This is a genomic window from Streptomyces sp. NPDC005811, assembly GCF_040630405.1.
Taxonomy (GTDB): Bacteria; Actinomycetota; Actinomycetes; order Streptomycetales; family Streptomycetaceae; genus Streptomyces.
In genome coordinates, this window is the sequence record NZ_JBEXXK010000045.1 from 56,927 (window position 1) to 103,717 (window position 46,791).

General features: G+C 72.2%; 41 protein-coding genes and 1 pseudogene. 23 read left to right on the plus strand and 19 right to left on the minus strand.

All coding sequences use genetic code 11. From position 1 onward, the window contains the following. Positions 1-40: 40 nt before the first annotated feature. Positions 41-319 carry a hypothetical protein gene (locus ABZ490_RS37245; RefSeq protein WP_359000691.1) on the minus strand — a complete coding sequence of 93 codons (279 nt, stop codon included), beginning with the start codon at positions 317-319 and terminating at the stop codon, positions 41-43. Positions 320-357: 38 nt separating this feature from the next. Beyond that, positions 358-1,128 (minus strand): PspA/IM30 family protein, encoded by a 771-nt coding sequence (locus tag ABZ490_RS37250; RefSeq protein WP_359000806.1) that lies wholly within the window; start codon positions 1,126-1,128, stop codon positions 358-360. A 336-nt stretch (positions 1,129-1,464) separates the two neighbouring features. Here ABZ490_RS37250 and ABZ490_RS37255 point away from each other — a divergent pair, with 336 nt between their 5' ends. The 3 genes from ABZ490_RS37255 to ABZ490_RS37265 all read left to right on the plus strand — a co-directional run bounded on the left by ABZ490_RS37255 (position 1,465) and on the right by ABZ490_RS37265 (position 4,078). Then, positions 1,465-2,061, plus strand: coding sequence for a DUF3043 domain-containing protein (locus ABZ490_RS37255; RefSeq protein WP_359000694.1), 597 nt, complete (start codon positions 1,465-1,467; stop codon positions 2,059-2,061). Between the two features lie 83 nt (positions 2,062-2,144). Further along, entirely contained in the window at positions 2,145-2,858 is a 714-nt protein-coding gene (locus ABZ490_RS37260; protein WP_359000697.1) for a methyltransferase domain-containing protein, read from the plus strand. Between the two features lie 158 nt (positions 2,859-3,016). Next, the gene (locus tag ABZ490_RS37265) at positions 3,017-4,078 is read left to right on the plus strand and encodes a trypsin-like peptidase domain-containing protein (protein ID WP_359000700.1); all 1,062 of its coding nucleotides are present in this window, start codon (positions 3,017-3,019) and stop codon (positions 4,076-4,078) included. Between the two features lie 93 nt (positions 4,079-4,171). Here ABZ490_RS37265 and ABZ490_RS37270 read toward each other — a convergent pair whose 3' ends face one another. Then, complete coding sequence (locus tag ABZ490_RS37270; RefSeq protein WP_359000703.1) at positions 4,172-4,384, minus strand: hypothetical protein; 213 nt, start codon at positions 4,382-4,384, stop codon at positions 4,172-4,174. 113 nt (positions 4,385-4,497) lie between these two features. Between ABZ490_RS37270 and ABZ490_RS37275 the strand changes: the two genes are divergently transcribed. Further along, positions 4,498-5,706, plus strand: a complete 1,209-nt coding sequence (locus ABZ490_RS37275; RefSeq protein ID WP_359000706.1) for a bifunctional adenosylcobinamide kinase/adenosylcobinamide-phosphate guanylyltransferase — start codon at positions 4,498-4,500, stop codon at positions 5,704-5,706. 88 nt (positions 5,707-5,794) lie between these two features. On the opposite strand, the gene ABZ490_RS37280 is transcribed toward ABZ490_RS37275, so the two are convergent. Further along, positions 5,795-6,703 carry a class I SAM-dependent methyltransferase gene (locus ABZ490_RS37280; RefSeq protein ID WP_359000709.1) on the minus strand — a complete coding sequence of 303 codons (909 nt, stop codon included), beginning with the start codon at positions 6,701-6,703 and terminating at the stop codon, positions 5,795-5,797. Positions 6,704-6,856: 153 nt separating this feature from the next. On the opposite strand from ABZ490_RS37280, the gene cobT reads away from it, so the two are divergent. The 3 genes from cobT to ABZ490_RS37295 are packed head-to-tail and all read left to right on the plus strand — an operon-like array spanning position 6,857 to position 10,472. Beyond that, complete coding sequence (gene cobT, locus ABZ490_RS37285; RefSeq protein WP_359000711.1) at positions 6,857-7,999, plus strand: nicotinate-nucleotide--dimethylbenzimidazole phosphoribosyltransferase; 1,143 nt, start codon at positions 6,857-6,859, stop codon at positions 7,997-7,999. Between the two features lie 59 nt (positions 8,000-8,058). Then, complete coding sequence (locus ABZ490_RS37290) at positions 8,059-9,771, plus strand: phosphatidylglycerol lysyltransferase domain-containing protein (protein ID WP_359000714.1); 1,713 nt, start codon at positions 8,059-8,061, stop codon at positions 9,769-9,771. After that, on the plus strand, positions 9,768-10,472 hold the full coding sequence (locus ABZ490_RS37295) for a hypothetical protein (RefSeq protein ID WP_359000717.1): 705 nt from the start codon (positions 9,768-9,770) through the stop codon (positions 10,470-10,472). Before ABZ490_RS37290 ends, ABZ490_RS37295 begins: the two co-directional genes overlap by 4 nt. On the opposite strand, the gene ABZ490_RS37300 is transcribed toward ABZ490_RS37295, so the two are convergent. Beyond that, the gene (locus ABZ490_RS37300) at positions 10,469-11,227 is read right to left on the minus strand and encodes a hypothetical protein (RefSeq protein ID WP_359000720.1); all 759 of its coding nucleotides are present in this window, start codon (positions 11,225-11,227) and stop codon (positions 10,469-10,471) included. The genes ABZ490_RS37295 and ABZ490_RS37300 overlap by 4 nt on opposite strands. 73 nt (positions 11,228-11,300) lie before the next feature. Between ABZ490_RS37300 and ABZ490_RS37305 the strand changes: the two genes are divergently transcribed. Continuing rightward, positions 11,301-12,083 (plus strand): adenosylcobinamide-GDP ribazoletransferase, encoded by a 783-nt coding sequence (locus tag ABZ490_RS37305; RefSeq protein ID WP_359000809.1) that lies wholly within the window; start codon positions 11,301-11,303, stop codon positions 12,081-12,083. A 7-nt stretch (positions 12,084-12,090) separates the two neighbouring features. Here ABZ490_RS37305 and ABZ490_RS37310 read toward each other — a convergent pair whose 3' ends face one another. The 4 genes from ABZ490_RS37310 to ABZ490_RS37325 form a co-directional block, all read right to left on the minus strand. Next, positions 12,091-12,894 (minus strand): endo alpha-1,4 polygalactosaminidase, encoded by an 804-nt coding sequence (locus tag ABZ490_RS37310; RefSeq protein WP_359000723.1) that lies wholly within the window; start codon positions 12,892-12,894, stop codon positions 12,091-12,093. After that, on the minus strand, positions 12,891-14,339 hold the full coding sequence (locus ABZ490_RS37315) for a hypothetical protein (protein ID WP_359000726.1): 1,449 nt from the start codon (positions 14,337-14,339) through the stop codon (positions 12,891-12,893). Before ABZ490_RS37315 ends, ABZ490_RS37310 begins: the two co-directional genes overlap by 4 nt. Further along, entirely contained in the window at positions 14,336-15,853 is a 1,518-nt protein-coding gene (gene pelF, locus ABZ490_RS37320; protein WP_359000729.1) for a GT4 family glycosyltransferase PelF, read from the minus strand. Before pelF ends, ABZ490_RS37315 begins: the two co-directional genes overlap by 4 nt. A 147-nt stretch (positions 15,854-16,000) precedes the next feature. Further along, positions 16,001-18,037, minus strand: a complete 2,037-nt coding sequence (locus tag ABZ490_RS37325; protein ID WP_359000732.1) for a hypothetical protein — start codon at positions 18,035-18,037, stop codon at positions 16,001-16,003. 389 nt (positions 18,038-18,426) lie between these two features. Here ABZ490_RS37325 and ABZ490_RS37330 point away from each other — a divergent pair, with 389 nt between their 5' ends. The 7 genes from ABZ490_RS37330 (at position 18,427) to ABZ490_RS37360 (ending at position 29,324) form a co-directional block, all read left to right on the plus strand. Further along, on the plus strand, positions 18,427-19,953 hold the full coding sequence (locus tag ABZ490_RS37330; protein WP_359000735.1) for a leucyl aminopeptidase: 1,527 nt from the start codon (positions 18,427-18,429) through the stop codon (positions 19,951-19,953). Between the two features lie 639 nt (positions 19,954-20,592). Next, positions 20,593-21,981, plus strand: a complete 1,389-nt coding sequence (lpdA, locus tag ABZ490_RS37335) for a dihydrolipoyl dehydrogenase (RefSeq protein ID WP_359000738.1) — start codon at positions 20,593-20,595, stop codon at positions 21,979-21,981. A gap of 60 nt (positions 21,982-22,041) precedes the next feature. After that, entirely contained in the window at positions 22,042-23,802 is a 1,761-nt protein-coding gene (gene sucB / locus ABZ490_RS37340) for a 2-oxoglutarate dehydrogenase, E2 component, dihydrolipoamide succinyltransferase (RefSeq protein ID WP_359000741.1), read from the plus strand. Between the two features lie 244 nt (positions 23,803-24,046). Next, entirely contained in the window at positions 24,047-24,670 is a 624-nt protein-coding gene (locus ABZ490_RS37345) for a GntR family transcriptional regulator (RefSeq protein WP_359000744.1), read from the plus strand. Positions 24,671-24,959: 289 nt separating this feature from the next. After that, positions 24,960-27,662: a pyruvate dehydrogenase (acetyl-transferring), homodimeric type gene (gene aceE, locus ABZ490_RS37350; protein ID WP_359000747.1), complete on the plus strand. Its 2,703-nt coding sequence runs from the start codon at positions 24,960-24,962 to the stop codon at positions 27,660-27,662. A 96-nt stretch (positions 27,663-27,758) separates the two neighbouring features. After that, a complete protein-coding gene (locus ABZ490_RS37355) occupies positions 27,759-28,748 on the plus strand; it encodes a WYL domain-containing protein (protein WP_359000750.1) in 990 nt (329 codons plus the stop codon). Positions 28,749-28,805: 57 nt separating this feature from the next. Then, positions 28,806-29,324 carry a DUF4240 domain-containing protein gene (locus ABZ490_RS37360; protein ID WP_359000812.1) on the plus strand — a complete coding sequence of 173 codons (519 nt, stop codon included), beginning with the start codon at positions 28,806-28,808 and terminating at the stop codon, positions 29,322-29,324. A gap of 22 nt (positions 29,325-29,346) precedes the next feature. On the opposite strand, the gene ABZ490_RS37365 is transcribed toward ABZ490_RS37360, so the two are convergent. Next, on the minus strand, positions 29,347-29,574 hold the full coding sequence (locus tag ABZ490_RS37365; RefSeq protein WP_359000753.1) for a hypothetical protein: 228 nt from the start codon (positions 29,572-29,574) through the stop codon (positions 29,347-29,349). A gap of 77 nt (positions 29,575-29,651) precedes the next feature. Then, positions 29,652-30,533, minus strand: a complete 882-nt coding sequence (locus ABZ490_RS37370) for a peptidoglycan recognition protein (protein ID WP_359000756.1) — start codon at positions 30,531-30,533, stop codon at positions 29,652-29,654. Between the two features lie 190 nt (positions 30,534-30,723). Here ABZ490_RS37370 and ABZ490_RS37375 point away from each other — a divergent pair, with 190 nt between their 5' ends. Further along, the gene (locus ABZ490_RS37375; protein WP_359000759.1) at positions 30,724-31,908 is read left to right on the plus strand and encodes a MarP family serine protease; all 1,185 of its coding nucleotides are present in this window, start codon (positions 30,724-30,726) and stop codon (positions 31,906-31,908) included. A 20-nt stretch (positions 31,909-31,928) separates the two neighbouring features. On the opposite strand, the gene ABZ490_RS37380 is transcribed toward ABZ490_RS37375, so the two are convergent. Next, positions 31,929-32,423 carry a GNAT family N-acetyltransferase gene (locus ABZ490_RS37380; RefSeq protein WP_359000762.1) on the minus strand — a complete coding sequence of 165 codons (495 nt, stop codon included), beginning with the start codon at positions 32,421-32,423 and terminating at the stop codon, positions 31,929-31,931. A gap of 70 nt (positions 32,424-32,493) precedes the next feature. On the opposite strand from ABZ490_RS37380, the gene ABZ490_RS37385 reads away from it, so the two are divergent. Beyond that, positions 32,494-33,393 carry a TIGR01777 family oxidoreductase gene (locus ABZ490_RS37385; RefSeq protein ID WP_359000765.1) on the plus strand — a complete coding sequence of 300 codons (900 nt, stop codon included), beginning with the start codon at positions 32,494-32,496 and terminating at the stop codon, positions 33,391-33,393. A gap of 197 nt (positions 33,394-33,590) precedes the next feature. Further along, positions 33,591-35,054 (plus strand): NAD(P)/FAD-dependent oxidoreductase, encoded by a 1,464-nt coding sequence (locus tag ABZ490_RS37390; RefSeq protein ID WP_359000768.1) that lies wholly within the window; start codon positions 33,591-33,593, stop codon positions 35,052-35,054. Between the two features lie 69 nt (positions 35,055-35,123). On the opposite strand, the gene ABZ490_RS37395 is transcribed toward ABZ490_RS37390, so the two are convergent. Then, positions 35,124-36,629 (minus strand): regulator, encoded by a 1,506-nt coding sequence (locus ABZ490_RS37395; RefSeq protein WP_359000771.1) that lies wholly within the window; start codon positions 36,627-36,629, stop codon positions 35,124-35,126. Positions 36,630-36,874: 245 nt separating this feature from the next. Here ABZ490_RS37395 and lipB point away from each other — a divergent pair, with 245 nt between their 5' ends. The 4 genes from lipB to ABZ490_RS37415 all read left to right on the plus strand — a co-directional run bounded on the left by lipB (position 36,875) and on the right by ABZ490_RS37415 (position 40,077). Then, complete coding sequence (gene lipB, locus ABZ490_RS37400; protein WP_359000774.1) at positions 36,875-37,672, plus strand: lipoyl(octanoyl) transferase LipB; 798 nt, start codon at positions 36,875-36,877, stop codon at positions 37,670-37,672. A 127-nt stretch (positions 37,673-37,799) separates the two neighbouring features. Next, positions 37,800-38,765: a lipoyl synthase gene (lipA, locus tag ABZ490_RS37405; RefSeq protein ID WP_359000777.1), complete on the plus strand. Its 966-nt coding sequence runs from the start codon at positions 37,800-37,802 to the stop codon at positions 38,763-38,765. A gap of 289 nt (positions 38,766-39,054) precedes the next feature. Beyond that, a complete protein-coding gene (locus ABZ490_RS37410) occupies positions 39,055-39,258 on the plus strand; it encodes a hypothetical protein (RefSeq protein ID WP_067245807.1) in 204 nt (67 codons plus the stop codon). A gap of 120 nt (positions 39,259-39,378) precedes the next feature. Further along, positions 39,379-40,077, plus strand: a complete 699-nt coding sequence (locus ABZ490_RS37415) for a DUF4191 domain-containing protein (protein WP_359000780.1) — start codon at positions 39,379-39,381, stop codon at positions 40,075-40,077. Positions 40,078-40,144: 67 nt separating this feature from the next. On the opposite strand, the gene ABZ490_RS37420 is transcribed toward ABZ490_RS37415, so the two are convergent. Then, positions 40,145-40,612 carry an RDD family protein gene (locus ABZ490_RS37420; RefSeq protein ID WP_359000783.1) on the minus strand — a complete coding sequence of 156 codons (468 nt, stop codon included), beginning with the start codon at positions 40,610-40,612 and terminating at the stop codon, positions 40,145-40,147. 196 nt (positions 40,613-40,808) lie between these two features. Here ABZ490_RS37420 and glnA point away from each other — a divergent pair, with 196 nt between their 5' ends. Continuing rightward, positions 40,809-42,218: a type I glutamate--ammonia ligase gene (gene glnA, locus ABZ490_RS37425; RefSeq protein ID WP_359000786.1), complete on the plus strand. Its 1,410-nt coding sequence runs from the start codon at positions 40,809-40,811 to the stop codon at positions 42,216-42,218. Positions 42,219-42,322: 104 nt separating this feature from the next. Here glnA and ABZ490_RS37430 read toward each other — a convergent pair whose 3' ends face one another. From ABZ490_RS37430 to ABZ490_RS37450, 5 genes and pseudogenes are all read right to left on the minus strand, one after another. Beyond that, positions 42,323-43,564, minus strand: a complete 1,242-nt coding sequence (locus tag ABZ490_RS37430) for a tyrosine-type recombinase/integrase (protein WP_359000789.1) — start codon at positions 43,562-43,564, stop codon at positions 42,323-42,325. A gap of 79 nt (positions 43,565-43,643) precedes the next feature. Further along, positions 43,644-43,886 (minus strand): helix-turn-helix domain-containing protein, encoded by a 243-nt coding sequence (locus ABZ490_RS37435; protein WP_359000792.1) that lies wholly within the window; start codon positions 43,884-43,886, stop codon positions 43,644-43,646. Between the two features lie 455 nt (positions 43,887-44,341). Then, entirely contained in the window at positions 44,342-45,817 is a 1,476-nt protein-coding gene (locus ABZ490_RS37440) for an ATP-binding protein (RefSeq protein WP_359000816.1), read from the minus strand. 2 nt (positions 45,818-45,819) lie between these two features. Further along, entirely contained in the window at positions 45,820-46,668 is an 849-nt protein-coding gene (locus tag ABZ490_RS37445; RefSeq protein WP_359000795.1) for a DNA primase, read from the minus strand. After that, positions 46,665-46,791, minus strand: a pseudogene (locus tag ABZ490_RS37450) (DNA cytosine methyltransferase); the annotation flags it as partial. The pseudogene ABZ490_RS37450 and the gene ABZ490_RS37445, both read right to left, overlap by 4 nt.

Genomic DNA, 46,791 nt, shown 5'->3' on the forward strand with positions numbered 1-46,791 from the left:
TCGTCCTCAAACGCCGGACGGGCTGTTCACCAGGACCTTCTCACCCGGGGATCAACCCGTCGTCGCTCAGCATCTCCCTGACCTCCTCCAGGCTCGCGTCCGGGGTCGGGAGGATCAGTTCCGAGGGTTCGAGGGCGTCGTCGGGCAGGGGCTCGCCGAGGCGGCGGACCGCGTCGAGGAGGGCGCCGAGGGTGCGGTGGAAGGCGGTGTCGTCGCCGCCCTCCATCTCCGCGAGCAGTTCGTCGTCGAGCTTGTTCAGCTCGGCGAAGTGGGAGTCGGCCAGTTTCCACTGGCCCTCCCCCATGATCCGTACGATCATGTCGGCCCTCCTCGGCTCCGGTCCCCGGCGCCGGGCTGCTACTGCTTGTCGAAGCGCGGGGTGTCCTGCGGCTGCTGCTGGGACTGCGACTGGCCCGTGCCGCCCTCGATGGCCTGCTGCCCGGAGGACGAACCGCCGGCCAGCTCGGCCTTCATGCGCTGCAGTTCCAGCTCTACATCCGTACCACCGGAGAGCCGGTCCAGCTCGCTCTGGATGTCGTCCTTCGCGATGCCGGTGGGGTCGTCCAGGGCGCCGGAGGCGAGCAGCTCGTCGAGCGCGCCGGCCCGGGCCTGGAGCTGGGCGGTCTTGTCCTCGGCACGCTGGATGGCGAGGCCGACGTCGCCCATCTCCTCGGAGATGCCGGAGAAGGCCTCCCCGATCCGGGTCTGGGCCTGGGCGGCGGTGTACGTGGCCTTGATCGTCTCCTTCTTCGTACGGAAGGCGTCGACCTTGGCCTGGAGGCGCTGCGCCGCGAGCGTGAGCTTCTCCTCCTCGCCCTGGAGCGTGGCGTGCTGCGTCTCCAGGTCGGTGACCTGCTGCTGGAGGGCGGCCCGGCGGGAGAGGGCCTCACGGGCGAGGTCCTCGCGGCCGAGCGCGAGCGCCTTGCGGCCCTGGTCCTCCAGCTTCGAGGACTGCGACTGCAACTGGTTGAGCTGCAGCTCCAGGCGCTTGCGCGAGGTGGCCACGTCGGCGACGCCGCGGCGCACCTTCTGGAGGAGCTCCAGCTGCTTCTGGTACGAGTAATCGAGGGTCTCGCGCGGGTCCTCGGCCCGGTCAAGGGCTTTGTTCGCCTTCGCGCGGAAGATCATCCCCATACGCTTCATGACACCGCTCATGGGCTTCGCGCGCCCCCTTCTGACGTCCAGCTCCAGCTCTGCGACAGAACCCACAGTACGGGCCCTGCATCCATTGACGCACTGTTCGGGGGCGGATGCGCTCCTCCCCGAGAACGACTGACCGAGTCCTTTGCTCCGGCGTGAGGAGTAGGTGACCCTCAGGGTCGGCGATCGCCTTCCCTTACGTCCCCTCTTCCTCTGTTTTCCCCCGTCTGTCCCGGTCCTGTCTTCACTACAGACGCCTGGTGTTGCCGGATCGTTCCCCGCCGGGCTGGGGTCCATGCCCGGATGCGCTTACCCTTGGGTTTTGTGTTCCGTAGCCGCGCCAAGGAAGAGAAGGCCCCCGCCGACAAGGCGGCGGTGACCGACTCCAAGCAGACCCGTGACCCGCAGGCCCCCAAGGGCCGGCCGACGCCCAAACGCAGCGAGGCCCAGACCCAGCGCCGCAGCGTCGCCAACACGCCGACGACGCGCAAGGAGGCCTCCAAGCGCCAGCGCGACGAGCGCCGCACCCAGCTGGAGCGTCAGCGCCAGGCGCTGGCGGGCGGTGACGAGCGGTACCTCCCGGCCCGTGACAAGGGCCCGGTCCGCAAGTTCGCGCGCGACTGGGTCGACTCCCGCTTCAACGTGGCGGAGTTCTTCCTGCCCATGGCCGTGGCGATCCTGGTCCTGAGCCTGGTCCGGGTGGCCTCGCTGCAGACCGTCGCGCTGCTGCTGTGGCTGGTCGTGATCGTGCTGATCGTGCTCGACTCGATCCTCTCCGCGTTCCGGCTGCGCAAGGCGCTGCACACGCGCTTCCCCGACCAGAACAGGCGGGGCGCGATCGCCTACGCCCTGATGCGTTCCCTCCAGATGCGCCGGCTCCGGCTGCCCAAGCCGCAGGTCAAGCGCGGAGAGCGGCCCTGAGCACGACGGCATTCTCCGGGGGAGCGGCCGAGGCCTGGCTGAGCAGGCTGGGCGGGCTGCGTGATGTCGTACGGCAGGAGCTGGTGGCCCGGCAGCTCGACGAGCAGATCGCGGGGCGTTACCCGGTCGGGCAGCGGCTGCGCGTGCTCGACGTGGGCATGGGGCAGGGCACGCAGGCGCTGCGGCTGGCCCGCCTCGGTCATCAGGTGACCGGTCTGGAGCAGGACGCGACGATGGCCGCGGCGGCCCGCGAGTCGCTCGCCGGGGAGCCGGAGGGCATCCGGGAGCGGATGCGGATCATCGAGGGCGACGGCCGGGACACCGGTGTGCACTTCCTGCCGGGCAGCTTCGACGTGGTGCTGTGCCACGGCGTGCTGATGTACGTCGAGGAGCCGGACGCGCTGCTGGCCGGGCTGGGGCGGATGCTGGCCCCGGGCGGGCTGCTGTCGCTGCTGGTGCGCAACGCGGACGCGCTGGCCATGCGGCCGGGGCTGAGCGGCGACTGGGCGGGCGCGCTGGCCGCCTTCGACACCGTGTCGTACACGAACCGGCTGGGCCTGGAGGTGCGGGCCGACCGGCTGAGCACGCTGACCGGCGCGCTGGCCGGGATCGGGGCGCCGTTGCAGGCGTGGTACGGGGTGCGGGTGTTCACCGACGCGGCGGCCGACGGGACCGTGGTCCCGGACGATCCCGACGTGGCGGAGGCCCTGCTGGCGGCTGAGGAGCGGGCCGGGAGGACGGATCCCTACCGGGGGGTGGCGGCGTTGCTGCATCTTTGTGGGGTTCGGGGGGCCTGAGGTCGTCCTGGACCTGCGGGCCGGTGGGGGCTGGTCGCGCCCGCGCGGCGGAGCCGCAAATGTCAGGGCCCCGCGCCCCTGGGGGACAGCGGGCCTGGGTTCGCTCGTTCGGGTGAGTTCATCGGGCCCCTTGCGGCCGTCGCCGTGAGACTCGGGGCATGGACTCTGCCCGCTTCCGCGCCCTGGGACTCGCCCTGCTCCTGTGCTGCGCCGGGTGCTCCGGGCTCGGGGCTCCGCGGGCCACGACCGCGCAGGCCGGCCAGGTCGCGCAGGCCGTGCGGCCGCCGGGGAAGGCCGCGGACGATCTGCAGAGCGACTTCCAGCGGGTCATCAAGGACGTGCTGCCGTCGGTGGTACAGATCGAGACGGACAGCGGGCTGGGGTCGGGGGTCGTCTACGACGGCAAGGGGCACATCGTCACCAACGCGCACGTCGTCGGGGACGGGCGGACGTTCCGGGTGACCACCGCCAACAGCAAGAAGCCGCTGACGGCGACCCTCGTCTCCTCGTACCCGGAGCAGGATCTCGCCGTGGTCAAGCTGGACACCGTGCCGGCCGGGCTGCGGGCGGCCTCGTTCGGGGAATCCTCGAAGGTGCAGGTCGGGCAGGTCGTGCTGGCGATGGGATCGCCGCTGGGGCTGTCGTCGAGCGTGACGGAGGGCATCGTCTCGGCGACCGGACGGACCGTCAGCGAGGGCAGCGACGGCGGCGGTACGGGGGCCACCCTCGCCAACATGGTGCAGACCTCCGCGGCGATCAACCCGGGCAACAGCGGGGGCGCGCTGGTGGGCCTGGACGGGCAGATCATCGGCATCCCGACGCTCGCCGCGACCGATCCCGAACTCGGCGGCGGCGCGGCGCCCGGCATCGGGTTCGCGATCCCCGCGTCGACCGTGCGCGCGATCGCCGACCAGATCGTGCGCAGCGGCCGGGTGACCGACTCGGGCCGGGCGGCGCTCGGCATCACCGGACGCACCTTCGTGGACGCGGAGTTCCAGCCGGCCGGGGTGGTCGTGGTGGAGGTGAAGAGCGGCGGGGCGGCCGACAGGGCGGGGATCAGGCCGGGGGACGTCATCGTCCGGCTCGGCGACACGGACGTCACCACCATCACCTCGCTGACGGAGGCACTGGCCGAGCAGAAGCCGGGTGACCGGACCACGGTGACGTACACCCACAACGGCAAGGAGAGGACGGCCCGGGTGACGCTGGGTGAGCAGTGAGCGGTGAGCAGTGAGCAGTGAGCGGTGAGCAGGCGGTGACGTGGTGCGGAGGGGCGGCCGTGCCGGGGGCCGCCCCTTGCCGCTTCTACGGGGTCAGGCCTCGTTCGCGTGCAGGCTCATGGGGCCGTAGATCTCGGTGGAGTCCTCGAAGAGCCGCACCTGGTCCGCACCGCCTTCGAGGAGGGCCTTCCACTGTTCCCCGATCCAGGACTCGGCGTCCCCCTGGGTGGTGAACTCCTCCGGCTCCACCGCGGGCGGGACCTCCGTCCCGTCGGCCTTCTCGAACCGCCACGTCCATGCCGCCATGTACGCCTCCCTGTATGAACACGTGCAGAGCAGAAGCCGGATCTTGGTCCGGCTCCTGCCGAGCAGCCTAGTCGGATGCGCAAGACCAGGTCAGAGACGCGAAAATACGCTGTGTGGAAGTGACTCTGCTCGGAACCGGTGCCCCGGCGGGACTGCCCCGCCCCGACTGCCCCTGCGCGGTGTGCGCGATGTCGCTGGGACCGCACGCGCGTGCGGCGACCGCGTTGCTCGTGGACGGGGCGCTGCTGCTCGATCTGACGCCGGGTGCGGCCTTCGCGGCGGCCCGGGTGGGCCATTCGCTGGGCGGGGTGCGGCAGGTGCTGCTGTCGCATCCGCACGACGGGCCGCCGGTGGAGGTGCCGGCCGGGCTGCCGCAGCCGGGGCGGGTGCCGGACGGGCGGGAGCTGGCGCTGCTGACGGGGCATCGGGTGCGGGCGGTGGCGATGGACGCGCCGGGCACCGGTTACGCGGTGACCGGTCCGGACGGGCAGCGGCTGCTGTATCTGCCGCCGGGGTGCGCGCCGGCCGGTCTCGAGGAGGGGGCGGAGCCCGCGGAACGCCACGACCTGGTCCTCGCCGACCTGGTGGGGCGGCCGGACGCGCTGGCGAAGCTGCGGGCGGTGGGCGCGGTCGGGCCGACGACGGACGTGGTCGCCGTACATCTGGACCATGACGTGCCGCCGGGCGCGGAGTTGACGCGACGGCTGGCGGCGGCGGGGGCGCGGGCGGTGCCGGACGGGACGACGCTGGTGGCGGGGGTCTACGAGGACGTCCCGGACGTGCCGCGGCGGACGCTGGTGCTGGGCGGGGCGCGGTCGGGGAAGTCGGTGGAGGCGGAGCGGCGGCTGGAGTCGTTCCCCGATGTGCTGTACGTGGCGACCGGGGGGACGCGGGGCGGGGACACCGAGTGGGCGGCACGGGTGGCGACGCACCGGGAGCGGCGGCCGGGTTCGTGGCGTACGGCGGAGACGTGCGACCTGGTGCCCCTGCTGGCGGAGGAGGGGGCGCCGCTGCTGATCGACTGTCTGTCGCTGTGGCTGACGGATGCCATGGACTCCGTGGGGGCGTGGGACGACGCGGTGTGGGCGGACGGGGGTGAGCGTGCCCTGCGGGGGCGGGTCGCGGAGTTGGCGGGGGCGGTGCGGGGGGCTCGGCGGACCGTGGTGCTGGTGTCGAACGAGGTGGGGTCGGGGATCGTCCCGGCGACCGCGTCCGGGCGCCGCTACCGGGACGAGCTGGGCCGCCTGAACGCGGCGGTGGCGGCGGAGTGCGAGGAGGTCGTCCTGGTGGTGGCGGGCCAGGCGGTGGTGCTCCGGGGGTGAGGGGGCCGGGGTTGCGGGTGTGGCTTTCAGGGGCGCGGGGAACCGCGCGATCGGCCACCGCGCGCCCGCACCCCCGCGACGGCCGTGGTCACCCGGTCTTCCGGGCGATCACCCGGTACGCGTTCGAGAAGCGGGTGCGGCGGAGGGCCGGGGCCAGGGCGTGGTCGAGGGCGGCGGCCAGGGTGGTCAGCGGGCCGGCCGCTCGGTGCAGGCGGGTTCTGTTCGCGTAGAGGGAGACGGCCGTCGAGAGGTCGTGCGGGGTGTGCGGGGTCCTGCGGTCCGTCAGGACGATCTCGCAGCCCCGCGACTCGAGTTCCGGCAGGAGGTTGGCCAGGGGGATCAGGTGCAGGTGCCGGGGCTGGTCGTGGGGGTGCCACCACTTGCCGAGGACGGCCGCGGACGCGCTGGTGGGGTCCGGGAGTTCGAGGAGGAGGTGGCCGCCGGGGCGCAACGCCACCAGGGCCGCGGCGAGTTCCTCCCGGGGTTCCCTGGTGTGTTCGAGGTGGTGGAGCATGCTGACGACGTCGTAGCGTCCACGCAGCCGGGAGAGGACGTCGGGTGCGGTGAGCGCGCCCCGGTGGGCCTCGTCCAGGCGGCCCGCCGCCCGGGCCCGCTGCACGCGCGGGGTCACGTCCACCCCGTCGAAGGCCGTGTAGGCGAACAGCGCCTTGGCGGCCAGGGGGAAGTACGCGTCCCCCGTCCCCACGTCCAGCCAGCTCTCCGGCTCCGGGAACGGCAGCATCGCGCGGGCCGTCGCCCGCAGCCGCCGGGGGCTGTGGCGCCGGTCGCGCGGACCGTCGTAGAGCGTCAGTCCCTCGGGGGTCAGGCGCGGGTTCTGGAAGGCGTGCGCGCAGTCCCGGCACTCGTCGACCACGAAGGTGCCCGGTCTGCGGTGGCGCAGGTCCGGTGACCGCAGTCGGGTGCGCAGGCGTTTCGATCCGCACCACGGGCAGTCGTCGCGGCGCGGATCGTGGATGGGCCTGGGCCGGGAGGGCATGAGCGGCTCCGGGGAAGGGCAGGGGGCGAGCGCTACGACATTCCGCAGCAAAACGGAACGTATGGGATACCGATCTTGGGTGCAAAGACGTCGCGCCTGTGGGGTGCCCATGTGCCGCCGAACCGGTCGCCCGGTGCCGGTACTGTTCGGCGAATGAGCTCGCTTAATCTCGACGACTTCACCGATCTGATCGAGCGCCCCGACGGCGGCGTCCGCCGCGACGCGGAGGCCCGCCGGGAACGCCAGATCGTGCCGCCCGGATCGCTGGGGCGCCTGGACGACCTGGGTGAGTGGCTGGCGGCGGCGCAGGGTTCGGTGCCCGTGCGGCCGGTCGTCCGGCCGCGGGTGGTGCTGTTCGCCGGCGACCACGGCGTCGCCGAGCTCGACGTCTCGGTCCGGCCGGCCGGCACCGCCGCGGAGCTGGTGCGGGAGATCCTGGCGGGCGGCCGCCCGGTCTCGGTGCTCGCCCGGCGCCTCGACGTGCCCGTGCGGATCGTGGACATGGCGCTGGACTGCGAGCCGGACGCGTTCCCGGAGGACGTCGTACGGCACCGGGTGCGGCGCGGCAGCGGCCGGATCGACATCGAGGACGCCCTGACCGTCGAGGAGGCCGAGGCGGCCTTCCGGGCGGGCGTGGCGGTCGCGGACGAGGAGGCCGACTCCGGCACGGACCTGGTCGTCCTCGGCGATGTCAGCGTGGGCGGGACCACGGCGGCCGGGGTGCTGGTCGCCGCGCTGTGCGGGACCGACGCCTCCGTGGTGACCGGGCGGGGCGGCGAGGGCATCGACGACCTGGCCTGGATGCGCAAGTGCGCGGCCATCCGGGACGCGCTGCGGCGGGCACGGCCGGTACTCGGGGAGCAGCTGCAGCTGCTGGCGACCGTGGGCGGGGCCGACCTCGCCGCGATGACGGGCTTTCTGCTCCAGTGCGCCGTACGGAAGTTGCCGGTCGTGCTGGACGGGGTCGTGGCGGCCGCGTGCGCGCTCGTGGGACAGCGGATCGCGTTCCGGGCGCCGGACTGGTGGCTGGCGGCGAACAAGAGCGGTGAGCCGGGGCAGGCGAAGGCGCTGGACCGGATGGCGCTGGAGCCGCTGCTCGACCAGGGCGTGAAGGTCGGGGAGGGCGCGGGGGCACTGCTGGCGCTGCCACTGGTGCAGGCCGCGGCGGCCCTGGCCGCCGAACTGCCGGAGCGCCCGGAGAAGACCGAGGCCTCCGAGGACTTCGAAGGCTCCGAGGACTCCGAGGACTCCGTGGAGCAGGACGAGAAGACGGACGAGAAGACAGAAGAGGCGTAAAGGGACAGGCGGCGACAAAAGAGCGGTTTCCCGGAAGTGCACCCATATGATCGCCACTCATGGGAAACGCCCGGGTCGCCGCCGTCCTCGCCGTCTGGTACCTGCGTGCCGTCGCCTTCGTCAACTTCCTCAGCGCGGTGTGGGTTTCCCTGGGGCAGGACGTGCGGCGGCACAACCAGGAGGACCTGTTCACGCCCTATCTGCTGACCGCCGGCTTCGCCTCCGGGGTGTTCACGGCATTCCTGGCGATCACCATGCGGCGCCGCAAGCGCGCCGCGTGGATCCTCAACCTCGCGCTCGGCGGGGCGTTCCTCGCGCTGCTCGCCTTCGCCATGGTGTTCCCGGAGATCCGGCGGCACCCGCAGAACTGGGTGTCGCTGGCCCTGACCGCCGCCTTCGTGAGCACGCTGGTGCTCGGGCGGCGGGAGTTCTACGCCAGGGGTGACCGGGCCAACCCCCGGCTCGCCGCGACCGTCGGCGCCGGCGGGCTGCTCGTGTCGTCGCTGCTCGCGGCGCTGCTGGTGACGGCGACCAACCGGGCCCCGGGCCACTCCACGTTCGCCGAGCGCTGGCGGTACGGGGCCCTGCGGCTGGTCTCGATCACCGACTTCCGCTCCCCCGGTATCGACCCGCCGAACTGGGTCGACGTCACCGTCAACGTGCTGAGCACGGCCCTCGTCCTCGCCGTCCTGTACGCGGCCTTCCGCTCCCGGCGGGCCGTGGACCCGCTCACCGAGGACGACGAGAAGCGGCTGCGGGAGCTGCTCGGCCGGCATGGCGAGCGGGACTCGCTCGGGTACTTCGCGCTGCGCCGGGAGAAGAGCGTGCGCTGGTCGCCGACCGGGAAGGCGGCGGTCGCCTACCGGGTGGTCGGCGGGGTGTCCCTGGCCTCGGGGGATCCGCTCGGCGACCCGGAGGCCTGGCCGGGGGCGATCGAGCCGTGGCTCGCCGAGGCGCGGGCCCACGGGTGGATCCCGGCGGTGATGGGGGCGGGCGAGGAGGCCGGGACGGTGTACGCCCGGCACGGGCTGGACGCCCTCGAACTCGGCGACGAGGCGATCGTCGAGGTCGCCGACTTCACGCTGGAGGGCCGGGCCATGCGGACGGTCCGGCAGGCCTACAACCGGGTCCGCCGCGCCGGGTACACGGTGCGGGTACGGCGGCACGAGGACATCCCGGCCGACGAGCTGGCGTACCTCCTGCGCCGCGCCGACGACTGGCGGGACGGCGCCACCGAGCGCGGGTTCAGCATGGCGCTGGGCCGGCTCGGGGACCCCGAGGACGGGCGCTGCGTGATGCTGGAGTGCACGGACGCGCACGGCGAGCTGCGCGCGCTGCTCTCCTTCGTGCCCTGGGGCCCGCAGGGGCTCTCCCTCGACCTGATGCGACGCGACCGGGACTCCGACAACGGGCTGATGGAGTTCATGGTGATCGACCTCCTCCGGCGCGCCCGGGAGATCGGGATCACCCAGGTCTCGCTCAACTTCGCCATGTTCCGCTCGGTCTTCGAACGGGGCGCGCGGCTCGGCGCCGGGCCGGTGCTGAGGCTGTGGCGGTCCCTGCTGAGCTTCTTCTCCCGCTGGTGGCAGATCGAGTCCCTGTACCGCGCCAACGCCAAGTACCGGCCCATCTGGGAGCCCCGGTTCCTCCTCTTCGAGAAGACCGCCGACCTGCCCCGCATCGCCCTGGCGTCGGCCCGGGCGGAGGGGTTCCTGGAAGCGCCGGGGCTGCCGAAGTGGCTGCATCGCCGGCATCTGGAGACGCATCGGTGAGGCGTCGCCTCGCCCGGTGGGCCCGTGCCGAGTGGGGGCCGCTGTACACGGCCGTGCGCGGTCCCCTGGTGCGGCGGCGGTGGCGGGCGGTACCGATGACGCTCGCCGCGGTGTGTCTGACGTCGGTCCTCCAGATCGTGCAGAACCAGTCCTGGGGCTACCGGCCGGTCCAGGACCTGGGCGCCGTCCGGGCCGCGGACCCCCTGTGGCTCGCCCTCCTGCGCACCCCGCTCTCCCTCTTCGTCCCCGCCCTCGACCTGCCGGTCTGGGGTGCCCTCGCCCAGCTCCTGCTGGTGTTCGGCCTCGCGGAGATCTGCCTGGGCCGCGGGCGCACCCTGGCCGTGGCGTACGTCGCGACGCTCGCCGGCACCCTGTACGCCCGCGCGGCCATCGCCCTGGACACCCTCCCCGCCACGGACGCCCAGGTGGTGGACACCGGCCCGTCGGCGGCGGTGGTGGGCCTGGCCGTGTACCTGGGCTGGCGCCATCGGGCCTACGCCACGACGGCGGCGGTGGTCGCGGCGATGCTGCTGGAGGCCGCCCTGAAGAACAACCTGGCGGGCAAGGAGCACTTGGCGGCTATGGCGGCGGTGGCTTTGCTGTGCGCGGCAAGATGTCCCACCAAAGGGGCGCGGGGAACTGCGCGACCGGCCACGACCCACCCGCACCCGCCGAACAACGGACGCACCCACCCCCACTAGGCGCCCTTGCGCGCAAGCTCCGCATCCGTCTTCCCCCCGAGCCAGTCCCCCAGCACCCTCCCCGGCCCCACCCACCGCCGATCGTGCCGGTACGCCCGCAGCAGCGCCCGGGCCCGGGCCCGCGGCCGCCGCCGGTAGAAGCGCCGCGCCCAGGGCGACCCGGGCCGGGCCAGCCGCACCAGGCCGACCAGCCCGATGAACGGGATGAACACACTGAACACGGCCATCTTGATCTTGCCCTTGAACAGCACGGCCAGCGACAGCAGGAAATTCACGGTGACCGTCGCCAGTACGGCCCCCCGGTCCTGGAGCTCCGCGTCGCTCATGTCGTTCACCCCGAACGGCGCCGACCCCACCAGCAGCAGCCCCCCGAGCGCGGCCGTCAGCACCACCGCCTCGACGCTCTTGCGCCCCGCCTCCGTCCAGTACACGTCGTCGAGGTGCAGGATCAGCGCGAACTCGTCGAGGACCAGCCCCGCCCCGATGCCGAAGATCACCGCGAAGACCCCGGAGCCGAAGCCGCGCGCCCCGCTCGCCACCGCGCCGAAGCCTCCCGCGACGATCAGGACGACCCCGGGGACGACATGGTGGATGTGCACCCCGCCGGAGCTGATGTTGCCGAACGGACCCTTGCCCGCCCGGATCATCCGGGTGATCATCCGGGTGATCAGGAAGGTGAGGACGAACGCGGTCAGGGCGAGCAGCAGCGGGAGTTTCCCCGGCTCGACGATGTTGCGCTGGATCCATTCGCCCATGTCCCCAGTGTCGCGGGGGGTGGGGTGGGCTGCCTCGCGGGAACGGCGTCCGGGCTAGTCTGCCGCCGTGTCCATGACCCCGCCACCGCTGCACGGCCTCCGCTTCGCCTTCGGCACCCTCACCGTGCTCCCCGTACGGGTGAGCCGCTGGGACCGGGAGGCGGCGCGCGGCGGCATGCTGTGCGCGCCCGTGGTCGGGCTGGTCGTCGGGGGCGTCGCGGCGGGCCTCGGTCTGCTGCTGCTCCTCCTCGGCGCGGGCCCGCTGCTCGCCGCCGTCGGCTCCGCCGCCGTACCCGCCGTGCTCACGCGCGGGCTGCATCTCGACGGGCTGGCCGACACGGCGGACGGTCTGGGCAGCGGCAAGCCCGCCGAGGACGCGCTGCGGATCATGAAGCAGTCGGACATCGGGCCGTTCGGGGTGCTCACGCTGGTGTTCGTGCTGCTCGCCCAGGTGGCGGCGCTGGCGCGGCTGTACGACGGCTCGTGGGCGCGGGGTGCGGTCGCGGCGGTCGTCTCGGCGGTGGCGGCCCGGCTGGCGCTGACCCTGGCGGCCCGGGCGGGTGTCCCGCCGGCCCGGCCGGAGGGCCTGGGCGCGGCGGTGGCGGGCGTGGTCCCGGTGCCGGCCGCCCTCGCGCTGGCGGCCGCGTGCACGGCCGCCGCGGCAGCCGTCGGTGCCCTGTCCGGCGGCTACGACGCCGCTCGCACGCCCCTCGCCCTGCTGGCCGCACTCGCCACCGCCGAACTCCTCCTCCGCCACTGCACCCGCCGCTTCGGCGGGGTGACGGGAGACGTGTTCGGCGGCGTGGCGGAGACCGCGGCGACGACGGCCCTGGTGGCGCTGACGCTGGGCGGTTAGCCGACGGTCAGCAGGCCTCCCGCCACACCCCCAGTTCGTACTTCTTCAGCAGCGAACTCAGTTTCAGGCGCTTGGACTCGGCGCAGAAGTCGCCGGTCGGGAGTTCGTACTCGACGTGGAAGACCGCCTTGTCCGCCTCGATGAACGGGGTCATGTCCGCACACTCGTCGTACTGCGCGCACTGCTCGTTGACCGCGAAGTCGAAGTCGTCGACGAGTGCGGGGATCTGGTCGAGGTCGTTCTTCAGGCCGACGGACATGCCCCGCTCGTGGGCGAGGCGGGCGAGCAGCCGGTTGTAGCGGAGCTGGTCGGCCGCCTTCAGCGGGAAGCCGGTGGTGTTCTTGTAGCCGTCCATGTTGTCCGGCTCGACCGCGTCGAAGCCCTTGTCCCGGCACATGTCGAGGCGCGCCGCCATCAGGGGTTCGAGGACGTCCACCGCGCGGATGTCGAGCCAGCGCTCGCCCTTCCAGCCGTTGCCCTTGCCGATCACCGACTTCGGGAAGTCGTCGGCGTCCGGGCGCCAGTCCTCCCAGGCACCGGTGGACAGGTAGCAGATGACCTTGCGGCCGTCCCGGTGCAGGGCGGCGACGGTCTTCCCGGACTGGTCGAAGCCGTCGATGTCGTACACGGGGACGTCCACGGAGGTGTCCAGCTTGCCGCTGAGCTGCCACTGCCAGTCGGTGCCGGGGCGGGGCTGCCAGCGCTTCCCCGCGGACGCGCCGTCGTTGCCGTCGTGGTCGTCGGAGACCGCCGTGCAGCCCGTGAGCAGCAGGAGCAGGGACGCGGTCGCGAGCAGGGATCGCGTGTTCATCGGTGGGCCGTCGCTCTTCCCAGGAGTGTGCGGACCAGCAGCGCCTGGACGGCGGCCGCCGTGGTGTACACCGTAAGGGCCACCCCGTGCGGGTCGGTGAGGTGGGTGAGCAGGGCGAGGGTCTGGGCGAGGGCGGCGGCGCAGCAGACGGCGGCCGGGCCGCGGACCGCGCCGAAGGACTGGAGCAGCAGCCCGGTCCACAGCACCACGCCGAGCAGGAGCAGGTCCGCGAGGCGTACGGCGGTGAGGCCGGGGGTGTCCGGCCACAGCGCGGTGGCGGCCGGGCCGAGGGCCAGGAGGACCAGCAGGTAGGCGGCGAGGCACTCGGCGCCGGTGCGCAGGGTCGCCCGCCGGAAGGCGTGCGGGGTGCCCGTGGTGCGCAGTCCGGCCAGGCTGCCGCTGCGGAAGCGGTACAGCAGCCATTCGGCGGGGCCCATGCTGAGGGTGAGCGCCACGGCGGAGGGGGCGGCGAGCGCGCTGTGCTCCTGCCCGGCCAGGATGTCGCCGAGGGCCGCGTACAGGACGAGGGCGCCGCTGCCGAGGCCGAACAGGGCGTACGGCAGGGAGGCCGCCGCCGCGGGGGCGTCGGCCCTGGAGCCCGGCTCCCGTACGGCGGGCGCGACCGAGAGCAGTCCGAGCAGCATCACCGCGGCCAGTGAGCCCAGCAGCAGGGTCAGGCCGAGCGCGTCGGGGACGGGGTGGACGAGGGTCAGGAGGGCGCCCGCCGTGAGTGGGGTCAGGGCGGCCAGCAGGGCGCGTTCGCGGCCGAGGACGAGCAGGGTGGTGGAGGCGCCGAGGTAGCAGGACTGGCCGGCGGCGAACGCCACGGCCGCCCCGTCGGCGGGCCCGGCGCAGGCCAGCGCGGTCAGCGCGCCGAGCAGGGCGCCCACCGGGGCCCCGACGAGGAGGCAGCGCCGGGCGGCCGCGGGTTCGCCGAGACCCAGCCAGGCGTACGCCCGGTGTGACAGGCCCTGGTTCCAGGTCCAGCCGAACAGCGCGCCGGCCAGCAGCGGGACCGTGCTGGGCGGCAGGCCGAGGGCGCCGGGCGGGCCGGTGAGCAGCGGGGCGCCGAGGACGTAAGCGAGGCCGGGCAGGGCGAAGACGAGCCCGCGCAGGAGGCAGGCGCGCAGGCCGACCCGCCAGGGGTCGTGCGGCGGTGTGCCGGGTTCCGGGTGGCGGCGCGGGACGCGGGTGTAGAGCTTCTCGGCGAGTGCGAAGGAGTCGGGCACGCCGTAGCGTTCGCGGATCCGGTCGTCGGAGAGGCCGTCGGACTCCAGCACCGCGGCTATCTCGTCCGGGTGGACGGCGGCGGCCGCGAAGTCGCCGAGCTGGGCGGCGAGCCGGTCGAGGGGGTCGGGGGCGGCCCAGGAGGGGGTCCGTGCGGTGCGCTGCCGGGGGACGAGCGGGCGTGCGGCCGTCTCGCGGCCGGTGGTCCTGCGGTTCACCAGCCCGTCCCGTCCGTCGCCACGGCCCGGTACCACGGGTCGCGGAGTTCCTCGGTCCAGTCGGCGACCGTCTCGACCGTGGGTTCGTAGACGTCCAGGCCCGCGAGTTCCTGGTAGATCGTGCGGAAGTGGTCGACCGAACGGCGGAGCGTGAACCGGTCGATGACCCGCTGTCGGGACAACGCGCCGAGCTTCAGGCGCCGTTCGTCGTCCTTGAGCAGGGTCAGGGCGGCGGCGGCCAGCTTCTCCGGCTCGCGCGGCGGGACGACCAGACCGGTGTCGCCGACGGCCTCGCGCACTCCGCCGACGTCCGTCGACACCGTCGTACGGCCGCAGGACATGGCCTCGATGAGGGAGAACGGGAAGCCCTCGGAGATCGAGGACAGCAGCACGAGATGGCCGGCGGCGTAGGCGCGCGAGACGTCGGTGACGCGGCCCTCGAAGGTGAGGCCGTCGGTGACGCCGAGTTCGGCGGCGAGCTTGCCCAGCCGGGTCGCGTACTCCTCGCAGCCGGGGGACACGGGACCGAACAACCTCAGGCGGGTGGCGGGGAGTTCGGCGCGGACGACGGCGTAGGCGCGGAGCAGGGTCTCCAGGTCCTTGATGGGGTCGATGCGGCCGCACCAGGCCAGGGTGGGCACGGCGGGCTCGGGTCCGGCGTGCGGGAAGGCGTGCGGGTCGACGCCGTTGTAGACCGTGCGGATCTTCCGCGAGTCGGCGCCGCCGCGTTCCTCCCAGCGGCGGTTGTACTGGTTGCAGGGCGTGATGAGGTCCGCCGCGCGGTAGCCGAGGGAGTTCAGGGCGCGGTGGAAGCCGAGCATGAAGGCCTTCACCGGCCAGCGCTGGGGTTCGCTGCGGCTGCCGAGGTAGCGCTCGCGCAGATAGATGCCGTGCTCGGTGAGGAGGAACGGCACGCCGTCGAAGTGGCGGGCGGCGAGCGCGGGCAGGGTGGCGAGGCCGCTGCTGACGGCGTGCGCGACCGAGTCGGCGGGGACCGTGAAGCCCAGCGGGCGCAGGGCGTGTTCGAGCAGGTCGACGGCGGTGAGCGCGTCGTGCACGGTGGGGGCGGCGGCCGCGGTGGGCAGGTGCGGCATGGTCCAGATCGCCAGCAGGGCGCGCAGCGCGGTCTCGGTGCGCAGGGCCGCCGACAGCCGGCCCTCGCGGGCGAGCGCGGCCAGTTCGTAGAGGCTCTCGCCGAAGTCGCAGGGGGACTCGGGGTCGAGGATCGAGAGCAGCAGACGTTCGTGGGCGTCGCCGAAGCGGCGCAGGTCCCTGCCGTACGGCGGCCGGTGGCGGCCGGGGCGCGGGCCCCAGGTCGGCACGGAGCTGTGGCGGCGGACGTTGGGCGGCAGCTCCCAGGTCACGGGTTCGCGGCCGCTGCCGGAGAGCGAGACGACGTGGAAGTCCACCTCCGGCATGCCCTTGACGAGTTGGTCGCACCAGGTGCTGACGCCGCCGTGGACGAGCGGGTAGGTGCCTTCGGTGAGCATGGTGACGCTTCGGCCTGTGCGCATGGCTGCGCCGCTTCCCCCTGTTGTGGTGCGGATTCTGTGGGGGAACTGCGGACCGGATGCCGGGTGCGGGTTCGTGGTGGCCGGTCGCGCAGTTCCCCGCGCCCCTGGAGGGCATGCGCTGTGCGCGCCCTCCAGGGGTGTTGGTCGTTACGCCAGCTTCAGCGTGACCGTGTTGCCGAGGCCGGCGGCCGTGGTCCAGTCCGAGCGGCGGCCCGCGTACGGGGTGCCGAAGGCGGAGGTGCCGAGGAGCTGCTGCTTCTTGGTGCCCTCGGGGGCCGTGACCGGGATCTGGGTGCCGTTCGGGGCGGTGATCGTGACCGTGTTGCCGATGCGGTACGCGGTCACCTTGTTGGCGGCGACGGCGGCCTGCCAGGCGGCGCGGCGCTGGAGTTCGGTGCCGATGGCGCTCTGGCGGAGGTTCTCCACGGGGGTGTTGTCGGCGAACAGGGCCTGGTAGTCGGCGAGGACCTTGTCCATGACCGGGTAGAGGAGACGGTCCTCGGCCAGGTTGGACTGGTGGGCGTAGTGCGGCCGCGGGTCGTTGCTGATGACGTGGCCCAGGTCGGTGCGGGCCTCCTGCGGGACGATGACGTCGTCGTAGCCGGTGGCCGTGTCCAGCGGCTGGGAGAGGCAGGTGGAGGAGGCGTTGCCCTCGCAGACACCGCTGCCGCCGTCGGCCTTGGAGGTGTAGATCCAGTTGTACTCGTCGGCCATCTCCGCCTTGGTGCCCGTGTTGTAGTACACGTTCATCGGGTAGCGCGGGACGGTCAGCGCGTTGCCCACGGCGCGCTGCTCGGGCTCGCGCGAGTTGTCCGAGGCGATCCACTTGACGCCGTTGTCGGAGAGCGCGCGGGCCAGGTTCGGGTTGTCGTTCGGCTGCTGCGGCAGCGTCTTGAGGCCCGAGTGCTCACCGGTGACCAGCTCGGTGCGGTCGACCGGCAGGCCCTTGGTGGCCGCCCAGTTGTTGTTGTCGCGGATCTGCGCGGAGATGTCGGCGCGGCTCATGTACTGCGTCGAGCCGTCGGCGTTCTTCGCGCAGCTCCACGGCACGGTGGAGGTGTCCTGCACACAGCCGAGGAACGGGTGGGTGTAGGTGTGGTTGATCCAGCGGTACTTGGCCTTGTCGGCGAGGAGCCGGTCGGCCATGGCGTCGGTGCCGCCGTTCTCGGTCTTCCACTCCTCCCCGGCGCCGGCGTTGTACACCATGTCCATGGTGAAGCCGTGTTCCTGCTGCCACTGGGCGGCGTAGGCCGCGTCGGCGGCCGTCATCCGGATCGGGGTCTCGCTGTCGTCCCCGCCGCCGACGCAGTCGATGTCGCCGGGCGTGCAGTTGCGCGCGGCGTCCCAGCGGGCGTCGGGCGCGAACACGTCGTCGACGTGGACCGCGAAGTAGTTGCGGGCCTGGCCGAGGTGGACGCCCTGGGTGAGCCACTCGACGATGCCGCGGGCGAGCAGCCGGAACTGCTGCTGGTACGTGTTGTAGGCGAACGTCACGACCAGCTCGCGGCGTCCGTCGTGGGCGTACTCGCCGATCAGGCTGCCGGTGCCGCCGCCCCCCGGCAGCGGTGCGTCGACATAGCTGGTGTAGCCGGCCCTGGGTGCCGCCAGGTAGCCGTAACTCTCGCCGATCGTGGGCGAGTTGTCCTCGAAGGTGAAGCCGCCGTCGAGGTAGCCGAACCAGCCTGACCTGCCGGCCGTGGTCACCGACGCCTGCCGCCCGTCGAGGGAGCCGGAGTAGGTCGCGTAGTCCAGGCCGACCTCGGGGTGCGCCCAGGTGTAGGCGTCGACCTGCGGGATGCCGTAGGTCCTCTCGTACGTCTCCAGCGCGGTCTGCTCGGCCGAACCGGCCCCGAACGGTGCCTCGTTGGGCAGTACGACGCCCTGGAATTTCGCCCTCGCGGTCCCGTTCACGGTGTCCGCCAGGAAGGCGGCGTTGATGGTCGGCCGGCTCGCGGAGTTCAGGTCGACGACGGTGTACGGGATGCCGGTGCTCTTCAGCTGGGCGGTGATGGCCTGCACGGGGGTGTCCCCGTTGTCCACGACCAGGACCCTCAGGTCGATCCGCGGCTCCCCTGCCGCGGTGGCGCCGGGTGCCGCCCCCAGACTCAGCGCCGTCAGCCCCGCGGCCGCCATGAAGGCGGCGGCGTTCTTGGCGTTTCTCCACATGTGCGCACGCTGCGCCATGGTGTGTCCTCCCCCAGAGATGGATCTCCGCGCGGGCAGCAGGCATGGCTGTGCCGATACGGCGAAGGATCCGTGGAAATCGTGTGAAACAGCGAAGTGATCTCTTCGCCGGAACCCGACGAGTGTGACCCACCTCATGGAGTGCAAGGATCCAGAAATGGCTACGACGCCACAGACAGGTGAACGCTCGCGTGCATGAGCGAATGCGCAGGCACGCGTAGGCTCGTTGCGGGGTTCGTCACGCCGGTTCGCCGCGCCGATGCGACGCACCCCGCAGGCGACCGCGCCTCCGGACGAGATCAGACACCGTCTAGGGTCTGCTGCCGGGCCCGGTCGACCCACCCATTCCGGCCACAGCAACTCCACATCGGAAGCGAGATTTCACCACCGTGACTGCTCTCACTCTCAGCACCGCCGCGGCGCCCGGCCTTCGGGCCGACGCGATCGTGATCGGTGTCGCCAAGGGCGTAAAGGGCCCGATCGTTGCCCCGGGCTCCGAGCCCGTCGACCAGGCCTACGACGGCCGCCTCGCCGGCGTGCTGGAAACCCTCGGTGCCACCGGCGCCGAGGGCGAGGTGACGAAGCTGCCCGCCCCGGCCGGCTTCAAGGCGCCGCTCGTGCTCGCGGTGGGGCTGGGCGCGGAGCCCGAGAAGGACGCCTCCTACGACGCCGAGGCGCTGCGCAGGGCGGCCGGCGTGGCCGCCCGCGCCCTCACCGGCTCCAAGAAGGCCGCCTTTGCCCTGCCCCTGACGGACGCCGCCGACGTCGGCGCGGTCGCCGAGGGCGTGGTGCTGGGCGCCTACTCCTTCGACGTCTACAAGCAGAACGGCGCCGACGCCAAGGCCAAGAACGCCAAGGCGCCGCTCGCCGAGGCCGCCCTGCTCGGCGGGAAGCCGCGCGACGCCGCCCACAAGGCCGCGCTCGCCCGTGCCACCGCCGTCGGCGAGGAGCTCAACCGGGCCCGCGACCTCATCAACATGCCGCCGAACGACCTCGACCCCGAGGCGTTCGCCACCCTGGCGCAGACCGCGGCCAAGGAGCACGGCATCAAGGTCCAGGTGCTCGACGAGAAGGCCCTCGCCAAGGGCGGCTACGGCGGCATCCTGGGCGTCGGCGGCGGCTCCGCCGCGGCTCCGCGCCTGGTCAAGCTGTCGTACACCTCCTCGAAGGCGGACAAGCACCTCGCCTTCGTCGGCAAGGGCATCACCTACGACTCGGGCGGCATCTCGCTGAAGCCGGCCGGCCACAACGAGACGATGAAGTGCGACATGAGCGGGGCGGCGGCGGTCTTCGCCGCCGTGGTCGCCGCCGCGCGGCTCGGCCTCGAGGTCAACGTCACCGGCTGGCTGGCGCTGGCCGAGAACATGCCGTCCGGCACCGCCACCCGCCCGGGTGACGTGCTGCGGATGTTCAGCGGCAAGACCGTGGAGGTGCTGAACACCGACGCGGAGGGCCGGCTGGTCCTCGCGGACGCGCTGTGGGCGGCGTCCCAGGAGAAGCCGGACGCGATCGTCGACGTGGCGACGCTGACCGGCGCGATGATGCTGGCGCTGGGCAGCCGGACGTTCGGCGTCATGGCCAACGACGACGCGTTCCGCACGGCGGTGTACGAGGCCGCCGAGGAGGTCGGCGAGCCGGCCTGGCCGATGCCGCTGCCGGAGCACCTGCGCAAGGGCATGGACTCCCCCACCGCCGACATCGCGAACATGGGTGAGCGGATGGGCGGCGGGCTGGTGGCCGGTCTGTTCCTGCGCGAGTTCGTGGGCGAGGGGATCACCTGGGCGCACCTGGACATCGCCGGGCCCGCGTTCAACGAGGGCGGGCCCTTCGGGTACACGCCGAAGGGCGGCACCGGCACCGCGGTGCGGACCCTGGTCCGCCTCGCGGAGCTGACCGCGGCGGGTGAGCTGGGCTAGCCGCCTGGGCTGGGGGACTGTGCGCCTGATCACTCGGGTCCGACCGTCTGTGAGGCGAGTACGGGCCGGATGTGGCTTGTCGCGCAGTTCCCCGCGCCCCTGGGTGGGACCCGTCACGTCCGTCACCAGCGCACCCCAGCCGGTCGCGCCCCCGCGGCGGAGCCGCAGATCAACACAGCCCCACGGCCCCTGAGTGCGACCCGTCACGTCCGTCACCAGCGCACCCCAGCCGGTCGCACCCGCGCGGCGGAGCTGCGGACCGGTGCAGCCCCGCACCCCTGAGTGCGACCCGTCACGTCCGTCACCAGCGGGCCCCAGCCCGTCGCGCCCCCGCGGCGGAGCCGCAGATCAATACCGCCCCGCGGTCCTGGGTGGGGCCTGTTGCGTCCGTCACCAGGGAGCCCGGTCGGGCGTGTCCGTGCGGTGGAGGCGCAGATCGGTGCGGGCGCGCGGTGCCCGAGGCGGCACAGTGGGGCGTCTCACATAGGTGCCCCGTGTCTCGTCGGCCTCCGACAAGTGCGAGGATGGGCGTCGGCAGGACAGGGCCCCCACCACAGGGCCGGAGAAAGAGCGGCCGGACACCAGCCGCCGGCGGTCAGCGACGACCGGCGCACGGCGCACATGCATGGAGGACGTGACGTGGCGAACGACGCCAGCACCGTTTTCGACCTAGTGATCCTCGGCGGTGGTAGTGGCGGTTACGCCGCGGCCCTGCGCGGGGCGCAGCTGGGCCTGGACGTCGCCCTGATCGAGAAGGACAAGGTCGGCGGCACCTGCCTGCACCGGGGTTGCATCCCCACCAAGGCCCTGCTGCACGCGGGCGAGATCGCCGACCAGGCCCGCGAGAGCGCGCAGTTCGGCGTCAAGGCCACCTTCGAGGGCATCGACATCGCCGGGGTCCACAAGTACAAGGACGGGGTCGTCTCCGGTCTGTACAAGGGCCTCCAGGGGCTGGTCGCCTCCCGCAAGGTGACCTACATCGAGGGTGAGGGCCGGCTGTCGTCGGCGACCTCCGTCGATGTCAACGGGCAGCGGATCCAGGGCCGCCACGTCCTGCTGGCGACCGGCTCCGTGCCGAAGTCGCTGCCGGGCCTGGAGATCGACGGCAACCGGATCATCTCCTCCGACCACGCCCTCGTCCTGGACCGCGTGCCGAAGTCCGCGATCATCCTGGGCGGCGGTGTCATCGGCGTCGAGTTCGCCTCGGCGTGGAAGTCCTTCGGCGCCGACGTCACCGTCATCGAGGGCCTGAAGCACCTCGTCCCGGTCGAGGACGAGAACAGCTCCAAGCTGCTCGAGCGCGCCTTCCGCAAGCGCGGCATCAAGTTCAACCTGGGCACCTTCTTCTCGAAGGCCGAGTACACCGCCGACGGCGTCAAGGTCACCCTGGCCGACGGCAAGGAGTTCGAGGCCGAGATCCTGCTGGTCGCGGTCGGCCGCGGCCCGGTCTCCGCCGGGCTCGGCTACGAGGAGCAGGGCATCGCGATGGACCGCGGCTATGTCCTGGTCGACGAGTACATGCGGACGAACGTCCCCACCGTCTCGGCCGTCGGTGACCTGGTCCCGACCCTCCAGCTCGCGCACGTCGGCTTCGCCGAGGGCATCCTGGTGGCGGAGCGTCTGGCCGGTCTGAAGACCGTCCCGATCGACTACGACGGTGTCCCGCGGGTGACGTACTGCCACCCCGAGGTCGCCTCCGTGGGCATCACCGAGGCCAAGGCCAAGGAGATCTACGGCGCGGACAAGGTCGTCGCTCTGAAGTACAACCTGGCGGGCAACGGCAAGAGCAAGATCCTGAACACCGCGGGCGAGATCAAGCTCGTCCAGGTCAAGGACGGCGCCGTGGTCGGCGTCCACATGGTCGGCGACCGCATGGGCGAGCAGGTCGGCGAGGCCCAGCTGATCTACAACTGGGAAGCGCTGCCGGCCGAGGTCGCCCAGCTCATCCACGCCCACCCGACGCAGAACGAGGCGCTCGGCGAGGCCCACCTGGCCCTCGCGGGCAAGCCGCTGCACGCGCACGACTGACCCCTCGGTCGACGAAGCGACGACACAGACTTCCGCAACTCGTAAGGAGCAACCGAAACCATGGCGGTTTCCGTAACCCTTCCGGCGCTCGGCGAGAGCGTCACCGAGGGCACCGTCACCCGCTGGCTGAAGGCCGAGGGTGAGCGCGTAGAGGCCGACGAGCCGCTGCTCGAGGTCTCCACCGACAAGGTCGACACCGAGATCCCCGCGCCCGCCGCGGGCATCCTGGCGTCCATCAAGGTCGCCGAGGACGAGACCGTCGAGGTGGGCGCCGAGCTGGCGATCATCGACGACGGCACCGGCGCCCCGGCCGCAGCCCCGGCTCCGGCCGCCGAGCCCGCCGCGGCTCCGGCGCCCGTGGCCGAGGCCCCGGCCGCCCCCGCCCCGGCCCCCGCCGCCGAGGCCCCGGCCGCTCCGGCCGCCGGCGCCACCGGCACGGACGTGGTCCTGCCCGCGCTCGGCGAGTCCGTCACCGAGGGCACCGTCACCCGCTGGCTGAAGGAGGTCGGCGAGGAGGTCGCGGAGGACGAGCCCCTGCTCGAGGTCTCCACGGACAAGGTCGACACCGAGATCCCGGCGCCGGTCGCCGGTGTCCTGCTGGAGATCGTCGTCGGTGAGGACGAGACCGCCGAGGTCGGCGCCAAGCTCGCCGTCATCGGCGCCCCGGGCGCGGCTCCGGCCGCCGCTCCGGCCCCGGCCGCCCCGGCTCCGGCGCCCGCCGCCGCTGCCCCGGCCCCCGCCGCTCCGGCCCCGGCTGCTCCGGCCGCCCCGGCCGCCGCCGCCCCGGCCCCGGTCCAGCCCGCGGCTCCGGCCCCCGCGCCGGCCGCTCCGGCCCCGGTCGCCCCGGCGCCCGTGGCTCCCGCGCCCGCCGCCGCCCAGCCCACCGACGAGGGTGCCTACGTCACCCCGCTGGTGCGCAAGCTCGCCGCCGAGAACGGCGTCGACCTGGGCTCCGTCAAGGGCACCGGCGTCGGCGGTCGTATCCGCAAGCAGGACGTCATCGCCGCCGCCGAGGCCGCGAAGGCCGCCGCCGCTCCGGCTCCGGCCGCCGCGGCCGCGCCGGTCGCCGCGAAGAAGGCCCCGGCGCTGGAGGTCTCCCCCCTGCGCGGCCAGACCGTGAAGATGCCCCGCATCCGCAAGGTCATCGGCGACAACATGGTCAAGGCGCTGCACGAGCAGGCGCAGCTGTCCTCGGTCGTCGAGGTCGACGTCACCCGTCTGATGCGCCTGCGCAACCAGGCCAAGGACTCCTTCGCCGCGCGCGAGGGCGTCAAGCTCTCCCCGATGCCGTTCTTCGTGAAGGCGGCGGCCCAGGCGCTGAAGGCCCACCCGGTCATCAACGCCAAGATCAACGAGGCCGAGGGCACGATCACCTACTTCGACTCCGAGAACGTCGGGATCGCGGTGGACTCGGAGAAGGGCCTGATGACCCCGGTCATCAAGGGCGCCGGCGACCTCAACATCGCGGGGATCGCCAAGGCCACGGCCGACCTGGCCGGCAAGGTCCGCGGCAACAAGATCACCCCGGACGAGCTGTCCGGCGCGACCTTCACCATCTCCAACACCGGTTCGCGCGGCGCGCTCTTCGACACGATCATCGTGCCGCCGGGCCAGGTCGCGATCCTCGGCATCGGTGCCACGGTGAAGCGTCCGGCCGTCATCGAGACGGAGGAGGGCACGGTCATCGGCGTCCGCGACATGACGTACCTGACCCTGTCCTACGACCACCGCCTGGTCGACGGCGCCGACGCGGCCCGTTACCTGACCGCGGTCAAGTCGATCCTGGAGGCGGGCGAGTTCGAGGTCGAGCTCGGCCTCTGAGCCACCTGATCACGCGGTACGGCGCCCCGCCCGGGCTCACCCGGGCGGGGCGCCGCTTTGTGGCGTAGGGCAGCTTGGACTTCCCAGGGGCACGGGGCTGCATCGCACCGCAGGCGCACGTGTAAGCCATGTCTCACCTGCGTAAAAGCGCCCCCGCCCGCCTGACCCCCGACATGAACCGGCCGTATTGTCTAAACGTCAACGCCCCCGGGGCCCAAGGGCGGCCCCTGTCTAAGGAGCACTCATGACCGCGCCCGTCGTCCACTCGCTGCGCGAGCAGATCCGCGAGCACATCGTGGAGGGGATCGTCAGCGGGCGCTGGAAGCCGGGTGAGCGGATCGTGGAGCGGCGGATCGCCACCGAGCTGGAGGTCAGCCAGACCCCGGTGCGCGAGGCCCTGCGCGAGCTGGAGAGCCTGCGTCTGATCGAGTCCGCGCCGAACAAGGGCGTCCGGGTGCGCAATCTGACCGCGGCCGACCTGGAGGAGAGCTACCCGGTGCGGGCCGGTCTGGAGGCCATCGCCGCCGAGCTGGCGGCCCGGCGGCTGGCCGAGGACTGCTCGGCGCTGGAGCCGCACGTGGCCGCTCTGTACGAGGCCGACCGCAACGCCGACGGCACGGCCCAGGTCCGCCACACGGTCGGCTTCCACCGCGAGCTGGTCCGGGCGGCAGGCAACTCGGTGCTGCTGCACACCTGGGAGGGCCTCGGCATCGAGGTGTTCACCGCGCTGTCCATCCGCTGGCTGGGCACGGTGCAGCAGTCGTACGCGGAGGAGCACGAGGAGCTGGTGCAGGCGTTCCGCCGCCGGGACCCGAGGATCGCGGAGCTGGTGAAGGCCCACGTCCTCGGCTGCGCTCCGCGCGCCTAGTCGGCCGTGGGCCTGGTCCAGTGGAGCGTGCAGGCGCTCATGCGTGTGCCCTCACCTGCGAAAACGCCCGATATAAGCGGCACCGGGTGCCTGTCCGAAAGACACCCCGTGCCGACTTTCTCGTAATCGAGAGGTTTTTCCCTTCAACCCTTTGATCGATCATCGATCAGGGAGTTAGAGTCGCCGACGGGCTCCCACCGGGGCCCTCAGCCCTGTCCTGCCAAAGACCAAGGGCACCCCCGAACCCTTACCGATGAGGGAACCCCCTTCGACTGAGGAAGGCGGCGACATGACCGACCCCAACGCCATCCAGCCCAGCGAGCTCGACCAGCTCCCCGACCGTGACCCGGAGGAGACCGCCGAATGGCAGGCCTCACTGGACGCGGTCGCCAAGGCGGCCGGCCCGCACCGTGCCGCATACCTGATGCGCCGCACGCTGGAGCGGGCGGAGGGCAACGGCATCGCGCTGCCGAAGCTCCTCGAGACCGACTACGTCAACACCATCCCCACCGCCGCCGAGCCGTCCGCGCCCGGTGACGAGGAGATGGAGCGGAAGATCACCGCGTGGAACCGCTGGAACGCGGCCGCGATGGTGACCCGCGGCTCCAAATACGGCGTCGGCGGCCACATCGCCACCTTCGCCTCCGCGGCCTGGCTGTACGAGACCGGCTTCAACCACTTCTTCCGGGGCAAGGAGGCCGACGGTTCGGGCGACCAGCTCTACATCCAGGGCCACGCCTCCCCCGGCATCTACGCCCGCGCCTTCCTCGACGGCCGGCTGACCGAGTCCCACCTGGACAACTTCCGCCGCGAGTCCGGCGGCGACGGTCTGCCGTCCTACCCGCACCCGCGCCGGCTGCCCTGGCTGTGGGAGTTCCCGACCGTCTCCATGGGCCTCGGCCCGCTGTCGGCGATCTACCAGGCCCGGTTCAACCGGTACCTGACCAACCGCGGCATCAAGGACGTCTCCGCGTCCCACGTCTGGGCCTTCCTCGGCGACGGCGAGATGGACGAGCCCGAGTCGACCGCGGCGCTCGCGCTCGCCTCCCGCGAGGGTCTGGACAACCTGACCTTCGTCATCAACTGCAACCTCCAGCGCCTCGACGGCCCGGTCCGCGCCAACTTCAAGATCGTGCAGGAGCTGGAGGCCCAGTTCCGCGGCGCCGGCTGGAACGTGATCAAGACGCTGTGGGGCAACGCCTGGGACGAGCTGTTCCGGCTCGACACCACCGGCGCGCTGGTACGACGGCTGCGCGAGGTACCGGACGCCCAGGTCCAGACGTACCAGACCCGCGACGCCGCCTACATCCGCCAGGACTTCTTCGGCAAGGACCCGGCGCTCGTCGAGATGGCGAAGCTGCTCTCCGACGACAGGATCCTGGAGTGCTTCCACTTCTCGCGCGGCGGTCACGAGGCGCGCAAGGTCTACGCCGCCTACAAGGCCGCCGTCGAGTTCAAGGGCGCGCCGACCGTGATCCTGGCCCAGACGGTCAAGGGCCACACCCTCGGCGAGGGCTTCGCGTCGAAGAACGCCAACCACCAGATGAAGAAGCTGACGGTGGACGAGTTCAAGACGATGCGCGACCTGCTCGAACTGCCCATCAAGGACAGCGACTTCACCGACGGCGTGGTGCCCTACGGCCACCCGGGCGTCGACTCCCCCGAGGTCCGCTACCTCCAGGAGCGCCGCGCGGCCCTCGGCGGCCCGGCCCCGGCCCGCCGGGTGCACCCGCTGGCCCCGCTGCCCGCCCCGGCTCAGAAGGCGTTCGCCTCCTTCGACAAGGGCTCCGGCTCCCAGAACGTGGCCACCACCATGGCCTTCGTCCGCCTGATCAAGGACCTGGTCAGGGACAAGGAGACCGGGAAGCGCTGGGTGCCGATCGTCCCGGACGAGGCGCGCACCTTCGGTATGGAGTCGCTGTTCCCGTCGCTGGGCATCTACTCGCCCAAGGGCCAGACGTACGAGCCGGTCGACCGCGACCAGCTGATGTACTACAAGGAGGCCAAGAACGGCCAGATCCTCAACGAGGGGATCACCGAGGCCGGTTCGATGGCCGACTTCATCGCCGCGTCCACCGCGTACTCCACGCACGGTGAGGCGATGATCCCGTTCTACATCTTCTACTCGATGTTCGGCTGGCAGCGCACCGCCGACCAGATGTGGCAGCTCGGCGACCAGCTCGGCCGCGGCTTCCTCATCGGCGCCACCGCGGGCCGTACGACGCTGACGGGCGAGGGTCTCCAGCACGCCGACGGCCACTCCCCGGTCATCGCCGCGACCAACCCGGCCGCGCTGACGTACGACCCGGCCTTCGCCTACGAGATCGCCGTGATCGTCAAGGACGGTCTGCGCCGGATGTACGGCGAGGCCGCCCCGGGTGAGGACCCGAACGTCTTCTACTACCTGACGGTCTACAACGAGCCGCTGCCGCAGCCCGCGAAGCCGGCCGGCCTCGGGATCGACGAGGGTGTCGTCAAGGGCCTGTACCGCTTCAACACGGCGGAGTCGGCGGGCCTGTCCCCGGCGGCGAACGCCCCGCGCATCCAGCTGCTGGGCTCCGGCACGGCGATCCACTGGACGCTCCAGGCGCAGCGGCTGCTGGCCGAGGAGTGGGGTGTGGCCGCCGACGTGTGGTCCGCGACCTCCTGGTCCGAGCTGCGCCGGGACGCGCTGGAGGCCGACGCGGCGCTGCTGCGCGGCGAGGAGCGCATCCCGTACGTCCGGCAGGCGCTGCACGGCGCCGAGGGCCCGGTGCTCGCGGTCTCCGACTACATGCGCCAGGTCCCGGACCAGATCGCGCAGTGGGTCGAGCAGGACTGGTCCTCGCTCGGCGCGGACGGCTTCGGCCTCTCCGACACCCGTGAGGGCGCCCGCCGCCACTTCGGGGTGGACGCCCAGTCGGTGGTCGTCGCGGCGCTGGCCCAGCTGGCCCGGCGCGGCGAGGTCAAGGCCACCGCGGTGAAGGAGGCGCGCGAGCGCTACGGCCTGTAGCAGCCGGGGGCTGTCGTAGGTCACGGTTTAGGGAAGGGGTGTGCGGCGACCGCCGTACACCCCTTCCCGGTGCGCGGGCCCCGGCATCATGACCGTATGCGCGCTGCCCGCCTCATCAAGATGGTGCTGCTCCTCCAGTCCCGCCCCGCCATGACCGGCGCCGAGCTGGCGCGGGAGCTGGAGGTGTCCGAGCGGACCGTCACCCGGGACGCGCAGGCGCTGTCGGAGGCGGGCGTGCCGGTGTACGCGGAGCGGGGGCGGGCCGGCGGCTACCGGCTGGTCGGCGGGTACCGGACGGGGCTGACCGGGCTGGCCCGCAGCGAGGCGGAGGCGCTGTTCCTGAGCGGGGTGCCGGGGGCGCTGCGGGAGATGGGGCTGGAGGACGCGGCCTCGGCGGCCCGGCTGAAGGTGTCCGCCGCGCTGCTGCCTTCGCTGCGGGACGCCCCGAAGGCGGCGGCGCAGCGGTTCCATCTGGACGCGCCCGCGTGGTTCCGGGAGCCGGAGACCCCCGGGGCGCTGGCGGTGCTCGCGGAGGCGGTGTGGGACGACCGGTGTGTGCGGGCGCGCTACCGGCGCGGGGAGGGCGAGGTCGAGCGGGAGCTGGAGCCGTACGGGCTCGTGCTGAAGGCGGGGGTCTGGTACCTGTGCGCGCGGGTGGGCGGGACCGTGACCGGGACCGGGACCTTCCGGACGTACCGTATCGACCGGTTCGTCGGGATCGAGGACCTGAAGGATCGTTTCAGCCGGGACGAGGACTTCGATCTGCCGGGGTTCTGGGGCGAGCAGGCGGAGCGGTTCGCGCGCTCGATCCTGCGCGCCGAGGTCGTCGTACGGCTGTCGGAGGCCGGGCTGCGCGCGCTGCCGCACGCCGTGGATCCGGTGGCCGCCCGGGACGCGCTGGCGACGGCCGGGGAACCCGACGCCCGGGGCTGGGTGACGCTGACCCTGCGGGTGGAGTCGGAGCAGGTGGCGCACGGCCAGCTCACCGGGCTCGGCGCCGAGGCCGAGGTGGTCTCCCCCGAGTCCCTGCGGCGGCGGTTCGCCGAGGAGGCCGGACGACTGGCGGAGTTGTACGGGCGGGAGTGACAATCCCCGGCACTCCGGGTGCGCCGCACCCCCGCAGGCACGATGCTTGGACCCGTGATGGACGAGTTGGAGTTCTGGGAGCTGGTGGACGCCTCCCGTACGGCCGCGGACGGCGACCCCGAGGAGCAGGCCGACCTGCTCGTGGAGCGGCTGATCCGGCTGGACCCGGAGTCCGTGCTCGACTTCGCCCGGCACTTCGAGTCCCGCTACAACCGCGCCTACACCTGGGACCTGTGGGGCGCCGCGTGGGTGCTGCTCGACGGGGCGAGCGACGACGCCTTCGACTTCTTCCGGTGCTGGCTGATCGGGCAGGGCCGGGAGACCTTCGAGGGCGCGGTGCACGATCCGGACGCGCTGGCGGAGCTGCTGGAGGAGTTCGACGAGGAGATCGACGGGGACGGGGAGGAGCTCGGGTACGCGGCCGACGAGGCCTACGAGCAGCTCACCGGGACCGTCGCCCCGGACCTCGGCATCGAGCCCGCGCCGTCCGAACCCGAGGGCACACCCGTCGACTTCGAGAACGAGGGGGCGCTCGCCGCCCGCTATCCCCGGCTGTGGGGGCGCTTCAAGGAGTGAGGGCCCGGCCCGTCGGCCGGTGTCAGACGGCCGTCCTGCGGCGGGTGCTGTCCGTCGGGATGTACGCCTGCGTCTGGTCGGCGCGCACCGCGTGGTGCAGCGGGGCCTTGTTGGCCTGTTCGAGGGCGGACGCGGTGACGGCGGCCGGGCCCAGGACCACCGCGGTGACGGCGCACAGGACCGCCCAGGGGCCGCGGGCCGCCCTGGTCCAGCCGGCGGTGGTGTGCCCGCTCGTGTGACTGCTGTTCATCGTCCCCGCCTCCGGTCGCTCTTTCTTCTGTTGTCCCTGACGGTAGGCGGCGGGGATGGGAGAACCCTGAATCCTGCCTAAGGCGTTCCTGTGAGCGCCCCCGAGGGTGCTGTGACGGCCGTCCGGCCCTGGAGCCGGGCGGCCGTGGCGCGGATCTCGGGGAGGCGGGCGGTGAGGGCGGCGCCGGGGCAGCTCGTCATGTAGCCGTCGTTGTGGCCGGCCAGGGCGGGCAGGGTGGTGGTGGTGCCGGCGGCGTACCGGCTGAGGCTGTTGCTGGAGGTGAGGCGGGCCATGGTGCGCGGGTCGACGTCGGCGAGGCCGAGCTTCCAGGCGGCCAGCGCGGCGATCGCGTCGACCATCGGCTGTGGGACGGGCACTCCGGCGGTGAACGTGCCGAGGGCGGCGATCCCGGCGGTGCGGTGGTTGAAGCCCTGGGTGTGGGCGCCGGTGACGGGGCGGTCGATCCCGCCCGCGCGGCCCTCGTAGATGGTGCCGCAGCGGTCGACGAGGAAGTTGTAGCCGATGTCGTCCCAGTCGCGGGCGCCGGTCTGGCCCGTGTACAGGTAGCGGATGATGCGGGGCGCGTCGGCGCAGTCGTAGCCGTTGGGCGAGTCGGTGTGGTGGACGAAGACGGCGACGACCTTGTCGTCGTAGCGCGGCGGCGGCTGGGGGCGCAGGGTGCGGGCGTCGAGCCAGGAGGTGCGGAGCACGATCGGCGGCCGGACCGCGGTGTGCGCGGGTGCCGCCGTGCTGCGGGCCGGGGTGGGCAGCCCGGCGCGGCCGGCCGGCCGGGCCATGGTGAGGTGGTCGGCGCCGCCCGTGCACAGCACCAGGGCGGTCACGGCGGCGAACCCCGGCAGACAGCCCAGCAGCGCGAGGAGCGACCCCGGTATCCGCGCCGGGTGCCGTCCTCGTCGCGTTCCCCGGCTCCCGCGCGGGGCCGGTCGAAGGGCGCACATGGACCCACTGTCGGCCGGTTCCGTCCCGCCCGCGATGTGTGCTGTGCCACCTGGTGGAACCATCGTCCCCGTCCACGGCGTTTTCCGGGGTGCACGCACGCGGGGCCGATCGTGTTCAGCCACGCTCGCGTGCGGCTGATCACTGGGCCCGTCCCCCACGTACTGAAGGGTCCTAGAGAAAGGCGGCCCCGTGGACCTGCTCGACATCCTGCTGGCGTTGGTGATCCTCGCCTACGCCGGCTCCGGCTACCGGCGCGGACTGGTGGCGGGCTGTGTCTCGCTCGCCGGGTTCGTCGGCGGCGCGGTGGTCGGTGTGTGGGTGCTGCCATGGGTGATGGACCTGGTGACGCCGGGGACCACGGCGGCGACGGTGGCCGCGGTGTTCACGGTCCTGGTGCCGGCCGCGTTCGGGCACGAGCTGGCGGGGCGGCTCGCGCTGCGGCTGCGGCGCGAGCTGGACCGGGGGCCGCTGCGGGTGGCGGACGGGATCGGCGGGGCCGTCGCGAACGCGGTGGCGGTGCTGATCGTGGCGTGGGTGGCGGCGAGCGTGCTGGCCGCGTCGCCCTCCTCGCCGGTGGTGACCTCGGCGATCCGGGACTCCAAGCTGCTGGGCGCGGTGCAGGACGCCATGCCGGACACCACCCCGGCCTGGTTCTCCAACGCCACCTCCGCGCTCACCCAGGCGGGCTTCCCGCAGGTCTTCAACCCCTTCGAGAACGAGTCGACGGCCGAGGTGGCCAAGCCCAGCGGCGACAGCGTGACGGCGAGCGCGACCAACGCGGCGAAGCTGAGCACGGTGAAGATCGAGGGGTCCACGGGCGACCAGGGCCGTGAGGGCAGCGGGTTCGTGTACGCGCACGAGCATGTGATGACCAACGCGCACGTGGTGGCCGGTATCGACCACCCGAGCGTGCGGGTGGGCGGGGTGGGGGCCTCGTACGACGCGACGGTGGTGCTCTTCGACCCGGACAAGGACGTCGCCGTGCTGTACGTGCCGCAGCTGCGCGCCCCCGTGCTGCGCTTCGACGACTCCGCCGAGCGGGGCGACGAGGCGGTGGTGGCGGGCTATCCGCAGGACGGCGACCTCAATCTCCAGGCGGCGACGGTCGCGAACCGGGTGAAGGCGACCGGCCGGAACATCTACAACGACTCGACCGTGACCCGTGAGATCTACTCGATCCGCTCGACGGTCCGGCCCGGCAACTCCGGCGGGCCGCTGCTGACCACCTCCGGTGAGGTGTACGGGGTGGTCTTCGCGCGGTCCACGTCCGACAACGAGACGGGGTACGTGCTGACGGCGGCGGAGGTCTCCGGGGACGCGGCCAAGGCGGCGAAGGCGACAGCGGCTGTGGACACGGGTGAGTTGACGAGCTGACTGTGTTTCGGGCCCGAGAATCACACCCTGCGGCCCATCAGGACGTCGTCCACGTACTCGCCCGCCAGGAACATCTCCTCCGGCAGGACGCCCTCCACCTCGAAGCCCTCGGACGCGTAGAGCTTGCGGGCCGGGGTGTTGTGGCCGAGGACGCGCAGGGTGATGCGGCGGGCGCCGGCGCGGCGGGTCTCCTCGACGGCCGCGCGGAGCAGTGCGCGGCCGACGCCCTGACCGCGGGCCTCGTCGGCGACGGCCAGGCCCTGTATCTGCCGGACGTGCGCGGTGGCGGCCAGCGAGGTCGGCGGCACCAGGCGGATGTAGCCGAGGACACGGTCGTCGCGTTCGGCGACCAGGTGGTCCTCGGGCCGGTGGCGTTCGTCGAAGAAGGGGGCGTCGGGCGCGCGCCGCGGCGAGACGGAGTGCAGATGCGACCAGGTGTCGTGGTCGAGCCGGGCGAGCGCCGGTCCGTCGGCGGGACGGGCGGGCCGGATGCGGGGTGCGGGAGTGTCGGACATGGCGTCACCCTAGGCCGCGCGGGGCCCGGCCCGACGGGGGTTTTACGCCGCTGCCCGGCAGGATGAGTCCATGCAGAAGGAACGTGTGCGAATCGCGGTGGCCGGCGCTTCCGGTCTCATCGGCAGCGCCCTGGTGCGGTCCCTGACGGCCGACGGGCACGAGGTGGTCCGGCTGGTGCGGCACGCGCCCCGGGGCGCGGACGAGGTGCGCTGGGAGCCCGAGCGGGGGCAGGTGGACGCGGCGGGGCTCACGGGGTGCGCGGCGGTGGTCAACCTGGCGGGCGCCGGGGTCGGGGACCGGCGGTGGACGGAGGACTACAAGCGGCGCATCCGCGACAGCCGGGTGCACGCCACGGCGGGTCTCGCGCGGGCGGTCGCCTCCCTCGACGAGCCGCCACGGGTGTTCGTCAACGGCAGCGCGATGGGCATCTACGGCGAGACGGGCGAGCGGGTCGTGGACGAGGACGCGCCCGCCGGCACGGGCTTCCTGCCGGAGCTGTGCGTGGAGTGGGAGGCCGCCGCGGCGCCCGCCGGGCAGGCCGGGGTGCGGACGGTGTTCACCCGGACCGGGCTGGTCGTGGCGCGCGGCGGCGGGGCCTGGGGCAGGCTGTTCCCGCTGTTCCGGGCGGGCCTGGGTGGGCGGATGGGCGACGGCCGGCAGTACTGGTCCTTCATCGCGCTGCACGACGAGGTCGCGGCGATCCGGTTCCTGATGGACCGTGCCGATCTGTCGGGGCCGTTCAACCTGACCGCTCCCGAGCCGCTGACGAACCGTGAGATCACCGAGGCGATGGGGCGGGTGCTGCGGCGGCCGACGCTGTTCCCGGTGCCGGCGCCGGTGCTGCGCACGGTGCTGGGCGAGATGGCCGGGGACGTCCTCGGCAGCGCACGGGTGGTGCCGAAGCGGCTGCTGGAGTCCGGGTTCACCTTCGCGTTCCCGGGGATCGAGGACGCCGTGCGTGCGGCGTGAGAGGGCTCGTACGGCGGTGTGCGACCGGGTGTGCCCACCCTCGGCGACCACATGCGACCGCCGTGCGACCGTGCCCTGTCCATGCGCGACTGCCCCTGACCGTTCCCGGCCCTAACCTCGATCCGAACTCGGGCATCCCGGACGCCAGTTGGGGGCATGACGTCTCCACCGGCCGCGCAAACCTCGAGGAGGGGCACGTGCTTGAGCCCGCGTACCAGGCAGACGTCGTCGTCGTGGGAGCCGGAGTCGCCGGACTCTCCGCCGCACATCGGCTGACCAGCGCAGGAATTACGACCGCCGTCCTGGAGGCCGCCCATTGCGTCGGCGGCCGCATGTCGACCGAGAAGGTCGACGGCTTCCGGCTCGACCGCATCGGCCAGCTGCTGTCCACGGCCTACCCCGAACTGGGCCTGACCCCGGGGCTCGACGCGCTCGTGCTGCGTCCCTTCGCCCCCGGGGTCCTGCTGCACAGCGACGGGCGCCACCACCGCGCCGGCGCGCAGGCGGGCGCGGGGAGCGCGAGGGGCGCACTCCATGCTGTACGCGCCCTGGCGAGCGCCCCTCGGCCGGGTGCGCTGCCCCGGCCGCGCGCGGTCGCCGCCCGGTCGGTGCCCCTGCCCGGCGGACGGGGGGTGCCCCTGCCCGGCTCCCGCTCGGGCGGGCCCTGGCAGCCCGTCCCGCCGCCCCGGGTGCGGCCCGGCGCTCCGCTGGGCACGGCCGTGGACCAGGCCCGCCTGGGCGCCGCCCTCACCCGGATCGCGGCCACCCCCGCCGAACGGCTGCTGCGCCGCCCGGAGTCGGCGGCGGCCGAGGCCCTCGCCGCGCGCGGGCTGCCCGCCCGCACGATCGACGGGTTCCTGCGCCCGCTGCTCGCCGCACTGCTGTGCGACCCGGACCTCACCACCTCCAGCCGGTGCGCGGACCTCGCGCTGCGCGCCTTCGCGGCGGGCCGGCTCTGTGTGCCGGAGGGCGGCGCCGAGGTGCTGCCGGAGCTGCTCGCCCGGACGCTGCCGCCGGGCGTGGTGCACACCGGCGTACGGGTCACCTCGGTCTCCACGACCTCGGTGACCACCGCCGAGCACGGCGCGTTCCGCTGCCGCGCGGTCCTGGTGGCCACCGACGCGCGCACCGCGGCCGAGCTGCTGCCCGGTCTGCGGGTGCCGGACTTCCACCCGGTGACGGTGGTCCACCACACCACCGACGAGCCCCCGGCGACCGGCGGGTCCCTGCTGCTGGACGCCGACCGCGGCGGCCCGGTCGCGCACACGACGGTGACCAGCGCGGTCGACCCCTCGCGGGCCCCCGAGGGCCGCGCCCTGATCTCCTCCACCGTCCTCGGCACCCCGCCCGACGGCGTCGACACCGCCGTACGGATGCATCTCGCGCGGCTGTACGGCATCTCGACCGCGCGGTGGGAGACGCTCGCCGTCCACCACACGGCCGAGGCGGTGCCCGCGATGCGCCCGCCGCACGATCTGCGGCGGGCGGTACGGCTCCTGGCGGGGCTGTACGTGTGCGGGGACCACCGGGACACGAGCACGGTGCAGGGGGCGCTGCATTCCGCCCATCGGGCGGCCGCGGCGATTCTGTCCGATCTCGGGGCGGGGGGATCCATGCACCGGGCCGATCCGGCGAGGGGCGCTGTCGTCGAGGCTGCGTGAGGTCGTCGTTCGGCCGCGGCGGCGTGGCGGCCGGTCGCGCAGTTCCCCGCGCCCCGTCGGGGTCAGGCGTCAGCCCAGCGCCGACACCTTGTCGCGGTAGGTCCTCGCCGGGGCCGCGTCGCGGTACGGCTCCAGTCTGCGTTCGAAGTCCCTGATGTACTCCAGCGCCCGGACCGAGCGCATCTCCGCCGCCTGGATGGCCGCCTCGGCGGCCAGGTGGCAGGCCTGGTCGAGTTCGCCGAGGCCGAGGCGGGCGGTGGCGAGGACGACGCGGCAGAACAGGCGGCTGCGGGCGTAGGCGGCGGGGCGCAGCTGGAGGGAGCGTTCGGCGTGCTGGGCCGCGGCCCGGAACTGCTGGAGGTCGCGGTGGCAGTGCCCGAACTCGTCGGCCAGCTGACCCTCGTCGAAGTACCGCGCCCAGGGCGGCACCTCGTCGCCCGGGCGGGCCGCCTCCAGGGCCCGCTCGGCCCGCACCAGCGCGGCCGTGCCGGCCCGCACCTCGCCGAGCACCCCGTGCCCGCGCGCCTCGGCCGCGTGCAGCAGGGCCTGGACGACCGGCGGGGCGCCGCCGCCGATGCCCTGCTGGGCGACCCGGGCGAGCTGGACGGCCTCCCGGCCGTGCCCGAGGTAGACGGCCTGGCGGCTCATGGTGACCAGGACGTACGAGCCGTAGGCGCGGTCCCCGGCCGCCTGGGCCAGGCGCAGGGACTGCACGAAGTAGCGCTGGGCGAGGCCGTGCGCGGCGATGTCGAAGGAGGTCCAGCCGGCCAGCCGGGTGAGGTCGGCGGCGGCGCCGAACAGCCGGCGGCCGGTCTGCTCGCCGTAGGTGCCGCGCAGCATGGGCTCGCACTCGTGTTCCAGGTAGCGCACGAGGGCCTGGCGGGCGTGGCCGCCGCCGTACATGTCGTCGAGGGTGCGGAAGAGCTCGCCGACCGAGCGCAGGGCGGAGATGTCGCCGCCGGTGACCCGCTGGCCGGGCCCGCGTTCGGCGCCCTGGCCGCGCTGGCGGGGGACGGCGATCTGCGGGACGCCGGGCAGGAGGGGCCCGCCGGGTTTCGTCGCCGCCGCCCGGGGGACCGCCGGGCGGCTCTGGATGGGTACCCGGGGGGCCGTCTCGGCGCCGCGGGCCACCTTCTCGTCGGCCCGGCCGATGAGCCAGTCGCGGCTCGGGACGACGAGTCCGGCCGGCGTGAAGGCGATCTTGCGGAGTTCGGCGTGGCTGCCGGAGTCCTTGCGCCACAGGCCGCCGACGATGTCGATGGCCTCCTCGGGGGTGCCAGCGAACTCCAGCCCCGCGTACACCGGGGCGCACGCGTCCAGGCCGAGGTCCTGGGCGGTGAGGCGGCGGCCGAGGCGGCGGGTGAACACCTCGGCGATCAGGGCCGGGGTGGTGCCCCGGGGCTGCTGGCCGCGCAGCCACCGGGTGACGGAGGTCTTGTCGTATCTGAGGTCCAGTCCGTGTTCGAGGCCCAGCTGATCGACGCGACGGGCCAGACCCGCGTTGGAGAACCCGGCTTCTGCGATGAGCGCGGCGAGCTGGCGGTTGGGAGTGCGCTGCGCGGGTCGTTCCGTCATCTGCGGTGCGGTCTCCTGCCTCCCGGGCCTCTGACGTGCCCGGATGAAGTGCCCTGAGGGCTGTGATCAGGTGTGATGCCTCGTGAACGGCGCGAATGTAGCGGAGAGTAAGCAGCCGGTCGCACATCTCGACCCGCATTCATCCGATCGTGTGAGGATTGGCCGTGCGGCTGACGCGGCGGGCGCGGACGTACAGTGGCGTGGGCGCGTTTCGTGCCTTACGACCTTCCAGGGAGGCGCTTGCCGTGAGTGAGTTGCGGTTCGTCCGTATGGGTTTCGGAGCCGAGGCCGTGGAGTACCGGGAGGCCTGGGACGAGCAGCGCCGGGTGCACGCGGCCCGGTTCGCCGGCGAGATCCCCGACACCGTGCTGCTCCTCGAACACCCGCCCGTCTACACCGCGGGCCGGCGCACGGCCGACAACGAGCGCCCCCTCGACGGCACCCCGGTCGTCGACGTGGACCGCGGCGGCAAGATCACCTGGCACGGCCCCGGACAGCTGGTCGGCTACCCCATCCAGCAGCTCCCCCGCCCGGTGGACGTGGTGGCGCACCTGCGCCGGCTGGAGGAGGCGATGATCCGCGTCTGCGCGGAGTTCGGTGTCGCGACCAGCCGGGTGGAGGGCCGCGCGGGCGTCTGGGTGCTGGGCGACCCGGTGGAGCGGCGCCCCGCGACGGGCGGACTCTCCCTCGACTTCGACCCCCGGCTGACCGACGACGAGTTCGACCCCCGGCTCGACGGCCCGGAGTACGCCCCCTCCAACGCCGGCCAGCGCCGCGAGGACCGCAAGATCTGCGCCATGGGCGTCCGGGTCGCCAAGGGCGTGACCATGCACGGCTTCGCGCTGAACGTGAACCCGGACACGTCCAGCTTCGACAAGATCATCCCCTGCGGGATCCGGGACGCCGGTGTCACCTCCCTGGCGTACGAACTGGGCCGCGAGGTCACCATCGACGAGGTCCTGCCGGTCGCCGAGCGCCATCTGGCGGAGGTCCTGGGCCACGCGGACCTGAAGCCGCGGGTCGTCGAGACGGCGACCGCCTAGCCACCGGAGGCCGTCGGAGGCCATCGGAATGGACCCCGGGTCCGTCGGGTTGGCCTGGAGGCAGGGCTCAGTAAACACGGGCGTACCCTGGTGTGCGCCGAGGAATCGAAGTCACAGGGAGCCGGTCGTGTCCGCAGTCACCCCCGACGGACGCAAGATGCTGCGCCTGGAGGTCCGCAACAGCCAGACCCCCATCGAGCGCAAGCCCGAGTGGATCAAGACCCGGGCGAAAATGGGTCCCGAGTACACCGCCATGCAGAAGCTCGTGAAGAGCGAGGGGCTGCACACCGTGTGCCAGGAGGCCGGCTGCCCCAACATCTACGAGTGCTGGGAGGACCGCGAGGCGACCTTCCTCATCGGCGGTGACCAGTGCACCCGGCGCTGCGACTTCTGCCAGATCGACACCGGCAAGCCCGAGGCGCTGGACCGCGACGAGCCCCGCCGGGTCGGCGAGTCCGTGGTCACCATGGACCTGAACTACGCCACCATCACCGGCGTCGCCCGCGACGACCTGGAGGACGGCGGCGCCTGGCTGTACGCCGAGACGGTCCGCCAGATCCACGAGCAGACGGCGGCCCGCGAGGCCGGCCGCACCAAGGTCGAGCTGCTCGCCCCCGACTTCAACGCCGTGCCGGAGCTGCTGGCGGAGGTCTTCGCCTCCCGCCCCGAGGTCTTCGCGCACAACGTCGAGACGGTCCCGCGGATCTTCAAGCGGATCCGCCCCGGCTTCCGCTACGAGCGCTCGCTGAAGGTGATCACCGAGGCCCGCGACTACGGCCTGGTCACCAAGTCCAACCTGATCCTCGGCATGGGCGAGACCCGCGAGGAGGTCAGCGAGGCGCTCAAGCAGCTGCACGACGCGGGCTGCGAGCTGATCACCATCACCCAGTACCTGCGCCCGTCCGTGCGCCACCACCCCGTGGAGCGCTGGGTCAAGCCGCAGGAGTTCGTGGAGCTGAAGGAGGAGGCCGAGCAGCTCGGTTTCTCCGGGGTGATGTCGGGTCCGCTGGTGCGCTCCTCGTACCGCGCGGGCCGGCTGTACCAGATGGCCGTCGAGAAGCGAGGCGCCTACATCGCCTCGCAGGCCGTGTGACCTGGGCGACAGCCGCCAGCCGCCTTGCGCCGTACGGGCGTCGGGCAAGCGTGTGAAGTCACGCACAAGGTGCTACTGGCCGGTAACGGCCGAAACGACGCGGTCCCGACCGTCCTCGCAGATGAGGGCCCCGGTCGGGACCGCGTCGGCGTTCCCCGCCCGCGCAAGACCCCGCACCAAGGCTTCATTGGCGTTTGACCGGTCGGTCACGCCCTGGTAACACCGAACAGTGACGCTGGTGTCACACCTCGTAGATACCCACCCCAACCTGCCCGAGGGGGACCTTCCCATGCAGGCCGCGCCCGTTCGCGCCACCGCGATCCCGTCGTTCACCACCGCCCTGCGCGCCGTCGAGTCGCTGCTCCTGAGCAGCGGACAGCGCACCGCCCGCCGCAACGCCTGGACCTCCGTGCTGGAGGACCGCCGTCGCGCCAAGGACCGGGTCGAGGCGCAGCGCGTCCTCGAAGCGGTCACCTCCGCCCGCACCTCCTGACCCACCGCTCCACCAACTCCCCACCCCACACCCCTCCCCGCCGCCACCCTCCGCTTCCCTCCCGTTCCCTCCCGGGCACTGCCGTCGTCGGCACTTCCGGGGCCACGTAGACTTCCTGGCATGGCGAGAAGTGACAGCGCGGCGGACGCCGCGAACCCCGGGCGACTGAAGCAGATCGCCCTGACGTACAAGATGACCCGCAAGGCCGACAAGACGATCGGCCTGGTGCTCGCGGGTGTCTTCATCCTCATCCTCGGTGTCTTTCTCGCGATCGGTTTCCTGATCGGCCACCCGGTCTACCTGGGCATCCTCGGCTTCCTGCTCGCCTTCCTCGGGACGGCGATCGTGTTCGGCCGACGGGCCGAGCGGGCCGCGTTCGGTCAGATGGAGGGCCAGCCGGGCGCCGCGGCGGCCGTGCTCGACAACATCGGCCGCGGGTGGACGACGACCCCCGCGGTGGCGATGAACCGCAGCCAGGACGTGGTGCACCGCGCCGTCGGCAAGGCCGGCATCGTCCTGGTCGCCGAAGGCAACCCGAACCGGGTGAAGAGCCTCCTGGCCGCCGAGAAGAAGAAGATGAACCGCATCGTCGCGGACGTCCCGGTGCACGACGTGATCGTCGGCACGGGCGAGGGCCAGACCGAGCTGAAGAAGCTGCGGACCACCCTGCTGAAGTACCCGCGCGTCCTCTCCGGCCCGCAGGTCACCGCGACGAACGACCGGCTGCGCGCCATGGGCGACCTGATGAGCAACATGCCGCTCCCGAAGGGCCCCATGCCCAAGGGAATGCGCCTGCCGAAGGGCGGAAAGGCCCGCTGAGCCGGTACGACGAGGGGGGCCCGGTGATCACCGGGCCCCCCTCGTCGTATGCCTGCCGCCGCGACCGCTAGATCCGCACCTCGACCGTGCGGGCCAGCCGGTCGTGCAGGCCGCGGCCGTCGCGGTCCCAGATCAGGGCCGGGAGGGCGAGGCAGAGCAGCAGCGTGCGGATCGCCGAGCGCAGCGGCTTGACGGTGCCGGTGTCCAGCGACACCACGCGCAGACCGAAGATCCGCTTGCCCGGGGTGAAGCCGAGCGTACCCACCGTGAGCAGGCTCACCCCCAGGAAGACCAGCAGGGTCCAGTTGCTGGTGGAGGGGGTGTAGCCGTCGGTGATCAAGCTGTATGCGATCAGCAGGCACAGACCCCAGTCCACGGCGAGCGCGCCGACGCGCCGCCCGGGGCGGGCGATCGAGCCCGGCCCCTCCTCCGGGAGGCCCAGTTGCTCGCCCCTGTATCCGAAGTCGACACCGGCGTCCTCCGCCGCCGCGCGGGGGCCCGAGAGCCACGATCCGATTGCTTCCCTCTTGTCCACGCGTCCACGGTACTGCCCCCGTTTCGCGATGCGGACAGGTGGGTGATTCGGACCGAGTCCGGTTAACTTGTGCGAAACAAATGGGTCACGCCCGAGAAATCACGCGTCCCTAGGGTCGTGGACAGCGTGTGCCACCGCACTGGCCGCACGAACGAACTACCACCCCGGCTCCACGGCCGGAAGTAGGAGGAGCTGGATGTTCCAGAACGCCGACGAGGCCAAGAAGTTCATCGCGGACGAGGACGTCAAGTTCGTCGACGTCCGCTTCTGTGACCTGCCGGGCGTCATGCAGCACTTCTCGCTGCCCGTCGAGGCGTTCGACCCGGACGAGGAGCTGGCGTTCGACGGTTCGTCGATCCGCGGCTTCCAGGCCATCCACGAGTCCGACATGGCCCTGCGCGCCGACCTGTCGACCGCGCGGGTGGACCCCTTCCGCCGCGACAAGACGCTCAACATCAACTTCTTCATCCACGACCCGATCACGGGCGAGCAGTACTCCCGTGACCCGCGCAACGTGGCGAAGAAGGCGGAGGCGTACCTGGCGTCGACCGGTATCGCCGACACCGCGTACTTCGGCCCCGAGGCCGAGTTCTACGTGTTCGACAGCGTGCGCTTCAAGACCTCGGAGAACGAGTCCTTCTACCACATCGACTCCGAGGCCGGCGCCTGGAACACCGGTGCCCTCGAGGACAACCGCGGTTACAAGGTCCGCTACAAGGGCGGCTACTTCCCGACCCCGCCGGTCGACCACTTCGCCGACCTGCGTGCCGAGATCTCCCTGGAGCTGGCCGCCTCCGGCCTCCAGGTCGAGCGCCAGCACCACGAGGTGGGCACCGCCGGCCAGGCCGAGATCAACTACAAGTTCAACACGCTGCTCGCCGCCGCCGACGACCTCCAGCTCTTCAAGTACATCGTGAAGAACGTGGCCTGGCGCAACGGCAAGACCGCGACCTTCATGCCGAAGCCGATCTTCGGCGACAACGGCTCGGGCATGCACGTCCACCAGTCGCTGTGGAGCGGCGGCTCCCCGCTGTTCTACGACGAGGCCGGCTACGCGGGTCTGTCGGACATGGCCCGCTACTACATCGGCGGCATCCTCAAGCACGCCCCGTCGCTGCTCGCCTTCACCAACCCCACGGTGAACTCGTACCACCGTCTGGTCCCGGGCTTCGAGGCCCCGGTCAACCTGGTGTACTCGCAGCGCAACCGCTCCGCCGCGATGCGTATCCCGATCACGGGCTCGAACCCGAAGGCCAAGCGCGTCGAGTTCCGCGCGCCCGACTCCTCCGGCAACCCGTACCTCGCCTTCTCGGCCCTGCTGCTCGCGGGTCTCGACGGCATCAAGAACAAGATCGAGCCGGCCGAGCCGATCGACAAGGACCTCTACGAGCTGGCTCCCGAGGAGCACGCGGGCGTCGCGCAGGTCCCGACCTCGCTCCCGGCCGTCCTCGACCGCCTCGAGTCGGACCACGAGTTCCTGCTCGCCGGTGACGTCTTCACGTCCGACCTGATCGAGACGTGGATCGACTACAAGCGCGCGAACGAGATCGCCCCGCTGCAGCTGCGCCCGCACCCGCACGAGTTCGAGCTGTACTTCGACGTGTGATATCGCCCCAGGTCAGAGCGGGTTTCCGCTCGCCTGGGCCGTCTGTGGGCCGTCGGCCGTGCTCTTCCCACTCCGGGAGGGGCACGGCCGACGGCCTTTTACGCTCAGGACCCGGGAGACACTCTCTTGCCGAACACCGAGTCGATGGCCCGGCGCGCCCGGTCCCTGCTGTTCGGCATCAGGTGTGTGTACGTCCGCAGCGTGAACCCCGGGTCGGAGTGACCGAGGTACTCGGCCAGAGCCTTGATGTTCTCTCCCGAATCCAGCAGGACCGACGCGTAGTAGTGCCGCAAGGCGTGCATGCCGTGCTCACGCGACGGTTTGAACCGCTCCCCCGGCGCCCGTTCCGGGATGACACCGCCAGCAATCAGGGCGGGCTTCCACAGGTACATGTTGAAGTAGTTCCTGTTCAGTGCCTTACGCTCCCGCGAGTAGAACAGCAATTTCGCTGTGACCGGCGGGCCGTCCGGAGTCTTCCACGGCAGGGTGACGTCGGTTGGGGGCCGGCGGGTGACGTGCGCGGCAAGCGCATCCGACACCACGTCGGGCAGCGGCACGTCTCGCAGCTTGCCGCCCTTGGGCGGGGCGAACACCATCTGCGGACCGACCAGCTTGACCTGCCGTGCGATGTGCAGCACTCCCCCGTCGAAGTCGACTTCATCGACGGCCAGCCCGAAGATCTCGCCTTGTCGCAAACCGCACCCGGCACCGAGGTCCACCGTTGTTGCGTACTGCTCCGGGAGTCCGCCGCGAACAGCCACCACTCGATCACGCGTCCACGGCTTGATTTTCCGAGGGTCAAGCTTGGGCGCTCGAACGGAACCCGCACGGCAGGGATTGCGGGAGATGATGCCGTCGTCCACGGCCGCGCCGAACACGGCAGAGACGTTTGCAAACACGGTCCGCTGATATGACGCTGCCATTCCGGAGTCCATGAGAGCCCGCGCCCACGTGCGGATATGGGTGGGCTGGAATGCGGTCATGGAGCGCGAACCGATGTACGGAAAGGCGTGCAGCCGAAACCGCAACTCCATGTTCACGATGGTGGAAGGGTCCGTGGTCTGAGACGCCAGCCACGCCGTGGCGAAGGCTTTGAACGTCACCTTGCCTGCCGACGGGTCGACGTACTGCCCGCGCGACATGTCCGTCTCGATGGCGCTAAGCCACTGCTCGGCAAGTCGCTTCTTGCCGTCGGAGAAGCTCTTGGACTTCTCGGTTCCGTCGGGGCCGATGTACCGAGCCCGGTAGCGCAACCCGCTGCCGTGGCGATCGCTCTTGACGCGGACGGTCTTGCCGTCGGAGTTGGTCTCGGTCTTGAACCAGCGGTCTTGGATGTGGCCTGCCATGCGGCGGCGGTCCTCTCGACATGCAGCAGGGAGAGCCGCCGGATAGCGGCTCTCCCTGCTGTCTGCGGTGGGTGTGGGGTTAGGCGGCGTCTTGGTCGGTGCTCTTGCGTTCGGCGACATGGGCGAGCACGTCGGCGGGGTCGTAGCGGATGTACTTGCCGATGCGGAATCCGGGCGGCCCCAGCCGCTTCCGACGCCACTGGTAGACGGTCTCTTTGGGCACCTCGAAGATCTCGGCAATGTCATCGGGGGTCAGGTACCGGTCCGGCAACCCGCCGCGAAGCGTGGCGCGCGGGTCCGGCTGTGCATGTGCGGTCCTCATGGCGTGTCCTCCGTGCGCGGGCGAGGGTCCTGTTTCAGGGGCGTGCCTGTCCGAGGCTCGGATTTCTGCGTCATTGCGTCATCAGCGTCATTCAGGCTTCTGACCTGCGGCTTTATGTGACGCAGCGGTTCAGGCGTGCGTCATCTGCGTCATTGGCCGCGTCACGGATGACGCGGCCAATGACGCAGATGACGCAGGATGACGCAGAGTCCACCGTCTGCGTCATGGCCGTAGCCGCAGTTCAGGGGCGGTTTTCCGGCCTGCATGACGCAGATGACGCAGCGTCTTCCCTCTTAGGACAAAAGAGGGGGTGTCTGTTGTGGTGCGGTGCCTGAAAGCGTGAAGAAGGGGCCGCTTCGCGGCGCGACCCTTGGGCGGCGTTCCGCCGAACAGCAAGAGGAGCACGCCCCCGCAGGTGGTGCTCCTCTTGCTTGTCCGGGCGAACGCGGCGAGGGTCAGTGCATCCGCTGTTGCTCGTGTGGGGGCGCGCTGGCCAGGCGGGTCATTTCGAGGTAGCGGCCCTCGCTGGTGCGGCCCGAGTCGATGACGACGCCCCGGGCGGACAGGGTTGGCTGGAGACGCTTGAGCCGGTCGGAGAGGACTTTGCCGGTGGTCGGCCACCCCCTGGGCAGGGCACGCAGGTCCTCGCCGCTGTAGAGACGGCTCAGGCAGTGCAGCCACTCGGTGGACGTCATCCGCTGTGCCGTGCCCGGCTCGATGGTGTCGGCATGCCGAAGGACGGTCTGTGCCAGCAGGTCACCCTCGATCACGTCGTCGTTGAGGTCGTCCAGGCTGGCCCGGTAGGCGGTGAGCGCCCCGAGTCCGGTGGCCGCGTCGAGCTGTGCACACAGGCGGGCGAAGTCCGCCATCCGCAGGTCGGTGGGGGTTTCCGCCTCCACCGCGCGAACCTTGACGGTCAGGTCCAGGAGTGAGCCGAGGACAACGGGCAACACCTCCTCGTAGTCCGCCCACAGTTCCGCCTCGGTGCGCCGCACGCGGGGCCGCTCCAGCCGCAGGGGCAGGAGTCGTTCGGCGAGGTCGGGGCGGATGACGCCGACGTCAATACCGGTCAGGAGCAGGGGGCGGCGGTAGCCGACGCGGAACACGTCCCCGTCGGTGAACAGGGCGCGCTTGACGCTCTCGATGCCGGTCACGATGCAGCACATCGCGTCGGACAGGTCCGGCGTCATGTGGGAGAGGTTGTCCAGGGCGGTGACCCATCCGGCCGCCACCGCTGCGACTAGGTTCTCTTCATCCTTCGGGGCCCGGCGCAGGTCACCGCTCATACCCTCGATGATCCGCACGAGCATCCGCCCGCCGGTGGACTTGCCAGCGCCCTGCGGCCCGGTGAGGAACGGCGCGGGGACCGGCACGGACGGCCCCAGGCAGCCGATCAGCCACGCGATGGCCAGGCACTCGGTTTCCGCGTTGGCGAAGTTGCAGAGCCTGAGCAGGAGATCGATGCCCTTGCCGTCGGTGTCCTTGACGGGCAGGGGGAGTTCGCCGGTGAGCTGGGTGCGCCGCCAGCACACCTCACGTGGGTCCGGGGTGAGCACGTCCCATCCGGTGGGGTGGATTCGGACGGACTTCCCGTCATCGCGGCCCAGGTCCAGCCACGTCGCTCCGTCGAATCCGGGGGCGACGCGGATGTGTACGGACTGCACGTCCTCGGTCAGCGCGAGCGCTTCGATCAGGTCCAACGCCTCCTTCAGCGCGGTGCCGTTGAACACGCCGATACCGTCCTTGAACAGGCCGACCATGAGTTCCTGGCGGTGGCTTCCGGTGGTGCCCTGGGAGCGGATCGGGCGGGCGACGGGGTGGCCGGTGCGCTGCGCGTACACGGTCCCGTCCACGGTGCGGAAGTACCGGAAGTGGGACTGCGCGTAGTCGGTGATGATCTGCCGGGCGGGGTTCTTCTCGTCCTCGGACACGGTCACAGTCCCAACGTGGTCAGGGCGTTGGTCCACGCGTCGGTGCAGTGCCGGGGGGTCTCGCCCTTGGCCTGCGCGGCGGTGAACAGCCGGTTGACGTGGGTGTCGGTGAGGCAGCCGCACCGGCCGTGCGTGGACAGCACGGCGAGGAACGTGCAGTACACAGTGGCGTGCACTGCAATGGACGCGTCGGCGATGCGCTGCACGGCCATGGCGATCCCACGATCCAGGTAGGCGGGCGTGCGGTGCCTGCACTCGCCCCCATGGCCCCTCAGTGGCGCTGTGAGGCTCTGTGGCGCCCTGCGCACCGTGGTCGGGTCCTTTACCGCCAGCGCCCGCACAGCGTCGGGGAGAGAGGACGTGGTGCCCGTGCCGCTTCCGAGCCAACGGGCGTATGCCATAAGGGACTTGATGTCGACGCCGGGCCGTACGGCGTTCACAGACCGCATGGAACCCCGGTAGATCCAGTGCTCCCCCCGTGTCGTCGGCACGGTGCGGGTGGCGGGCAGGGTGGCGCGAGCCCACTGAACGGCGGCGAGGTCGTCCAGGTCGACCACGGTCACGCCGGCGCCGCCGGGGTGGTAGGCGACGGCGGAGGCCCGACGCCACGCCGTGGCCCACGCCGGGGAGGTGAGGACACCGGGGTCGGTCGTGGCGGCGGCCCACGCGTGGCAGACGCCGGGGCACCGGCAGGGGCCGGGGGTCTTCATGTTCGGCCGGCCGCCGCACGCGTTGCCGGTGCAGTCGGGGCAGTTGCCGAACGGGACCTTGCCCGCCCGCAGGGGCAGGGGCGGGATGCCGTGCGTGGCGAGCATGAGGGCGGTGTCCAGCAGGGGCGGGGCGGCGGTCATGCGGCCGTCCTCCCTTCGAGGGCGAGGAACTGGGCGGCGATCCATTGGCTGTAGGCGGGGGGTACGGCTTTGCGGGCTTCGAGGCTGGTCATCCAGGTGCAGCCCATGGCGTCGGCGTAGGCG

Excerpts from the sequence above, each read along its gene's own strand:
- ABZ490_RS37245 (WP_359000691.1), bottom strand. The coding sequence starts at position 319 with ATGATCGTACGGATCATGGGGGAGGGCCAGTGGAAACTGGCCGACTCC.
- ABZ490_RS37250 (WP_359000806.1), bottom strand. The coding sequence starts at position 1,128 with ATGATCTTCCGCGCGAAGGCGAACAAAGCCCTTGACCGGGCCGAGGAC.
- ABZ490_RS37265 (WP_359000700.1), top strand. The coding sequence starts at position 3,017 with ATGGACTCTGCCCGCTTCCGCGCCCTGGGACTCGCCCTGCTCCTGTGC.
- ABZ490_RS37270 (WP_359000703.1), bottom strand. The coding sequence starts at position 4,384 with ATGGCGGCATGGACGTGGCGGTTCGAGAAGGCCGACGGGACGGAGGTC.
- ABZ490_RS37280 (WP_359000709.1), bottom strand. The coding sequence starts at position 6,703 with ATGCCCTCCCGGCCCAGGCCCATCCACGATCCGCGCCGCGACGACTGC.
- cobT (WP_359000711.1), top strand. The coding sequence starts at position 6,857 with ATGAGCTCGCTTAATCTCGACGACTTCACCGATCTGATCGAGCGCCCC.
- ABZ490_RS37290 (WP_359000714.1), top strand. The coding sequence starts at position 8,059 with ATGGGAAACGCCCGGGTCGCCGCCGTCCTCGCCGTCTGGTACCTGCGT.
- ABZ490_RS37300 (WP_359000720.1), bottom strand. The coding sequence starts at position 11,227 with ATGGGCGAATGGATCCAGCGCAACATCGTCGAGCCGGGGAAACTCCCG.
- ABZ490_RS37305 (WP_359000809.1), top strand. The coding sequence starts at position 11,301 with ATGACCCCGCCACCGCTGCACGGCCTCCGCTTCGCCTTCGGCACCCTC.
- ABZ490_RS37310 (WP_359000723.1), bottom strand. The coding sequence starts at position 12,894 with ATGAACACGCGATCCCTGCTCGCGACCGCGTCCCTGCTCCTGCTGCTC.
- pelF (WP_359000729.1), bottom strand. The coding sequence starts at position 15,853 with ATGCGCACAGGCCGAAGCGTCACCATGCTCACCGAAGGCACCTACCCG.
- ABZ490_RS37325 (WP_359000732.1), bottom strand. The coding sequence starts at position 18,037 with ATGGCGCAGCGTGCGCACATGTGGAGAAACGCCAAGAACGCCGCCGCC.
- sucB (WP_359000741.1), top strand. The coding sequence starts at position 22,042 with ATGGCGGTTTCCGTAACCCTTCCGGCGCTCGGCGAGAGCGTCACCGAG.
- ABZ490_RS37345 (WP_359000744.1), top strand. The coding sequence starts at position 24,047 with ATGACCGCGCCCGTCGTCCACTCGCTGCGCGAGCAGATCCGCGAGCAC.
- aceE (WP_359000747.1), top strand. The coding sequence starts at position 24,960 with ATGACCGACCCCAACGCCATCCAGCCCAGCGAGCTCGACCAGCTCCCC.
- ABZ490_RS37355 (WP_359000750.1), top strand. The coding sequence starts at position 27,759 with ATGCGCGCTGCCCGCCTCATCAAGATGGTGCTGCTCCTCCAGTCCCGC.
- ABZ490_RS37360 (WP_359000812.1), top strand. The coding sequence starts at position 28,806 with ATGGACGAGTTGGAGTTCTGGGAGCTGGTGGACGCCTCCCGTACGGCC.
- ABZ490_RS37365 (WP_359000753.1), bottom strand. The coding sequence starts at position 29,574 with ATGAACAGCAGTCACACGAGCGGGCACACCACCGCCGGCTGGACCAGG.
- ABZ490_RS37370 (WP_359000756.1), bottom strand. The coding sequence starts at position 30,533 with ATGTGCGCCCTTCGACCGGCCCCGCGCGGGAGCCGGGGAACGCGACGA.
- ABZ490_RS37380 (WP_359000762.1), bottom strand. The coding sequence starts at position 32,423 with ATGTCCGACACTCCCGCACCCCGCATCCGGCCCGCCCGTCCCGCCGAC.
- ABZ490_RS37385 (WP_359000765.1), top strand. The coding sequence starts at position 32,494 with ATGCAGAAGGAACGTGTGCGAATCGCGGTGGCCGGCGCTTCCGGTCTC.
- ABZ490_RS37395 (WP_359000771.1), bottom strand. The coding sequence starts at position 36,629 with ATGACGGAACGACCCGCGCAGCGCACTCCCAACCGCCAGCTCGCCGCG.
- ABZ490_RS37410 (WP_067245807.1), top strand. The coding sequence starts at position 39,055 with ATGCAGGCCGCGCCCGTTCGCGCCACCGCGATCCCGTCGTTCACCACC.
- ABZ490_RS37415 (WP_359000780.1), top strand. The coding sequence starts at position 39,379 with ATGGCGAGAAGTGACAGCGCGGCGGACGCCGCGAACCCCGGGCGACTG.
- glnA (WP_359000786.1), top strand. The coding sequence starts at position 40,809 with ATGTTCCAGAACGCCGACGAGGCCAAGAAGTTCATCGCGGACGAGGAC.
- ABZ490_RS37430 (WP_359000789.1), bottom strand. The coding sequence starts at position 43,564 with ATGGCAGGCCACATCCAAGACCGCTGGTTCAAGACCGAGACCAACTCC.
- ABZ490_RS37435 (WP_359000792.1), bottom strand. The coding sequence starts at position 43,886 with ATGAGGACCGCACATGCACAGCCGGACCCGCGCGCCACGCTTCGCGGC.
- ABZ490_RS37445 (WP_359000795.1), bottom strand. The coding sequence starts at position 46,668 with ATGACCGCCGCCCCGCCCCTGCTGGACACCGCCCTCATGCTCGCCACG.